58 protein-coding genes and 2 tRNA genes (2 of these 60 running past the window's edge) are annotated in these 56,170 nt (G+C 72.6%); 21 read left to right on the forward strand and 39 right to left on the reverse strand.

Annotated elements, in window-relative coordinates; all coding sequences use genetic code 11:
- Both VMI11_09135 and VMI11_09140 read left to right on the forward strand, forming a co-directional pair.
- Positions 1-478: the end of an acyl-CoA dehydrogenase family protein gene (locus VMI11_09135; protein ID HTY72572.1), read on the forward strand. Its footprint begins 677 nt before the window's first position; the window shows 478 of its 1,155 coding nt (coding positions 678-1,155); the start codon falls outside the window, past its left edge; its stop codon occupies positions 476-478.
- 10 nt (positions 479-488) lie between these two features.
- The gene (locus VMI11_09140) at positions 489-1,310 is read left to right on the forward strand and encodes an acyl-CoA thioesterase domain-containing protein (protein ID HTY72573.1); all 822 of its coding nucleotides are present in this window, start codon (positions 489-491) and stop codon (positions 1,308-1,310) included.
- Positions 1,311-1,458: 148 nt separating this feature from the next.
- On the opposite strand, the gene VMI11_09145 is transcribed toward VMI11_09140, so the two are convergent.
- Positions 1,459-1,548 (reverse strand) — tRNA-Ser (locus VMI11_09145).
- Positions 1,549-1,612: 64 nt separating this feature from the next.
- Here VMI11_09145 and VMI11_09150 point away from each other — a divergent pair.
- Together VMI11_09150 and rpiA are read left to right on the forward strand one after the other, a co-directional pair.
- The gene (locus VMI11_09150; protein HTY72574.1) at positions 1,613-2,275 is read left to right on the forward strand and encodes a GNAT family N-acetyltransferase; all 663 of its coding nucleotides are present in this window, start codon (positions 1,613-1,615) and stop codon (positions 2,273-2,275) included.
- Positions 2,276-2,280: 5 nt separating this feature from the next.
- A complete protein-coding gene (gene rpiA, locus VMI11_09155) occupies positions 2,281-2,994 on the forward strand; it encodes a ribose-5-phosphate isomerase RpiA (GenBank protein HTY72575.1) in 714 nt (237 codons plus the stop codon).
- Positions 2,995-3,075: 81 nt separating this feature from the next.
- Here rpiA and VMI11_09160 read toward each other — a convergent pair whose 3' ends face one another.
- The 4 genes from VMI11_09160 to VMI11_09175 all read right to left on the reverse strand — a co-directional run bounded on the left by VMI11_09160 (position 3,076) and on the right by VMI11_09175 (position 6,970).
- Positions 3,076-4,356 carry a class I SAM-dependent methyltransferase gene (locus tag VMI11_09160; protein HTY72576.1) on the reverse strand — a complete coding sequence of 427 codons (1,281 nt, stop codon included), beginning with the start codon at positions 4,354-4,356 and terminating at the stop codon, positions 3,076-3,078.
- 7 nt (positions 4,357-4,363) lie between these two features.
- Positions 4,364-5,731, reverse strand: coding sequence for an FAD-binding oxidoreductase (locus tag VMI11_09165; protein HTY72577.1), 1,368 nt, complete (start codon positions 5,729-5,731; stop codon positions 4,364-4,366).
- Positions 5,728-5,979 carry a hypothetical protein gene (locus VMI11_09170; protein ID HTY72578.1) on the reverse strand — a complete coding sequence of 84 codons (252 nt, stop codon included), beginning with the start codon at positions 5,977-5,979 and terminating at the stop codon, positions 5,728-5,730. Before VMI11_09170 ends, VMI11_09165 begins: the two co-directional genes overlap by 4 nt.
- 94 nt (positions 5,980-6,073) lie before the next feature.
- Entirely contained in the window at positions 6,074-6,970 is an 897-nt protein-coding gene (locus VMI11_09175) for a phenylalanine 4-monooxygenase (protein HTY72579.1), read from the reverse strand.
- Positions 6,971-7,114: 144 nt separating this feature from the next.
- Here VMI11_09175 and VMI11_09180 point away from each other — a divergent pair, with 144 nt between their 5' ends.
- The 3 genes from VMI11_09180 (at position 7,115) to VMI11_09190 (ending at position 10,333) form a co-directional block, all read left to right on the forward strand.
- Positions 7,115-7,699, forward strand: a complete 585-nt coding sequence (locus VMI11_09180; protein HTY72580.1) for an NTP transferase domain-containing protein — start codon at positions 7,115-7,117, stop codon at positions 7,697-7,699.
- The gene (locus tag VMI11_09185; GenBank protein HTY72581.1) at positions 7,696-9,681 is read left to right on the forward strand and encodes an FUSC family protein; all 1,986 of its coding nucleotides are present in this window, start codon (positions 7,696-7,698) and stop codon (positions 9,679-9,681) included. Before VMI11_09180 ends, VMI11_09185 begins: the two co-directional genes overlap by 4 nt.
- Before the next feature lie 292 nt (positions 9,682-9,973).
- Positions 9,974-10,333, forward strand: coding sequence for a DUF3817 domain-containing protein (locus tag VMI11_09190; GenBank protein HTY72582.1), 360 nt, complete (start codon positions 9,974-9,976; stop codon positions 10,331-10,333).
- On the opposite strand, the gene VMI11_09195 is transcribed toward VMI11_09190, so the two are convergent.
- From VMI11_09195 to VMI11_09230, 8 genes are all read right to left on the reverse strand, one after another.
- Entirely contained in the window at positions 10,257-11,051 is a 795-nt protein-coding gene (locus VMI11_09195) for an SURF1 family protein (GenBank protein ID HTY72583.1), read from the reverse strand. The genes VMI11_09190 and VMI11_09195 overlap by 77 nt on opposite strands.
- A gap of 157 nt (positions 11,052-11,208) precedes the next feature.
- A complete protein-coding gene (locus tag VMI11_09200) occupies positions 11,209-12,012 on the reverse strand; it encodes a DUF2127 domain-containing protein (protein ID HTY72584.1) in 804 nt (267 codons plus the stop codon).
- A gap of 90 nt (positions 12,013-12,102) precedes the next feature.
- Entirely contained in the window at positions 12,103-12,759 is a 657-nt protein-coding gene (locus tag VMI11_09205; protein ID HTY72585.1) for a hypothetical protein, read from the reverse strand.
- Between the two features lie 221 nt (positions 12,760-12,980).
- A complete protein-coding gene (locus VMI11_09210; GenBank protein HTY72586.1) occupies positions 12,981-14,051 on the reverse strand; it encodes an ABC transporter ATP-binding protein in 1,071 nt (356 codons plus the stop codon).
- A complete protein-coding gene (locus tag VMI11_09215) occupies positions 14,048-14,788 on the reverse strand; it encodes an ABC transporter permease (protein ID HTY72587.1) in 741 nt (246 codons plus the stop codon). The genes VMI11_09210 and VMI11_09215 overlap by 4 nt, the downstream gene beginning before the upstream one ends.
- 62 nt (positions 14,789-14,850) lie before the next feature.
- Positions 14,851-15,642, reverse strand: a complete 792-nt coding sequence (modA, locus tag VMI11_09220; protein HTY72588.1) for a molybdate ABC transporter substrate-binding protein — start codon at positions 15,640-15,642, stop codon at positions 14,851-14,853.
- Positions 15,639-16,049 carry a TOBE domain-containing protein gene (locus VMI11_09225; protein HTY72589.1) on the reverse strand — a complete coding sequence of 137 codons (411 nt, stop codon included), beginning with the start codon at positions 16,047-16,049 and terminating at the stop codon, positions 15,639-15,641. Before VMI11_09225 ends, modA begins: the two co-directional genes overlap by 4 nt.
- A gap of 56 nt (positions 16,050-16,105) precedes the next feature.
- Positions 16,106-16,366 carry a metal-sensitive transcriptional regulator gene (locus VMI11_09230; protein ID HTY72590.1) on the reverse strand — a complete coding sequence of 87 codons (261 nt, stop codon included), beginning with the start codon at positions 16,364-16,366 and terminating at the stop codon, positions 16,106-16,108.
- A 126-nt stretch (positions 16,367-16,492) separates the two neighbouring features.
- On the opposite strand from VMI11_09230, the gene VMI11_09235 reads away from it, so the two are divergent.
- The 4 genes from VMI11_09235 (at position 16,493) to VMI11_09250 (ending at position 20,023) form a co-directional block, all read left to right on the forward strand.
- Entirely contained in the window at positions 16,493-16,891 is a 399-nt protein-coding gene (locus VMI11_09235) for an OsmC family protein (protein ID HTY72591.1), read from the forward strand.
- Between the two features lie 67 nt (positions 16,892-16,958).
- Positions 16,959-19,271, forward strand: coding sequence for an FdhF/YdeP family oxidoreductase (locus tag VMI11_09240; protein HTY72592.1), 2,313 nt, complete (start codon positions 16,959-16,961; stop codon positions 19,269-19,271).
- A 99-nt stretch (positions 19,272-19,370) separates the two neighbouring features.
- Positions 19,371-19,799, forward strand: coding sequence for a VOC family protein (locus tag VMI11_09245; GenBank protein ID HTY72593.1), 429 nt, complete (start codon positions 19,371-19,373; stop codon positions 19,797-19,799).
- Positions 19,800-19,931: 132 nt separating this feature from the next.
- Positions 19,932-20,023 (forward strand) — tRNA-Ser (locus VMI11_09250).
- Between the two features lie 152 nt (positions 20,024-20,175).
- Here the strand turns inward: VMI11_09250 and VMI11_09255 are convergent.
- Together VMI11_09255 and VMI11_09260 are read right to left on the reverse strand one after the other, a co-directional pair.
- Entirely contained in the window at positions 20,176-21,000 is an 825-nt protein-coding gene (locus VMI11_09255) for a hypothetical protein (protein HTY72594.1), read from the reverse strand.
- Complete coding sequence (locus tag VMI11_09260) at positions 20,997-21,548, reverse strand: sigma-70 family RNA polymerase sigma factor (protein ID HTY72595.1); 552 nt, start codon at positions 21,546-21,548, stop codon at positions 20,997-20,999. Before VMI11_09260 ends, VMI11_09255 begins: the two co-directional genes overlap by 4 nt.
- 312 nt (positions 21,549-21,860) lie before the next feature.
- Between VMI11_09260 and VMI11_09265 the strand changes: the two genes are divergently transcribed.
- Positions 21,861-22,400, forward strand: coding sequence for a hypothetical protein (locus VMI11_09265; protein ID HTY72596.1), 540 nt, complete (start codon positions 21,861-21,863; stop codon positions 22,398-22,400).
- A 138-nt stretch (positions 22,401-22,538) separates the two neighbouring features.
- Here VMI11_09265 and VMI11_09270 read toward each other — a convergent pair whose 3' ends face one another.
- The 5 genes from VMI11_09270 to VMI11_09290 all read right to left on the reverse strand — a co-directional run bounded on the left by VMI11_09270 (position 22,539) and on the right by VMI11_09290 (position 28,172).
- On the reverse strand, positions 22,539-23,570 hold the full coding sequence (locus VMI11_09270; GenBank protein HTY72597.1) for a C40 family peptidase: 1,032 nt from the start codon (positions 23,568-23,570) through the stop codon (positions 22,539-22,541).
- A 55-nt stretch (positions 23,571-23,625) separates the two neighbouring features.
- Entirely contained in the window at positions 23,626-25,320 is a 1,695-nt protein-coding gene (locus VMI11_09275) for an alkaline phosphatase family protein (protein ID HTY72598.1), read from the reverse strand.
- Positions 25,321-25,488: 168 nt separating this feature from the next.
- Complete coding sequence (locus VMI11_09280; GenBank protein ID HTY72599.1) at positions 25,489-25,695, reverse strand: hypothetical protein; 207 nt, start codon at positions 25,693-25,695, stop codon at positions 25,489-25,491.
- Positions 25,692-26,570: a metalloregulator ArsR/SmtB family transcription factor gene (locus VMI11_09285; protein ID HTY72600.1), complete on the reverse strand. Its 879-nt coding sequence runs from the start codon at positions 26,568-26,570 to the stop codon at positions 25,692-25,694. Before VMI11_09285 ends, VMI11_09280 begins: the two co-directional genes overlap by 4 nt.
- Before the next feature lie 42 nt (positions 26,571-26,612).
- Positions 26,613-28,172, reverse strand: a complete 1,560-nt coding sequence (locus VMI11_09290; protein ID HTY72601.1) for an SIR2 family protein — start codon at positions 28,170-28,172, stop codon at positions 26,613-26,615.
- A gap of 79 nt (positions 28,173-28,251) precedes the next feature.
- On the opposite strand from VMI11_09290, the gene VMI11_09295 reads away from it, so the two are divergent.
- Positions 28,252-29,718, forward strand: coding sequence for a DUF2252 domain-containing protein (locus VMI11_09295; protein HTY72602.1), 1,467 nt, complete (start codon positions 28,252-28,254; stop codon positions 29,716-29,718).
- 39 nt (positions 29,719-29,757) lie between these two features.
- On the opposite strand, the gene VMI11_09300 is transcribed toward VMI11_09295, so the two are convergent.
- Positions 29,758-30,564: a tyrosine-protein phosphatase gene (locus VMI11_09300; GenBank protein HTY72603.1), complete on the reverse strand. Its 807-nt coding sequence runs from the start codon at positions 30,562-30,564 to the stop codon at positions 29,758-29,760.
- A gap of 261 nt (positions 30,565-30,825) precedes the next feature.
- Here VMI11_09300 and VMI11_09305 point away from each other — a divergent pair, with 261 nt between their 5' ends.
- Complete coding sequence (locus tag VMI11_09305; GenBank protein ID HTY72604.1) at positions 30,826-31,800, forward strand: phosphotransferase; 975 nt, start codon at positions 30,826-30,828, stop codon at positions 31,798-31,800.
- A gap of 77 nt (positions 31,801-31,877) precedes the next feature.
- On the opposite strand, the gene VMI11_09310 is transcribed toward VMI11_09305, so the two are convergent.
- The 5 genes from VMI11_09310 to VMI11_09330 form a co-directional block, all read right to left on the reverse strand.
- Positions 31,878-32,165, reverse strand: a complete 288-nt coding sequence (locus tag VMI11_09310) for a hypothetical protein (GenBank protein HTY72605.1) — start codon at positions 32,163-32,165, stop codon at positions 31,878-31,880.
- A gap of 65 nt (positions 32,166-32,230) precedes the next feature.
- Positions 32,231-32,701, reverse strand: a complete 471-nt coding sequence (locus VMI11_09315; protein ID HTY72606.1) for a GNAT family N-acetyltransferase — start codon at positions 32,699-32,701, stop codon at positions 32,231-32,233.
- The gene (locus VMI11_09320) at positions 32,698-33,558 is read right to left on the reverse strand and encodes a transglutaminase family protein (GenBank protein HTY72607.1); all 861 of its coding nucleotides are present in this window, start codon (positions 33,556-33,558) and stop codon (positions 32,698-32,700) included. The genes VMI11_09315 and VMI11_09320 overlap by 4 nt, the downstream gene beginning before the upstream one ends.
- Entirely contained in the window at positions 33,555-34,493 is a 939-nt protein-coding gene (locus VMI11_09325; protein ID HTY72608.1) for an alpha-E domain-containing protein, read from the reverse strand. Before VMI11_09325 ends, VMI11_09320 begins: the two co-directional genes overlap by 4 nt.
- A gap of 7 nt (positions 34,494-34,500) precedes the next feature.
- Positions 34,501-36,063: a circularly permuted type 2 ATP-grasp protein gene (locus tag VMI11_09330; GenBank protein HTY72609.1), complete on the reverse strand. Its 1,563-nt coding sequence runs from the start codon at positions 36,061-36,063 to the stop codon at positions 34,501-34,503.
- Between the two features lie 103 nt (positions 36,064-36,166).
- On the opposite strand from VMI11_09330, the gene VMI11_09335 reads away from it, so the two are divergent.
- A complete protein-coding gene (locus VMI11_09335; protein ID HTY72610.1) occupies positions 36,167-37,150 on the forward strand; it encodes an NAD(P)H-quinone oxidoreductase in 984 nt (327 codons plus the stop codon).
- 90 nt (positions 37,151-37,240) lie between these two features.
- On the opposite strand, the gene VMI11_09340 is transcribed toward VMI11_09335, so the two are convergent.
- Entirely contained in the window at positions 37,241-38,182 is a 942-nt protein-coding gene (locus tag VMI11_09340; GenBank protein ID HTY72611.1) for a GNAT family N-acetyltransferase, read from the reverse strand.
- A 92-nt stretch (positions 38,183-38,274) separates the two neighbouring features.
- Here VMI11_09340 and VMI11_09345 point away from each other — a divergent pair, with 92 nt between their 5' ends.
- The 3 genes from VMI11_09345 (at position 38,275) to VMI11_09355 (ending at position 41,259) form a co-directional block, all read left to right on the forward strand.
- On the forward strand, positions 38,275-38,841 hold the full coding sequence (locus VMI11_09345; GenBank protein ID HTY72612.1) for a bacterial proteasome activator family protein: 567 nt from the start codon (positions 38,275-38,277) through the stop codon (positions 38,839-38,841).
- Positions 38,842-38,952: 111 nt separating this feature from the next.
- On the forward strand, positions 38,953-40,314 hold the full coding sequence (locus VMI11_09350; GenBank protein HTY72613.1) for a TrpB-like pyridoxal phosphate-dependent enzyme: 1,362 nt from the start codon (positions 38,953-38,955) through the stop codon (positions 40,312-40,314).
- 12 nt (positions 40,315-40,326) lie between these two features.
- A complete protein-coding gene (locus VMI11_09355; protein ID HTY72614.1) occupies positions 40,327-41,259 on the forward strand; it encodes a hypothetical protein in 933 nt (310 codons plus the stop codon).
- 165 nt (positions 41,260-41,424) lie between these two features.
- Here the strand turns inward: VMI11_09355 and VMI11_09360 are convergent, their stop codons facing one another.
- From VMI11_09360 to VMI11_09395, 8 genes are all read right to left on the reverse strand, one after another.
- On the reverse strand, positions 41,425-42,261 hold the full coding sequence (locus VMI11_09360; protein HTY72615.1) for an HAD family hydrolase: 837 nt from the start codon (positions 42,259-42,261) through the stop codon (positions 41,425-41,427).
- The gene (gene serS, locus VMI11_09365; protein ID HTY72616.1) at positions 42,258-43,529 is read right to left on the reverse strand and encodes a serine--tRNA ligase; all 1,272 of its coding nucleotides are present in this window, start codon (positions 43,527-43,529) and stop codon (positions 42,258-42,260) included. Before serS ends, VMI11_09360 begins: the two co-directional genes overlap by 4 nt.
- Complete coding sequence (locus tag VMI11_09370) at positions 43,526-45,658, reverse strand: EAL domain-containing protein (GenBank protein ID HTY72617.1); 2,133 nt, start codon at positions 45,656-45,658, stop codon at positions 43,526-43,528. Before VMI11_09370 ends, serS begins: the two co-directional genes overlap by 4 nt.
- Positions 45,659-45,767: 109 nt before the next feature.
- The gene (gene pheA / locus VMI11_09375) at positions 45,768-46,718 is read right to left on the reverse strand and encodes a prephenate dehydratase (GenBank protein HTY72618.1); all 951 of its coding nucleotides are present in this window, start codon (positions 46,716-46,718) and stop codon (positions 45,768-45,770) included.
- Between the two features lie 13 nt (positions 46,719-46,731).
- Positions 46,732-47,235 carry a DUF4446 family protein gene (locus VMI11_09380; GenBank protein HTY72619.1) on the reverse strand — a complete coding sequence of 168 codons (504 nt, stop codon included), beginning with the start codon at positions 47,233-47,235 and terminating at the stop codon, positions 46,732-46,734.
- Between the two features lie 125 nt (positions 47,236-47,360).
- Entirely contained in the window at positions 47,361-48,341 is a 981-nt protein-coding gene (locus VMI11_09385) for a DUF5926 family protein (GenBank protein HTY72620.1), read from the reverse strand.
- A gap of 49 nt (positions 48,342-48,390) precedes the next feature.
- Positions 48,391-49,194: a glycerophosphodiester phosphodiesterase gene (locus VMI11_09390; GenBank protein ID HTY72621.1), complete on the reverse strand. Its 804-nt coding sequence runs from the start codon at positions 49,192-49,194 to the stop codon at positions 48,391-48,393.
- 27 nt (positions 49,195-49,221) lie between these two features.
- Positions 49,222-50,085, reverse strand: a complete 864-nt coding sequence (locus VMI11_09395) for a DNA-formamidopyrimidine glycosylase family protein (GenBank protein HTY72622.1) — start codon at positions 50,083-50,085, stop codon at positions 49,222-49,224.
- An 89-nt stretch (positions 50,086-50,174) separates the two neighbouring features.
- Here VMI11_09395 and VMI11_09400 point away from each other — a divergent pair, with 89 nt between their 5' ends.
- The 3 genes from VMI11_09400 to VMI11_09410 are packed head-to-tail and all read left to right on the forward strand — an operon-like array spanning position 50,175 to position 52,465.
- Positions 50,175-51,185, forward strand: a complete 1,011-nt coding sequence (locus VMI11_09400; protein ID HTY72623.1) for a CAP domain-containing protein — start codon at positions 50,175-50,177, stop codon at positions 51,183-51,185.
- Positions 51,186-51,206: 21 nt separating this feature from the next.
- A complete protein-coding gene (locus VMI11_09405) occupies positions 51,207-52,016 on the forward strand; it encodes a fused MFS/spermidine synthase (GenBank protein HTY72624.1) in 810 nt (269 codons plus the stop codon).
- A gap of 50 nt (positions 52,017-52,066) precedes the next feature.
- Positions 52,067-52,465, forward strand: coding sequence for a hypothetical protein (locus VMI11_09410; protein HTY72625.1), 399 nt, complete (start codon positions 52,067-52,069; stop codon positions 52,463-52,465).
- Between the two features lie 31 nt (positions 52,466-52,496).
- Here the strand turns inward: VMI11_09410 and VMI11_09415 are convergent, their stop codons facing one another.
- The 4 genes from VMI11_09415 to pgm all read right to left on the reverse strand — a co-directional run.
- Complete coding sequence (locus VMI11_09415) at positions 52,497-53,894, reverse strand: hypothetical protein (GenBank protein HTY72626.1); 1,398 nt, start codon at positions 53,892-53,894, stop codon at positions 52,497-52,499.
- 306 nt (positions 53,895-54,200) lie between these two features.
- The gene (locus VMI11_09420) at positions 54,201-54,614 is read right to left on the reverse strand and encodes a RidA family protein (GenBank protein HTY72627.1); all 414 of its coding nucleotides are present in this window, start codon (positions 54,612-54,614) and stop codon (positions 54,201-54,203) included.
- A gap of 11 nt (positions 54,615-54,625) precedes the next feature.
- Positions 54,626-55,357: a DUF4118 domain-containing protein gene (locus VMI11_09425; GenBank protein HTY72628.1), complete on the reverse strand. Its 732-nt coding sequence runs from the start codon at positions 55,355-55,357 to the stop codon at positions 54,626-54,628.
- Between the two features lie 92 nt (positions 55,358-55,449).
- Positions 55,450-56,170, reverse strand: partial view of a phosphoglucomutase (alpha-D-glucose-1,6-bisphosphate-dependent) gene (gene pgm, locus VMI11_09430; GenBank protein ID HTY72629.1) — the final stretch only. 902 nt of this gene lie beyond the right edge of the window; only the last 721 of its 1,623 coding nucleotides appear in the window; the start codon falls outside the window, past its right edge — the gene reads right to left on this strand; its stop codon occupies positions 55,450-55,452.

Genomic DNA, 56,170 nt, shown 5'->3' on the forward strand with positions numbered 1-56,170 from the left:
CCTGCTCGGGACGGAGGGCTCCGGTTTCGTCCATCTCATGGAGCGACTGCCACGGGAACGCATGTCGATCGCCTACGCCGGCCTCGCGGGCGCCCGGGCGGCGCTGGACTGGACGGTGGCCTACACCCGCGAGCGCAGTGCGTTCGGGCGGCCGCTCGCGGCGTACCAGAACACCCAGTTCGAGCTGGCCGAGCTGGTGACCGAGGTGGACGTCCTCGAGGCCTTCATGGACAAGGCGGTGCTGGAGCTCAACGACGGCACCCTGACCGCGGTGGACGCGGCGAAGGCGAAGCTGTGGGCGACCGAGGTCCAGGGGCGGGTGGTCGACCGCTGCCTGCAGCTGTTCGGCGGGTACGGCTACATGCTCGAGTACCCCATCGCGAGGGCCTGGGCCGATGCGCGCGTGCAGCGGATCTACGGCGGGACGTCGGAGATCATGAAGACGATCATCGCCCGCGACCTCACCGGGCTGCGTTAGCCGCGACGCGATGAGCGAGACGCCCGCCGATCACGAGACCGGCTTGCTCGATCTGCTCGACCTCGAGCAGATCGAGGAGGACCTGTTCCGCGCGAACTTCCTCGTCCAGGAGGAGTTCGCGCTCTATGGCGGACAGGTCGCCGCGCAGGCGCTCCTCGCGGCGGGGAGCACCGTCGACCGCGAGCGCCAGCCGCACTCCCTGCACGGCTACTTCCTGCGCGGCGGCGACCCCCTGCGGCCCACCGTGTTCCAGGTGTTCCGGGACCGCGACGGCGGGTCGTACTCGGCCCGGCGGGTCATCGCGATCCAGCAGGGGGCGGTCATCTTCAACATGGCCTGCTCGTTCCACCGGCCCGAGGAGAGCCCGAGCTGGCAGGTCGAGCAGCTGCCGGCCACGGCGCCGCCGGACGGGCTCGAGCCGGGTCGCTTCCACCGACTCTTCTCGGTGGAGCACCGGATGCCCGAGCAGCCGTACGACCGGGGCTGGCCGACCCGCTTCTGGGCGCGTGTCAGCGTGCCGCTGCCCGACGACCCGCTGATCCACGCCTGCGCGCTGACCTACCTGTCGGACGTCTCGACCGGCGTCCTGCCGGCCGAGGACGGCTCGGCGGGACCGGGGTCGAGCATCGACCACGCGGTGTGGTTCCACCGCCCGGTCGACATGACGGACTGGACGCTGACCGAGTACCACCCGCGGATCGCGACTGGCGGTCGCGGCTGGTACACCGGCTCGGTGTTCACCGCCGACGGGACGCTGGTGGCCAGCCTCACCCAGGAGGCGCTCTTCCGCGGCGGGCGGCCCGCCTGGGACCGGAGACCTACGACCGGCTGACCCCGGCGCGTCGCGCTCGGCTCGAAGCGTCACCTGACAACCGGCCCGGCCTCCCTGCGGACAGCCAGCGTCACCCGACAAGCAGCGTCAGCCGACAACCAGCCCACTCCCGAGCCGCGACCCGTCGGGCAACCCGCAGCCACAACAGCGGAGGCGGAGGGATTTGAACCCTCGATGGGCTTTAGACCCAAACCGCATTAGCAGTGCGGCGCCATAGACCGGACTAGGCGACGCCTCCCCGCGGCCTCCCGACCGCCCGGACAGGGTACCGAGGCGTTCCGGGGACGGGCAAAGTACGTCCGGTGGGAAGCGCGACGACCTCCGGCGATGGGGCAGGTCGGCACGGGCGCGACGTACGTCCGCCTGACGTCGCGCCGGTCGACGTCGTCGCGGTCGGCGCCGACGGGTGGGCGCGGCTCGAGGCGTTCTTCGGGCCCTCGGGGGCGTACTCGCACTGCTGGTGCACCTGGTGGCGGCAGCCGTCGGCGGCCTTCGACGCCGGGTGCAGGGACGGCGGGGCGGGCAACCGCGCGCTGCTCGAGTCGCTGGTGCGGGCCGGCCGCGAGCCCGGGCTGGTCGCCCTCGAGTCGGGGGCGCCGGTGGGGTGGGTGAGCGTCGCGCCGCGAACGGAGTACGTCCGGCTGGCTCGCTCGCCGTTGCTGCGCGGTACCGGCGACCTCGCCGACGACGGGGTCTGGGCGCTGCCGTGCTTCTGGGTCCCGCGCGCGCACCGCGGCCGCGGCGTGGCCTCGACGCTGCTGGCGGCGGCGGTGGACCACGCGAAGGCGCGCGGCGCCCGGGTGCTCGAGGCTTACCCGGTTGCGGCCGCGGGTCGGCTGGCCGCAGCGGAGGCGTACACGGGGACCGTCACCCTGTTCTCGCGTTTCGGCTTCCGCGTGGTGCGACGGCCGCCGACCGGACGACGCGTGGTGGTGCGCCGTGACCTCGGCGAGGCCCTACGGTGACGGGCATGGCGGACCTCGACGCCGTGACGTCGGCCAAGAAGGCGGCGGCGGACTACGCCGTCGACACCTTCGTGGCTTCGGGGATGCGGGTCGGGCTCGGTACCGGCTCGACCGCGGTCTGGGCCGTCCGCCGGGTCGGGGAGCGGTTCGCGTCGGGGGCGCTCGCCGACGTGCTCGCCGTACCGACGTCGGAGGCGACCGCGGCGGAGGCGGCGCGGTGCGGCGTACCGCTGACCTCCCTGGACGACCACCCGGTCCTCGACGTGACCATCGACGGCGCCGACGAGGTCGACCCCGAGCTGGACTGCATCAAGGGCGGCGGCGGGGCGCACCTGCGGGAGAAGCTCGTCGCGCAGGCGAGCCGGCGGCTGGTGATCGTGGTCGACGACTCCAAGCGGGTGCCCGTGCTCGGGACGGCGTTCCCGCTGCCGGTCGAGGTGGTGCGCATGGCGCGCGTACCGGAGACGCTGTACGTGCGCTCGCTCGGCTTCGACGTGACGTGGCGCCGACGCGACGGGGCGCCCTTCGTGACCGACGAGGGCAACTGGATCCTCGACGTGGCCACCGGCCCGATCCTCGACAAGGACGGGCTGCTCGACCGGTTGCTGCGACGAGCCGGCGTCGTCGAGGTCGGCCTGTTCCTCGGGATGGCCTCCGACCTGGTCGTCGCCCACCCCGGCCGCGACGTCGAGCACCTGACCCGAGCCCCGAGCACCTGACCCGCCCCTCCCTTCCGAATGAACGCGGCGTTCAGTCGGACCTATTGGAGGAATGCCGCGTTCATTCGAAAACGGCGGGGGTCAGAACCAGGGGCGGAGGGGGACGCCGGCTTGGCCGGGGGGGAACTCGGGGGCGGCCTTGCCGATCTTGCCGCCCGGCTCGCAGCGGACGGCCAGCACCTGGTGGAGCTCGATGCGGCGGGTGTCGAAGCCGAGTCGCGACGCCGCCATGTACAGCCGCCACACCCGGGCCTTGGCGATGCCGACCTCGCGCACCGCCTCCTCCCAGTGCTCCTCGAGGTTGGCGCCCCAGTCGCGCAGCGTCAGCGCATAGTGCTCGCGCAGGTTCTCCTCGTGGCGCACCTCGAAGCCGTTGTCCTGGATGGCCGAGATGATCGTGCCGACGCCCTCGAGCTCACCGTCGGGGAACACGTAGCGGTTGATGAAGCCGCCCGCGGTGTTCTTCTCCTTGGTCGTGGGCCGAGTGATGCAGTGGTTGAGCAGGCGGCCCTCGGGACGCAGCCGGGACGCGAGGAAGGAGACGTACGACGGCAGGTTCGCCAGCCCGATGTGCTCGGTGAGCCCGATCGAGGAGATGGCGTCGAAGCGCTGCTCCGGGACGTCCCGGTAGTCGAGGTAGCGCACCTCCGCGAGGTCCTTCAGCCCGGCCTCGTGGATCGCGTCCTGGGCCCACTCGGCCTGCCGCTCGGACAAGGTGACGCCGAGGGCCCTCACGCCGTACTCCCGGGCAGCGTGGATGACCATGCCGCCCCAGCCGCAGCCGACGTCGAGCAGCGTCATCCCCGGCTCGAGGCCGAGCTTTCGCGCGACGAGGTCGAACTTCTCGTACTGCGCCTCCTCGAGGCTGGCCTCCGCCTTCGGGTAGCACGCGCAGGTGTACGCCATCGAGGGGCCGAGCACCCAGCGATAGAAGCGGTTAGAGACGTCGTAGTGGTGCGAGATGGCCTCGGCGTCACCGCGCCGGGAGTGGCGCCGGACGAGACGGGACCGTACGTGCTCCTCGCGCGGCAACGGCGGCCGCCGGAAGGCGCTCACCCCGCCCGCGGCCTTGACCACCTCCGTGCGCTGCGCCCACGAGAGGTCCCCGATCTGGCCCTCCGTCAGCAGCTTGAGCGCGGTGTACATGTCGCCGTGCACCTCCAGATGCCCAGTGACGTACGCCCGCGCGAGGCCGAGGTCCCCCGGCGAGGTGATGATGTAGCGCAGCGCCAGCGGCGAGCGCACCTCCAAGGTGATGGCCGCGTCCTCGGGTCCGGACCGTGAGCCGTCGTACGCCGTGAACGCCACCGACCCGCCGGCCGCGCCGCCGATGACCCGCTCGAAGACCTCCGCCAACCCCATCGCTGCTCTACCTCCGTCTCACGGTCTTCTCGTAGAGGTCGAGGAGCCGCCCATCCGGGTCGTAGTCCTTCTTGACCAGGTGGTAGCCCTCGCCGTTGTACGTCGCCCAGAACTCCTCTTCCGGATAGAACGCCGTCGAGTACAGCGACTTGTGGCCCCCGAGCTCGGCGACCTTCTCCTCGATGCGGCGGTTGTGGAAGCCCTCGACCTGTCCGGGCGGCAGGTCGACGGCGGACCAGAAGCCGACGTTGGTCCAGGTGACGTCGTGGTCGATGTCGAACAGGGTCCACGACGGTGAGCCAGCCCGCGCGCGCATCGGGCAGACCCAGACCGGGCTGATGCGGATCTCGCGGTGGAAGAACTCCAGGAACTCGGGCAGGCGCTGGACCGGCACCTCGACGTCTTGCACCACCGGCTCCTGCGCGGGCCGTCCGAGCCGGGCGTCCAGCCGCGCCTTCCACTGGTGGCGTCGCTCGAAGCCGATCACCTTCCAGTAGACGTCAGAGCGCAGGAACCGCTTGGGCACCAGCGGACGTACCCACGGCTTCTGCACCTGCAGGGCGCGGGAGCACCAGAACCAGTCGGTGTCCCAGCGCCAGAGGTAGTCGCGGACCCTCAGGTGGTCGACCGCCTTCGCCTGGATGGAGCGGTAGTAGATGCGGTTACCCGTGTAGTCGGACACCGCCGGGACGCGCTGCGCCCACGAGCCGACGCTCAGGTACATCTCGCGCGGCCCGAACACCGTGCCGTCGAGGAAGTCGACGGCCGAACCGGCGTACGTGCGCTGCGCGACCGCCGACGCGACCGCGTCGGCGAACGCGTCCGCGTCCTCGAAGCGGTGGTGGTGCAGCTCGACGTAAGGGTGGACCTGCTCCAGGTCGATGCGCAGCCGCAGGGCGTACCCGAGCGTGCCGTAGGAGTTCGGGAACGCCCGGAACAGCTCCGCGTGCTCGTTGGTCGGCGAAGCCGTCACGACGCGTCCGTCCCCGGTGAGCACGTCCATCTCCAGGACCGACTCGTGGGGGAAGCCGCTGCGAAACGACGTCGACTCGATCCCGACGCCGGCGACCGCACCGCCGAGGGTGATGGTCTTCAGCTCGGGGACGACCAGCGGCATGAAGCCGTACGGCAGCAGCGCGTCGACCAGGTGCTCGTAGGTCGTCATCCCCAGGACGTCCGCGGTACGCCGTTCCGGGTCGACCGAGAGCACTCCGTCGAAGCCGGTGACGTCCAGCCGAGGCACGGTGTCGGAGGTGCGCGTCCGGAACAGGTTCGAGGTCCGCTTCGCGAGGCGTACCGGCTCGCCGGGCGGGATGGCGGCGTACTGCGCCTGCAGGTCCCTGACCCGGCCGGCGTAGTCGACGGTCGCGCTCATCGCGGCGGCCTCGGCGCGCGCAGCGGGCGCTGGCCGCCCGGTTGCTGCGGCGGCTTCATGACGCGCAGGCCGATGGCGACCATGACGCCGGCGATGACGAGGTCGGACACGACGACGAGCCAGGACAGCCCCTTGATCGCCTGCGCGATCGCGAGCCCGACGGTCAGCACGGCCATGACGAAGAACACGGGCGCGAGGTAGCGCTGCCGCGAGGGCTCCTGCGGCGGGGGCTTCGGGGCGGCGCTCACGACTCGAGCCTACCGAGGCGACGCCCTCGCCACCCCGGTGCTCCTCACCTCCGCGGCGATGACCGGCCCGGCGCCGCCGACGGCGCGGGCACGGTCAGGCGCTGGGCACCGCCGCGCGCTGCAGGCGCGCGACCGCGTCGTCGTCCACGCCGGCGAAGAAGCCGCCCACGACGTCCTCGACGTGGGCGAAGGAGTCCGCGCAGAACAGCACCGGCTGGTAGTGGGTGATGTCGTAGGTCTGCACCCCCATCCGCGCGACCTCCAGCGGGCGCAGGTGGGCGGCACGGAACTCCTGGATCTCCCCGTAGCTGGACAGCAGCCCGGCGCCGTACGTCTTCACGCCGTCGGGCTCGCGCAGCACCCCGAACTCCAGGGAGAACCAGAACACCTTGGAGACGAACTCCAGCGCCTCCGCCGACTCGACGCGGCGCGCGGCCTCCCCCGCCACCTGGTAGAGCGCGGCGAAGCGCGGTGACGCCAGGCAGTTCGCGTGCCCCACCACCTCGTGCACGACGTCGGGCTCCGGGGTGTACAGCGGGACCGAGTGGTGGCGGATGTACTGCGTGGAGTGGAACACCCGGTCGGCCAGCGAGCCGTAGAAGACGAGGAGGGGGACCAGGCCGGCCGCGGGGACGTACCGGAATCCGGTGAGCGGCTGCAGCAGATCGCTCACCTCGTCGAGCTGCGGGACGTGGTCCTCCGGCAGCCGCAGCGCCGCTTTGCCCTCGAGGTACTCCCGGCAGGCCAGCGTCTCGTGCAGCTCGTGCAGGTGCGCGCACGCCACCCGCCACACCTCGTGCTCCTCGTCGGTGTACTCGGCGTGCGGGATCGGGTCACCGGGGCGCCACGCCAGGGCGAGGGCCGCGATCGCGTTGCGGCGGGAGCGGTACACCGGGTCGGTCGCGCCCGGGTGGTCGGCGGCGAGGTGCACCTCGACGTCGCCGTCGGCGCTGCGGGTGACCGGCGCGTACAGCTGGGCTTCCTCGAACATGGCCCCTCCCGGGTGACGGCGGGACGAACGACGCCGTTCCGGGTCACGGCGACGGCGCCGTAGGACCAGCGTGGCACATCCGCGCCCCGTCGGCGCTGACCTGCCCGGGGGATAGGCCGCCGATCCGTGCAGCACGATAGGCCGGTGGGGCGGATCGGGATCCTCGTCGTGGCCGGCGGAGCGGGCCGACGGGCGGGGGGCGTCGACAAGGCGCTGCTTGCGCTGGACGGGCGGCCGTTGCTGGCGCACGTCCTCGACTCGGTACGGGCGGCCGAGCAGGCTCGGCCCTCCGACGAGGTGGAGGCCGTGGTCGTCGGCCCGCGGCGGGACGGCTTCGCTGGCGTTCGCTGGGCCCAGGAGTCCCCGCCCGGCGGCGGCCCGCTGGCCGCCGTCGCGGCGGGCGAGGCCGTGCTGACGGCAGACGTGTCCACGGTGCTGGTCCTGGGCGGGGACATGCCGTACGTCTCTCGCGCCGTCCCCGCGCTGCTGGCCGCGCTCGACGAGGGCCCCGCCGCGGCGGTCCTCGTCGCGGGGCAGCCGCAGCCGCTCGCCAGCGCGTGGCGGCGAGCCGCGCTCGCCACGGCTCTTGACGAGCTCGCTCCGCCGGAGGGCGTACCGCTGCGCCGTCTCCTCGACCGGGTCGACGCCGCCGCCGTGCCCGACCTCGACGGCGCGAGCGCCGACGTCGACGCCCTGGCGGACCTCGACGGCCCCGAGGCGGTGCAGTGAGCCAGGTCGAGCACCACGTGCGGCCGCTGCTGCATCTGGAGCGGCGGGTGCTCGACCCTGCGGTGGCCGTCCGGCACGGCCTGGTGGTGGCGCTGGCCCTGGCCCTCGGCTTCGCCTTCGACGAGCCGAAGCTCGGCTTCACCGCCGCGATGGGCGCGCTGCAGCTGGGCTTCTACGACAACCGCGAGCCGTACCTCGCGCGGCTGGAGACGATGGCTGCGGTGACGCTCGCCCTGGCGGTGGCGGCGGTGATCGGTACCCAGGCCCGGCACACGCCCACGGTCACCGTCGTCACGGTGGGAGTCGCCTTCGTCGGCGGGCTGATGACCGCGATCGGGCCGAATGCAGCGCTGGCCGGGCTGCACTCCACGGTGTTGGTCCTCGTGTTCTCCTCGGTGAGCGGCATCGGTGCCCTGGTCGTCGGCGGCGGGGTGCTGCTCGGCGGGGCGGTCCAGGCGCTGGTGTCCCTGGTCGGGTGGCCGGTGCACCCGTACCGCCCCGAGGAGCGAGCCCTCGTCGCCGCCTGGGAGGCCCTCGCCGACTTCGGCCGCCACGGGGACGACGAGCGCGACCGCGCCGCGATGGTGGCCCTGTCGGATGCCGGGACGACCCTGGCGCTGAGCTCGGCGCGAGGCGCGGCGGGGCAGCGGCTGCGCGGCCTGCTGGACCGCGGTGACGGGCTGCGGCTCGAACTGGTGGCCCTCGGCCGGCGCGCGGGGGAGGGGGCGGCCCGGCTGCGGGAGATGACGGGGGCGGCGGTGACCGGGCTCGCCGAGGCCCTGGTGGGACCGTCGGCCGACCGCGCGGCACGGGCCGAGATGGCGCTCGACCGTTTCCGAGCGGCTGTCGCGGGCACGCCGGCCGAGGCCGCGCTGCCGCCGGTACGTCTCACCGCCGTCGAGCGCGAGCTGTACGAGACCGCCGCGCTGATGGATCCGGGGTGGCAGGCGGACGCGCGTACCCCGCCGCTGCGGCGTCGGCACGGTCCGTCGGACGGCTGGCGAGCCCTGCGGGCGGCGGCGACGCCCGGATCGGCGCTGTTCCGGCATGCCGCCCGGCTCGCCCTGGCCGTCCTCATCGCGGACCTGGTCGCGGGTGGCTTCGGCCTGAGCCGGGGGTACTGGGTCGCGATGACCGTCGCCGTCGTCCTGCGCCCGGACTACAGCTCGACCCTCCAGCGCGGGGTGGGTCGCGTGGCGGGCACGCTCGCCGGTGTGCTCCTCGCGTGGGGCTGCGTCAGCCTGGTGGGGTCCGACCGCGGCTGGCTGGTCGTCCTGGTCGGCGCCTTCGCGTGCGCGACCTTCCTGCTCATGAAGGCGAACTTCGTCCTCGGGGCCGCCTCGCTGACCGCGCTGATCTCCTGCCTGCTCGAGGTGGAGGGCCAGCCGCTGAGCCAGACCGCCCCCGCCCGCCTGGTGGACACGGTCATCGGTGGGGCCATCGCCGTGGCGGTCTACCTCCTGTGGCCGACCTGGCAGGGAAGCGACCTGGCCGAGGTCGCCGCGCAGTCGGTGGACGCCAGCCGGGCGTGGGCGTCGAGCATCTTCGGTGCGCTCGCCGAGCGGGGGACGTACACCGCTGCGACGATCCGCGAGCTCGGGTCACGGGCGCGGGAGACGCGCGCCGAGGCCGAGATGGCCGTCGACGGTGCCCAGGGCGAGCCGCACCGGGGGCAGGTGCCGCTGGCGACCGTCGCCGCGGTGGTGGCTGCGAACCGTCGGCTCAACCGGGCGCTGGTGTCGCTGGAGGTGGTGGCCAAGGCGCCGACCCAGGACCGGCCGCGGCTGCTGGTGGCCGGCGCCGAGCTGGACCGGGCGCTGGCCGCGGTCGCAGCCCGGCTGCGGGCCACGACGGGCGTCCTGAGCCCGACCGGCTACGACGCGGTCGTCCGCGTGGACCAGGCCGCCCGGGACGACCCGATCACGGTCGAGGTCGGCCGAGCGCTGGACGCCGCCAGCGGTCTGCTCGACCTCACCCGCTGAGCCTCGGGGTGGCGGGCGATGGGCTCGCCGGCGCCGGCGAGGTGCCGCTGACTGGGGGGCGCGTGCGGTGGGCTCTCGCGGTGCCTGACGAAGTGCGCACTGCCTGGCGAGGTGTCAGACGAAACGGGCGGCCCCGCGCCCCAGACGTCTGACAGGTGTCGCGCCCGCGAGCGCGGCTGGCAGGTGCAGGGCAACGGGTGCGGGAGCCGGTGGCTGAGGCAGGTTGCGATACTGGTCCGACGCCGCCTCGGGCCGACGTACGGCCCGTCCCTCATCCCCCTGGGGTCGCCCCGTGTCCGCCATCGACCCGGTCGAGACGCCGTCCGACGCGCCGAGGCTGCCCCTCGACCTGCGCGTGTACCGCGTGCTGGCCTACATCACCGGTGTGCTGCTGGTGATCCTCATCTTCGTCGGCATCCCGCTGAAGTACCTCGGCTCGATTCCGGAGGTCGACGCGGTCGTCGGCGTCGCGCACGGCGTGCTGTTCTTCCCGGCCTACATCCTGGCGACGCTGGTGGTGGGCTACCGCCGCAACTGGTCGATCATCAAGATCGTGATCGTCGCGGCGTGCGGGGTCATCCCGTTCGGGTCGTTCGTGGCCGAGCACCGGGTGGTGCAGGAGGAGCATCGGCGCGCAGCCGCTCCCGCCTGACCGCGGTCACCCACATCCACACCGCGGCGAGCGCGAAGAACCACCACTCGAAGGTGTACGCCAGGCTCTGCACCGACCACCGGATGCCGGGCCTCGGCGGCGGGGGGGCGGGTACGGCCGCCAGCGTCGAGCTCGGCGTCTGAGCCGCGAGGCCGACGTAGCCGTCGACGAGCCGGTAGGGCATCAGCGACAGCAGGGGGGCGGTGGAGATCGTCGCGACTTGTCCGGCGGGGAGCACCGCCGGCAGGTCCGCCGCACCTACCGGCGCGTCCGGATCCTCGGCGGGGGCCAGCCACCCGTGGACGTCCACCGGCCCGGCCGGCACGCTGGGCGCGCTGCTCGGCCGACCGGGCACCCAGCCGCGCAGGACGACGACGGCGTGGCCGCCGAGCCCGGGTACGCCGAGCAGGGGCGTCAGCACGTACGAGCCGTCCCGGCCGTCGAGGCTGCGACCAGGCACGAGGACCTGGTGGGCGGCGTCGTAGCGACCGGCTGCGGTCACTGCGCGCGCCGGCGTACCCGCGGGGACGGCGAGGGACGGGCCCAGGGCCTGCGCGACCGGGACCGGTGGCGCCTTCGTCAGGTCGACCGCGTGCGGGGTGTCCCGTGTCCGGGCGCGGTGCCACTGCCACGACCCCAGGCCGATGAACGCCGCGATGGCGAGCAGCGTCGCGATGCTGCCCGCGACCCAACGCGGGGTGCCCAGGAACCGGTACACCTCGACAACGCTAAGCCCACCTCAGTGACGCCTCACCCCCCTGCCTGCTCTAGGCCCCCCTGCCTGCTCTAGGCCCCCCTGCCTGCTTTGGAATGAACGCGGCGTTCAGTCGCACCTAATGGAAGAACGCCGCGTTCATCCGGAAAAGAGGGAGGGGTCAGAGGGGGGTGGCGGGCTGGCGGGTCGGCTGCTCGACGGCGGGTGAGGCCTGCGCCGCGGCCGCCGCCTCCACCGTGAGCAGGGACGCTTCGTGGCGCTGGGCGGCGTACGCCGTCCCGCCACCGCGCACCCCGAACAACCGCTTGGTCAGGACGAGGTAGGCCACGAGCGCGATGTTGAGGAGGAACGCGGCGAGCCGCAGCGGGGTGACCTTGTCGATCAGCTCGTAGATCTCGAACGGCAGGAACACCGAGGTCGCGACGGCGGCCAGGTACTCCCCCCAGCGCTTCAGCGACCACAGGCCCACCCCCTCGGCCACCTGCAGGCACGCGTAGGCGAACAGCCCCGCCCCGATCCACGCCAGGGTGCGCGGATCGGTCTCCAGGAGCCGGTGGATGCGGGCGATGATCGGGCTGTGGTCGATGTCGAGGTCGAAGGCCTGGGCTAGCGGCCGCGCGGCCGGAAGGATCCGGTCGAAGGTCTGCTCGAGGGAGCTCTCGGACGTACGGAACTGCAGGACGGCGTAGCCGAGCAGCGCCAAGACGGTGGCTCGCACCCAGCGCTCGACCGCGAACAGGCGCAGGATCGTCGCCTCGCGCAGCTGGCGCCCCCGAAGGACGAGGGGTGCGTCCGCGGCCGGCCCGCCGCCCTGCGGCTCACCGAGCACGAACGTCCCGCAGCGCAGGCACCGCCACGCCTCGCCCGCTGGCGTCGGCGCGTGCAGCCGCGCCGCCAGGTCCGGCTCGTCGGGACGGAAGGTGACGTGGCCGTGGCGGGCGCACCCGCGCAGGCTCCAGTCCACGGCGACCAAGCCTAGGGGCGACAGATGGGGCGGCGGTGAGAGGCGAGGGGTCGCGAGAAGTCGTACGTCGCCGGCGAGCGGCCGCGCGGGTCAGGACCAGGGGGCGTCAGGCAGGTGCTCGTCGAGCAAGCCACCGGGGCGACACTCGCCGGAGACGTACCCGTCGGGCATGTCCGGGTAGACGACCCGCCAGTACGTCCGTGCCAGGTACAGGCCCGCGCCGGGAGTCGCGCCGAGCAGCTGGGCCATGCGGGCGTCGCGCTGCACCGCCGCGCACTCGGCGAGCGCCTCGTCGGTGATGCCGGACATGTGCATGGACTCGTGGGTCAGCACGTGGACCGCGATGACCTGGTCGAGGGTCGGGTGGACCTTCGAGGAGTGCAGGTAGCCCCGCAGGTCCGCGCACTGGTCGTGCTTGATCAGGGTCCTGTGCTCCGGTACGCCGCCCGCGCCCCACTTGACGTACCCCAGCTCGGTTCCGCCGTCGACGAAGGCCTGGCCGAAGGTCTGGCAGTGGACCGACACCCGGATGCCAATGAGCTCCGACGCGGCGGCGGCCAGCTGCTTCTGCTCCGCGCGCCGGTGCACCCCCGGGGTCGCGAACACCAGCGCGGGCAGCACCAGCGCGACGACGGCGATCGCCGGGAAGCGTCCGGGACGGCCGAGGGCGTCGACGCGGTGCAGACCCCAGCGCAGGGCGAGGAACAGCGCCGCGCACACCAGCACCTGAGCCAGCGCGTCGAGCATGTCGCCTCCCTGCGGACGTACCCCGGCTTCTGCCAGCCCATCACCGGCCCTCCCGAGCCCGGCGGGACCCGGTACCGACCCGGTACCCGACCCTGCCGCCCTGCCGAGTCAGCCTCACCCTCGGATCGGCAGGAATGAACGCGGCATTCATCCAATAGGTCCGACTGAATGCCCCGTTCATTCGAAACAACCGGGGGCGGGTCGGGCTGCGGGGATCGGGTTCAGGCGGCGGGGGCGGGGTAGACCTCCGCCTCGGTGGCCTTGAGGCTGACCCACACGGGATGGCCGGGCGCCAGGTCGAGCGCCGCGACGGCGGCCGGCGTCACGTCGACCAGGGCGTTCGGGGGACCGGCGACCGCGACCCGTACCCGGTCCCCGAGTGGCTCGAGGCCGCTGACGCGGCCGGCCCACGCGTTGCGAGGTGAGCCGCCGGGCGCCGCGAGGTGCAGGCCGAGCGCGGCTGGGCGTACGGCCACCAGGACCGGCCCGTCCATCGACGTGTCGGCCACGACGACGTGCCCCCCGCCGGCCAGCACGACGTCGCCGTGAGCGGCCCGCCCCGGCCACAGGTTGAGGCCGAGCAGGCTGGCCACGTACGCCGTCGCCGGGCGCCGCCCCACCTCCGCCGGCGTCCCCCGCTGGGCGACCCTGCCCCCCTCGAGGACCAGCAGCGAGTCGGCCAGCACCATCGCCTCCACCGCGTCGTGGGTCACGACGAGAGACGGCCCGGAGAACGCGTGCAGGTGCCGACGCAGGTCGGCACGGACCTCTCCGCGCGTCCCGGCGTCGAGGGCCGACAGCGGCTCGTCGAGGAGCAGCAGCTGCGGCCCCGACGCGAGCGCCCGGGCCAGGGCGACCCGCTGGGCCTGCCCGCCGGAGAGCTCACCCGGCCGGCTCCCCGCGTACGCCGCCAGCCCCATCCGGTCCAGCCACGGCCGGGCCGTACGTCGGGACGCGGCGCGCCGTTGCCCGCGGCAGCGAGGCCCGAAGGCGACGTTGTCCAGCACGGACAGGTGCGGGAACAGGAGGTAGTCCTGGAACACCACGCCCACCGGACGTTGCTGGGTGGGAACCCGCACGCCCTGCGAAGGGTCCTCGAGGACCGAGTCCCCCAGCCGCACGTAGCCGTCGGTGAGGGGGTGGAGCCCGGCGAGGCAGCGCAGCAGGCTCGTCTTCCCCGCGCCGTTCGGGCCCACGATCGCGACGACCTCCCCCGGTCGGGCGCTCACCCCGGCATCCAGGTCGAACGCGCCGCGGCGGGCCTGCACCGAGGCGTCGAGCCCCTCGCTCATCGCGCCAGCCCGGGCAGCCACCGTCCACGCAGCACGACCAGCACGAGCACGGAGACGGCGAGCAGCACCAGGCTCAGCGCGAACGCTGCCTCCGGGTCCTGCTCGAGCTCCAGGTAGACGGCGAGCGGGAGGGTCTGGGTACGGCCCGGGAAGTTCCCGGCAAAGGTGATCGTCGCCCCGAACTCCCCGAGCGCTCGGGCCCAGCTGAGCACGGCTCCGGCCGCGACGCTCGGCCCGATCATGGGCAGCGTCACCCGGCGCAGCACCGTCAGCCGGTCCGCTCCGAGCGTGGCGGCCGCCTCCTCATAGCGGACGTCAGCGGCTCGCAGCGCCCCCTCGACGGTCACCACGAGGAACGGCATGGCGACGAAGGTCTCCGCCAGCACGACCGCCGCCGTCGTGAACGGCAGCGAGTAGCCCGTGTGCTCATAGATTGGCTGCCCGACGATCCCGCGGCGCCCGAACGCCAGCAGCAGCGCGACGCCGCCGACGACGGGGGGCAGGACGAGCGGAACGGTCACCAGGGCACGCAGGAGATTGCGTCCCGGCAGCCGCAGGCGGGCGAGGGCCCAGGCCAGCGGTACGCCGAGCACGAGGCAGAGCCCGGTCGAGACGGTGGCTGTCAGGAGCGAGAGCCGCAGCGCCTCCAGCGAGGTCTCCCGCCCCAGCAGCTCGACCAGCCGGTGCCAGGGCGCGCGGACCAGCAGGCCGAGCATGGGCAGCACGAGAAACGCCATGCCGAGCGCGGCGAGCCCGAGGAGCAGCGCGAGCCCGGCCCCGGCCCGCAGTCGTCTCCGCGTCAGGGTGCGCCGAACCCGGCGGCTGACATGACCGACTGGCCGGCGGGCGAGAGGACGTACGCCACGAACGCAGCAGCCGTGCTCGCGTTCTTGCTGCTCTTGAGGGGAGCGATCGGGTACGTCGTCGTCACGTTGTCCGACGCCGCGATCTCGATGCCGTTCACCTTGCTGCCCGCCGACTTCACGTCCGTGACGTACACGATCCCGGCGTCGACCTCACCGAGTTCGACCTTGGTGAGCACCGACTTGACGTCCGGCTCCTCGGTGGCGGGCGTGACGGTGAGGTTGTTCTTCTGGAACAGCTGCTGCGCTGCCGCGCCGCAGGGCACCGCCACGGCGCAGACGGCGACCTTGACATCAGGCTTGGCCAGGTCCGGCAGCCCTTCGATGCCCGCCGGGTCGGACGGAGGCGTCGCGATCTCCATCGTGTTCGTGGCGAAGTTCTGCGGCGTCGCCGAGGTGGCGTTCGCCGTCGTCACCGTGCCCATCGTCTTCGTACTGGCGGCGGCGAAGACGTCCGCGGGAGAGCCGTTGACGATCTGCTGGGCCAGGTCGGAGCTCCCGCCGAAGCTGAAGGTCACCGTGGTGCCGGGGTGCGCCGCCTGGAAGTTGGTGCCAATCGTCGTGAAGACCTCCTGCAACGACGCGGCGGCCAGGACGGTGATCTTCCCGGTGACCGACCCGGAGGACGCCGCCGTCGAGGACGACGACCCCGAGCTGCTGCTCGAGCTGCACCCGGCGGCGAGAACGGCGCCGGCGACTACGACGATGCCCAGCGACCAGCGCTTCACAACCCCTCCGGGATCTCGACGACGACATTGGTGGACTTCATCGAGGCCACGGCGAGGACACCCGGTTCCAGGCCGAGGTCGTCGGCGGCCTCGCGACTCATGAGGGACACCACCCGGTAAGGCCCGCACTGCAGCTCGACCTGCGCCATGACCGCGTCCCGCAGGACGCGGGTGACCAGGCCGGGGAACCGGTTGCGCGCGGAGGCGCGCAGGACCGGCGAGTCCGTCCCCGCGGGGTGCTCGGTGGTGCTCTCGCGCATGAAGCGAGCGAGCTCAGCCCCCTCGATGCTGCGCCGGCCCTGCGCGTCCGCGACCGTCGTGAGCCGCCCCGCGTCGGCCCACCGGCGGACCGTGTCGTCACTCACTCCGAGCAGGGCCGCCGCATCGGATATCCGCAGCTGCGTCACAGTGGCGAGCCTACTGCCGCAGTTGCCAGCCCGGGCCCGGACCGCCGAACCGATTCTCAGGCGAGGCTGAGGAAGAGCTTCTCCATCTCCTCGGGCGACATCGGCTGCTTCTCGGTACCGCTGAGGCACTGGCGCATCCCGCTGGCCAGCAGCTTGAAGCCGGCCCTATCCAGCGCTTTGCTCGCCGCGGCCATCTGGGTGACGATGTCGGCGCAGTCCCGCCGCTCCTCGAGCATGCGGATGATGCCGCCCAGCTGCCCCTCGATGCGGCGCAGCCGCTTGATGACCTCGTCGCTCGCCTGGGCCTCCAGTTCCATGGGGCCAGTCTAGCCATACCCCTAGGGGTAGGTCTACGCATGACCTTGGTCCCTGGACGCCGGCCTTCCTCGCGGACATACCATGGGGGGTATAGGAGAGGAGTCGCCATGACGACCGGGACGACCGTGACCACCGAGCGGGTGAGTGTGGCGCACGAGGGCGGGGACCGCTTCGGGATCGACGTACGCGGTCACCACATCACCGTCGACCAGCCGGTCAGCGCGGGTGGCATGGACTCCGCCCCGACGCCGACGGAGCTGTTCGTCGCGAGCCTGGCCGCGTGCATCGGCTTCTACGCCCGCCGCTACCTCGCCCGCCACGACCTGCCCTTCGAAGGCCTGACGGTCACCGCCGACTTCGCGATGGCGTCGCGGCCCTCCCGCGTCGGCTCCTTCGAGATCCGCCTGGTCCTGCCGGAGGGCGTACCAGCCGATCGTCACGAGGCCCTGCTCGCGGTCGCCTCGCACTGCACGGTGCACAACACGCTGGCGCTCCCCCCCGAGGTGTCCATCACGCTCGCCTGACCCCAGCCCCCGTTGCCATGAGCCCCGTTCTGGTTCGCCGGTGGGGCTGGCGGGACAAGATGGGGGCATGCCAGAACGCCGGCCACCCGAGCGAGACGTCGACGACTCGCGCCTCGAGGTGGGCCCCCCCAAGCAGGTCGTCGCCGGTCTGCCGGGGATCTGGCACGCGATGCAGCACGGGCTCGAGGAGGCCGGGGTTGCTCGCTCGGTACGGGCGCTGCGCCGGATGAACCAGAAGGGCGGATTCGACTGCCCGTCCTGCGCCTGGCCCGACCCCGACGACCGCAAGATGGCGGAGTTCTGCGAGAACGGCGCCAAGGCCGTCGCGTGGGAGACCGACCGCAAGCGGGTCGACACCGGCTTCTGGACGACGTACCCCGCCAGCGACCTGGCCGAGCGCAGCGAGTACTGGCTCGGCCAGCAGGGCCGCCTCGTCGAGCCGGTCCACAAGCCCGAGGGCAGCGACCACTACGAGCCCATCTCGTGGGAGGCGGCCTTCGACCTCATCGCCCGAGAGCTGGGCGCGCTCGACTCCCCCGACGAGGCCGTCTTCTACACGTCGGGGCGCACGAGCAACGAGGCGGCGTACGTCTACCAGCTGTTCGTCCGGGCCTTCGGCACCAACAATCTCCCCGACTGCTCGAACATGTGCCACGAGTCGACCAGCGTCGCGCTCGCGGAGACGATCGGCGTCGGCAAGGCGAGCGTCACCTACGACGACTTCCTCGAGGCCGAGCTCATCATCGTCATGGGCCAGAACCCGGGAACCAACCATCCGCGCATGCTGATCGCGCTCGAGGAGGCCAAGAGGAACGGCACGAGCATCATCGCGATCAACCCGATGCCCGAGCCCGGGCTCATGCGCTTCAAGAACCCGCAGCGCCCGTCGGGCATCGCGGGCAAGGGCACCGCGCTGGCGGACCTGCACCTGCCGGTACGTCTCGGCGGCGACATGGCCCTCCTCCAAGCGGTGCAGAAGCGCGTGCTCGCCATGGGGCCCGAGGTGCTGGACACGCAGTTCCTGGCCGACCGCACGGCCGGTCTGGAGGCGCTGCGGGAGCACCTGGCGGCGCTGTCCGAGGACGACGTACGCGAGGCGACCGGCCTCACCTCGGGGCAGATCGACGACCTGGCTCGCCGCTACGTCGCGTCGGAGCGCACCATCGTCTGCTGGGCGATGGGCCTGACGCAGCACAAGGCGGCCGTGGCCACCATCCGCGAGATCGTCAACCTGCAGGCGTTGCGCGGCAACATCGGCAAGCCCGGGGCCGGGCTCGCCCCGATCCGCGGCCACAGCAACGTCCAGGGCGACCGCACGATGGGCATCTGGGAGAAGCCGCGCCCGGAGTTCCTCGACGCGCTGGAACGCGAGTTCGGCATCCCGATGCCGCGCGAGGACGGCTACGACGTCGTCGACTCCATCCGGGCCATGCGCGACGGGCGGGCGAAGGTGTTCTTCGCCCTCGGCGGCAACTTCGTCTCCGCCGTGTCCGACACCGACGTGGCGATCGCCGCACTGCGACGTACCCGGCTGACGGTCCAGGTGTCCACGAAGCTGAACCGCTCGCACGGGGTGACGGGCGCGCAGGCGCTGATCCTGCCGACTCTCGGACGTACCGAGCGCGACGTCCAGCGCAGTGGCCCCCAGTTCGTGAGCGTCGAGGACACGGTCTGCGCCGTGCACGCCTCACGGGGCCGGCTCGAGCCCGCGTCCCCGCACCTTCGCAGCGAGGTCGCGATCGTGTGCGGCGTCGCGTCACGCACTCTCGGTCCGCGCGGGGCCGGGATCGACTGGCAGGGCTTCACCGACGACTATGACCGCATCCGCGAGCACATCGGGCGCACGGTGCCGGGCTGTCACGACTACAACCACCGGGTACGTCAGCGAGGTGGCTTCGTCCTCCCGCACGGCCCGCGCGACTCGCGGACCTTCCCGACGGCGAGCGGCCGCTTGGAGCTCACCGTCAACACCCTGGAGTGGCCGCGGGTCCCGGCCGGTCGGCTGCTCCTGCAGACCGTCCGCTCGCACGACCAGTTCAACACCACCATCTACGGCCTCGACGACCGCTATCGCGGCGTGCACCGGGGTCGCCGCGTGGTGTTCGTCAACCCCGACGACCTCGCCGAGCTCGGGATCGCCGACGGGTCGATGGTCGACCTGCACTCGGAGTGGTCGGACGAGGTCGACCGGCACGTGCACGACTTCCGCGTCATCGCCTACCCGACGGCCCGCGGCTGCGCGGCGGCGTACTTCCCGGAGACCAACCCGCTCGTCCCGCTCGACCACCAGGCCGACCGCAGCGGTACGCCGGTGTCCAAGGCGATCGTGGTCCGGCTCGAGCCGGCCCGGACGCCACCGGGGCCAGCGGCACCGCGCTGACCGCCCGCCAACCGCCGCGCTCGACCGACCGCGCCGATGAGCGCGCCGCCGGGTCGCGGCCCGGCTGACGCGAAGCGGTACGGGGCTAGTCTCGCCGGCATGCCCGTCCCGACGCCGCGCCTGGTGCAGGTCGTCCTCGACACCACCGACGCCCGCGCCAGCGCGGAGTTCTGGCGCCAGCTGCTCGGCCTGGCCTACCGGCCGGGACAGGAGACCCCGCCCCCCGGCGTGGACGACCCCGAGGGCCGGGACTGGCTCAACCTGCTCGACCCCGACGGCACCCCGCGGCTGGCCTTCCAGCAGGTCGACGAGTTCGCCCGCACCACCTGGCCCAGCCCCGAGGTGCCGCAGCAGCTCCACCTCGACCTCAGCGTGGCGACCACGACCGAGCTCGACGCGGTCCACGAGCGCATCCTGGAGCTGGGCGGTGAGCTGCGCTACGACCGCTCCGAGGATGCCGAGGAGCCCCTGCGGGCGTACGCCGATCCTGCCGGCCACACCTTCTGCGTCTTCGTCGCCCCCCACTGAGCCCCCGCGCCGACCCGCTCCCTCCCCCCACCTGTGGCGGGATCCACGTCCCTCGGCGCTCCGGGAGAGACGGGCAAGCCGCCACATGATGGGGGGTGCGGGGGAGCGGGACCTGAGACGATGGCACCGCCAGGAGGGCTCGCCTAGTGGCCGATGGCGGCGGTCTTGAAAACCGCTATGGCTGGTGACAGTCATCGTGGGTTCGAATCCCACGCCCTCCGCCACGCGTTCCGGTCCGACGTACGTCGCCCCGAGCAGCCTGGCCACCGCGCTGACCGTGACCTTGTTGTCCCAAGCAAGAGCCTCGGGGCGACAACAACGTCACGGTCGGCGAGCGAGGGCCAGCGTGCGAGGGTTCGGGCTGCTCGGCCCGGCGTCAGTGGAAGACGAGGCCGGCCACGAGGGCGCGGTTGGCCGCCAGCTCGGATGCCGGGTGGTCCAGCGTCCACGACCAGATGACGACGAGCCCGCCCCCCGGCGCGTCGAGCAGCGTGTACTCGGCGTGCAGTCCCGCCCAATACGCCGCCGTCCCGCCTCCGCTCGCGAACGTGGGCGCGGCCGGAAGCATGTTCTTGTGCGCCGTGAGCGCAGCGCCCCGTCGAAGGCCCCCGGTCACCCGCCACGCCGGGCGGCCACCGACCGTCGTCGGGCTCAGCGCGGTGCCCGCGAGGAAGGGCCGCCCAGCCAGCCACTGGGCCACGGACCGGGCATCCGTCCCGGCGGCAGGGTCGCGGGTCCACGTGTAGTCGTCGCGCGCCGGCACCGGGTTCTCCATGACGGTGACGCCCGTGTCCGAGACACTCGTCCGGTAGAACTCGACGGTGTCCCTCCTCATGTCGCCGAAGGAGGCTGAGAAGTCGGCCGGCAGCGTGAGCGTCAGCGGGATCGCGAGCCCCACCGAAAAGGTCCGCGTGCCCGGGACGTGGCAGACCTGGCCCGGTGGGCACAGCACCGCTGATGGGGATGGGCTGGGCGCGCCGGCGGGGACCGGCGTCCGCTGAGCTGCCTGGCCCAGCCAGGGCCCACGGGCCACGAGGCCCGCCACCACGGCAACGACCACCGCCGCGGCCGCGACGACGAGTGCTGTCCGCCGCCGGTGGGTCCGGTGGAGGTCGACGAGCGCGGCGGAGGGGTCGACGTCGATGCTCGCTTGGCGCCGTACGTCCGCCGCCGCGGCCCGGCCGAGCTCGTCGATGCTCACGACTCCCCCTCGTTGCGATGGCCCAGGGCGGCGGCAAGAGCGGCCCGGCCACGGAACAGATGGGCCTTTACGGTGCCCTCAGCACAGCCGAGCGTCGCGGCGATGTCCGCGACCCCCAGGTCGAAGACGTAGTGCAAGGCGATGGCCTGAGCCTGCCGCCGGGGAAGCTTGCGGACCTCCGCCCAGAAGGCCTCGTGCTCGTCGTGGGCGGCGGCCCGGGGCGGTGGCTGGCTGCGAAGCCGCAGTAGCCCGCGCGCCTCCACGCTGCGCCGGCGCCAGCTGGACACGGCCCGGTTGGCGCAGACGCGACGTACCCATGCCGCCGGGACGTCCATCCCGCCGACCGAGTCCCAGTGCCGGTAGGCCGCCAGCATCGCGTCCTGGGCGAAGTCGTCGGCGTACGCCGACCCGGACAGCGAGCGCGCGAACGCCACCAGCGAGGGCAGCTCGCGCCGGTAGAAGCTGTCGAACCCCTCGTACGCGCGCAGCTCCACGACGTCGTCCAGACCGTCACGCACCTCGTCGGAGCCCTCGACCGTGTTGGTCATGCACCCTCACACGCGGCAGGTAGCCGCCAGGTTTACCACCCGCCTCCACCAACGTCACCTGTCCCCAGCCCGCCCGTCCCCCCGCCCGCATGGCAACCGCAGCGTCCGACCCCGCACTCACCTCCGTCGCAATGAACGCGGCGTCGGTGCACACCTAGCGCAGGCACGCCGCGTTCATCGCAACGATTTGGGGCGCGGTCATGCGGTGGTGGCGTACGGGACCTTCTCCTCTGGGCCGGGCGCACCTTCGGCAGCAGCATGGAAGGGCGTGGGTCGGGGCCGCGTCGGCGTCCGGTCCGCCCGGAGGTCGACATGCGTACCCGAATCCTCACCCCTCTGGTCGCCGGGGCGCTGCTCGCCCTCATCCCGGTCAGCACGGTCGGTGCGGCCACGTCGGCGGCCTCCGTGTCGCCGCGGACCTGGAGCACGGCCTCGCGCACCGTCACGCGAAACCCGTTCCCGGCCCCGGAGGTGACCCAGATCAGGGTCGGCCATCACGCGACCTATGACCGGATCGTCATCCAGCTCAACGGCCCGCGAGCGCCGGGGTACGTCGTCAAGTACGTCAAGACGCTTCGCACCGACCCCGCCGACAAGGTGGTGAACCTCCTCGGCCCGGTCAACCTGCAGATCGTCGTCAAGCCCGCCAACGGCCACGACATCGACACCGGCAGGTCGACGCTCACCACGCCCTCACGGGTCAAGTGGCGCCTCGCCGAGGTCAAGGAGACCGCGGTCATCGGTGACTTCGAAGCCGTCTTCACCGTCGGGGTCGGGCTGGCCGCACGTACGCCGTTCCGCGTGCTGACCCTGCACCACCCCACCCGCATCGTGGTCGACGTCCGCCACTGACCGCGCACGCTCGAGCCCGGGCGCTCGTCCGCCGGTTCCCTCGCCCGGACGGGCGCCCGTTCGATCCCGCCGTGCCCCGCGATGACGCACGGAGAAGGCCCGATCCGCGCCGAAGGTCCTGGGCAACAGGCAGGAAGCTCAGGTCGGCAGGATCCGGCGGGCGCCGACGTACTCCCGCGACCACGGCGCCGCCGACAGGGGCGAGATCTGCACGTGGGTCCCCGTGTGGGGGGCGTGGATCATCAGGCCGTTGCCGACGTACATGCCGACGTGGTCGACCGTCGTGCCCGAGGAGGCGAAGAAGACGAGGTCGCCGGGCCGAAGCGACGCGCGCCGAACCGCGACCCCCGCCGTCGCCTGCGCGGAGCTGTCGCGCGGGATGCGGATGCCGTGGACGCGGTAGACGAGCTCGGTGAGCCCGCTGCAGTCCGGGCCGAAGCCCGAGGTCCCCGACCACAGGTACGCCAGCCCCAGGAACTTCTTCGCGGTCCGCACGAGTGAGCTCCCGCTCGCCGTCAGCGGCTGGCGGACGACGGCGGACACCGCGACTTTCAGGGTGGTCCCATCCGGCAGCCGGACCTTCCAGTACGCCCCCGAGCGCGCCACGGCCGGCAGCCGGGTGCCCATGCTCACCTCCAGGCGACGAGCTCCGGAGAGGGTGCGCAACCAGGTGGTGGGCTTGACCACCATGACGTGCGTCCCAGTGGTGGACTCCGAGCCGTTGACGAGCTGACGCTTGGGGATCCAGCCGGGGTAGCCGCGCGGGTCGAGCGGGGTCGGCTGCCCAGGCACGACGACTCGTGCCCAGTTGCCCGACAGAGCGATCACCCTGACCTGGTCGCCCAGCAGCACCTGGGTGTCCGCGCGGCCGTCGAGACCACGACGCTGCGCGTTGGTCATCGCCGACAGCCAGGTACGGATGCGCACCGGGTTCGCCAGCGCCGGGTGGTCGACGACGCGCGGCGAGGTCGCGTGCCGCCACACCGTCGCCACGGACACGTCGATCAGAGCTGGACCGAGGTGCAACGCCGCTGCGCTCGGCGTCGCGCCGGTCGTAGCCGCCGAGGCGGGTGTGGCGGTACGTGCCTGCGCCGGCACCACGGCCAGTCCCAGCACCGCGGCGGCCAGCACCGCGACTACGGTGCTGGCCGCCCGGGTGTGCAGCCTCATCGGACCAGCCTAGGGGCGGCCCTGGACCGCTGCAGTGGCCGTCCGGTTCGGGAGGTCAGCTCGACGCCTGCTCACCGGTGGCTGGATCCAGGACCAGCGTCGGGACGTTGCCGCCGCCGTGGCGGAAGTCGAACATCCCGCTGATCGGCCCTGCGACGTTGGCGAACGACCCTGGGATGCGTCCCAGACCCCAGTTCTGCTGGACGAACTGGATGATCGACGACTGGTCCGTCAGGGTGTGGTCGACGTAGTTCTGCTTCGCCCACGGTGAGACCACGAGCAGTGGGAGCCGCGGGCCGTACCCGCACCGACCCTGCTGTCCGGCCAGGGAACGGCCCGAGCCGCAGGAACCGGCCCCACTGAGGGTGTCTGCGGAGGACGTCGACGCGTTGTGGACCCCGCTGTATGCGTGGTCGTACCAGCCGTCGGAGTCGTCATAGGCGATCACCACGGCGGTGCTCGACCAGGTCGGCAGCTGCTCGAGCGCGTTGATCTCCTTGACCACGAACTCCTGCTCGTCGATGGGGTCCGAGTAGGCGGCGTGACCATCCTCGTAGCCCGGGGCCTTGAGGAAGCTCACCGCTGGCAGGTGGCTCGCGGGGAGCGACCCGTCACGGATCGCCGACACCAGCGCATCGAAGTCGCTCATGTCGTACTGGTGGTTCGCAGTGTCGAAGCGTCCCCGAGTCGCGGTGTCGGTGCCGATGGCGGCGAGCGACGCAGGCGCCAGATGGTGCGGGTTGGCGGTGGAGGCGTAGTACTGGAACGGCTCGTGATGGGGGATGTAGTCGCCCTTGCTGCCGTACTGTCCGCTCCCGCCCAGCGCCGCACCGACGGCGTGCTTCGCGGTGCACGTCACCTTGCCCTGGCTGGAGGACTCGGGGTCGTAGGACAGCGTCGTGTCTGTCGGGCCGGCGTAGGCCGCGTCCGGTCGGAAGCCGCCCTGGAACCATCCCCAGCTCACCTTGTCCGCGTTCAGCGTGTCCCCGATGTTGGGACCGCCGAGTGCCACGGCATCACGGGTCGAGCAGTCGTCGTAGAAGGGCTGGGCGTCGCTGATCAGGCTGAAGCCACCAAGACCGTCGTCGACGACGTCACCGTCGGTCGCCGCGCCGCGGATGGCGCGGATCACCCCACCGGTGTCCCCGGCCACCAGGTTGATCGCACCAGGCGAGGAGGGACCGAACGTCGTGCCATAGGAGTTGTCGCTCATGGCGAAATGCTGGGCGTAGTTCCAGAGCCCGGTGACGGTGTTCCCGTCGTAGTAGTTCATGACATCGCCGGCGTTGCACGGCTGGCCGGTCGGACCCTTCCCCGACCCGTTCCCCGTGTCGGCCACGAACTCGTCCATGGCGCCGCCGTCGAAGGCCGACTGTTCGTCCGTGTAGTCGTGGTCCTGGTCACAGGTGAGGACGTCGCCCAGGTTGGCGGGGTCGAGCCGGCGAGGGTTGACACCGTTGGGGTTCGCCGTGAGCAGGCTCGCGGTCAGTCCGTTCACCGCAGGCGTGCCCCTTGCCGCTGTGAACGGCTGGCCGGACGTGTTCGCGGCGACGGGATACGTGCCGAAGTAGTGATCGAAGGAGACGTTCTCCTGGAAGATCACCACAAGGTGCTTGATCGGAGTCGCGGTACGAGCGGCGCCAGGGTCCGCGGACGCGCTGGCGGTGCCGAGCACGATCGGTATGGCACTCAGCGTGGCCAGACCCAGGCCGGCGCGCAGCATGGTGCGGCGGGGTGGAGTGGTTGGCATGTCGGTCCTTCCCGGTCACGGCACCGCCCCCGGCATGGCGCGGTGCCCGTTCGGACGTACGACCGATTCCTCCCAGTCGCAGGCAACGCCCGCTCGTGACTTCGGTGAGGAACCTGCCAACGCAGGCTGAACACTTGACGGGCTCGAGCTGCTGCCCGTCGCGCGAACCTAGGGACCGGCGTGCGCGGCCTCCAACCCGACCACGTCGATCCTCGACATCGCGAGCATCGCCTCCCGTACGCGCCCGGCGCCTTCGGGGTCCGGATCCGACATCAACCGGCCCAACGCGGTCGGGATCACCTGCCTGGACGTGGAGAGCGCGATCGCCTCCTCCACCCTGCCGTCGAACCGCACGCAGGGCGTCGGCGCGCTCATCGGCGGCCGAGGTAGAGCAGCGAGCCCGGCGTCGTCAGCAGCTCGCCGGACTCGAGCCAGGTCTTCAGGCCCGAGAGGATCATCGGCCAGCCGCCGAAGAGCTGCTCGTTCGCGCCCTCGCGCAGCTCGTCGTGGGTGACGACGAGGCGGCAGGAATCCTCGACCTGCTCGACCTCCCAGGTCACGCGCGACTCCCCCTCGGCCTTGACGTCCTCGCCCCACAGCGCCGTCATCGTGTGGACGAGCCGCCACGGCGGGTGGACCTCGAGCACGCGCCCCTCGGCCAGTGGGGCCGGCGCCCCGGGCGCGGTCATCAGGTACGTCGTCCCCGGCCGCCAGTCGGTCTCGGGAGCCGCGCCGAAGTTGTACTTGCGCCGGATCTCCGGGTCGGTGATCGCGTCCCACAACCGCTCCGGAGTCGTCCGGATGTAGATCTCGTAGACCTTCTCCATCGTGCGCTCAGCCTCCGTCGTCTGGTCCTGCTCCGTCGTCTGGTCCTGCTCCGTCGTCTCGCCGTGCTCTGTCATCTCGCCCGGCTCCGTCGTCGTGCCTCCATCGGCCGAGCCGACCGACTCCAGGTCGCGCTTGAGGTCGCTCAGGCCGGCCGCCCACGGCGCGGCGTACTTGCTGATCCACCGGTCGTGCACCAACCGGATCGGGACCGGGTTGAGGAAGTGCAGCTTCTCCCTGCCGCGCCGCCGGGCGACGACCAGGCCCGCCTCCTCGAGCTGGCGCAGGTGCTTCATCACACCGAAGCGCGACATGGGGAAGCGGGCCTCGAGCGCGCTCAGTGTCTGGCCGTCCTCGGCGAAGAGCTCGTCGAGGATGGCGCGGCGCGTCGGGTCGGCCAGCGCCCGGAACACCGCGTCGTCCACGAGGCCCGACCATAGGTGACCATTTAGTCACATGTCAACGGATCAGTCCTCGGACCACCCGAAGCGGGCCAGCATCGTGGTGACCGCCGGCCACGCGCCCCCCGGCTCGAGGACCGGCCGGGCGGCCACGAGCTGCTCCAGGTAGCGCTTCAGCTCGACCTCGGCGCCCTCCAGGATCGAGGCGAAGCTGTCGTCGAGCACGTGCTGCCAGCCCTGGTCGGACTCGTTCGCCAGCCAGTCGAGGAAGATCTCCAGCCGCCGCGGCGGGTCGTCCCCGCTCATCGGCAGCAGGTAGAGGTCGTCGGACCAGACCATCTCCGCCGCCCGCTGCGGGCGCAGCACGAGCGCGGTGCCGAACGGCTCCTTGCCGGCGTCGGCCTGCGGGAGCAGCGCCCGCCGGACGTCGTGGATGACGGCGTGGAAGTGCTCGTCGGTCAGGCCGAAGCCGACGAAGAGCATGTGGCGGGTCACGAGCATCGCCTGCAGCAGCCCGGTGAGGGCCGCCCGGTGCTGTCCCACCGTGAGGTAGTCCGCCCTGGTCAGCACGATGTCCTCGCGCCGGTCCGGCCGCACACAGCCGTGCATCTTGAGCAGCCAGCCGTCGTAGCCCGGCCCGGGCCGCTCGTAGGGCAGCACCGCGAGACGACGCCCGGCGTCATGGGCAGCGGTCTCGAACAGCTCGTCGTAGTTGAGCGTCGCCGCCTCGCCGATGGGCAGGTTGGCCAGCAGGGCGTGGCCGAGCGCATAGGAGTCGACGCCGACGGCCCGCGCGATCGCGTCCACGAGCGCCTGGCGCCCGATCCGGCGCTCGATGATCGCCGCCTTGTCGAGGGCGGACAGCTCCCGCAGCTCCGGCTCGGAGAACAGCTCGCCTCCGGCCAGCTCGCGAAGCAGCCCGTCCCAGGTGGGCAAGCCGGCCGGGACGCCCGTACCGGCGCCGGTGAAGAGCACGACCTCCCCGCTGCGCGCGCGCAGCGCCAGCCGGTCCGCCTCCGCCAGGAGGGCACCGCCCAGCTCACGCTCGAAGGGCAGCCGGTGCTCGGGCCGGCGCCGGTGCGAGCGCGCGGCGGCGGCCATCGCGTCGGTCGTCAGCACGAGGGCGACGTCCACGCCGTCGGCCTCGTCGGCGAGCAGGTGGAGCAGGCGCTCGACGGCCTCGCCCTTCACCGCCGCGCCCCCGCCGGCACCGGTGCCCACGGCGGGAACCGCGAGGAGCGGCACCCTGCGCCGGGCCGCCGGCCCGCTGCGGTCGAGGCGCTTGGCCTGCTTGACGAACGCCGCCAGGGCACGCCGTACGTGGTCCCAGTCGACGGTGTCGACCGCCGTGGCCGTCTGGGTCAGCACCGGTACGGCTCCCGAGGGCCCCCGGCTGCCCACCACGCGGACCAGCTCGCCGCGCCGGAACGGCTCGGCGCTCACCCGCGCGACCGCGTCGCGGAAGCCACCCAGCCAGCTCGCGTGCGCGCCGTACGTCATCGACGGCGGGTCAGGTTGGGCGAACCAGCCCGGCGTGACATACGGACGGGCGTCGGTGGGCAGCAGCCACGCGTCGCACACGAGCCGCCTGACGTCGCCCCGCACGACGAAGACGTGACCTCGCACCGGCCGAGCCTGTCCCTCCGAACGCGCACCGCGCAAGGTGCTGCCTAGACTCCGCCCGGAGCACCTCGGAGGGAGCCGCATGACCGTTACGGAGTCCAGCGCAGACGTGGCCTCGACGACCCCGCCGCCGCGGTGGAAGCTGTGGAAGCTGACGCCGTCGCAGCGCAGGGCCCGCGGCCGCTCGGCACGCGACTGGGCGCCGCGAGCGCAGCAAGGCGAGTGGCGCGCCGGCCCCGACCGACCCGACCCGATCGCGCTGCTCGAGAGCCAGGCGGAGACCCGGGTCCCGGAGCTGCTGCCCATCCGCTATGGCCGCATGTCGGTGTCGCCGGGCACCTTCTACAGGGGTGCCGCGCTCATCATGGCAGCGGACCTCGCAGGGACACCGACGTCAGGGGTGACCGTCCAGCTCTGCGGTGACGCCCACCTCATGAACTTCGGCGTGTTCGCCTCACCGGAGCGCCAGCTGGTCTTCGACATCAACGACTTCGACGAGACGCTGCCCGGGCCTTGGGAGTGGGACGTCAAGCGACTCGTGGCCAGCCTCGAGATCGCGGGCCGGGACCGGGGATTTCGCCGCGACCAGCGCGAGGAGGTCGTCCTCGCCTGCGCCCAGGAATACCGCGAGCGCATCCGGGAGTCCTCCTCGATGCGGACCCTGGACGCCTGGTACGCCCACCTCGACGTCGAGGAGGTCGACCGCTGGATGGAGCAGGAGGTCCGGGAGAAGCGGCTGGGCAAGCGTGAGCACAAGGAGGTCGGTCGGGACATCGCGAAGGCACGTACCCGCGACCACGTACGCGTCTTCGCCAGGCGGGTCGGTGAGGTCGGTGGTCACCTGCGCATCGTCGGGGACCCGCCCCTGATCACCCCGATCGAGGACCTCGTGGGCACACCCGAGGAGCATGCCGCCGTTGAGCAGAGCATCCGCAAGCTGCTCAAGTCCTATCGCAAGACCCTGTCGCAGGACCACCACCCGATCGAGGAGTTCCGCTTCGTCCACCTGGCGCGCAAGGTCGTCGGCGTGGGCAGCGTCGGGACCCGCTGCTGGATCCTGCTGCTCACCGGTCGCGACAAGAACGACCCGCTGTTCCTGCAGGCGAAGGAGGCCCAGGCGTCGGTCCTGGAGCGGTACGTCGGCGCGAGCGCGTACCGCCATCACGGTCGGCGCGTGGTCGCCGGCCAGCACCTCATGCAGGCGGCGACCGACATCTTCCTCGGCTGGCAACGCGCAGTCGGCCTCGACGGCACGGCGCGTGACTACTACATCCGGCAGTTCCAGGACTGGAAGGGCTCGGTCGAGATCGACACCCTCAGCCCGTCCGGGGCGCTGCTCTACGGGCGCGTGTGCGCGACCGCCCTCGCGCGGGCGCACGCTCGGTGGGGGGACCGGATCGCGGTGGCGTCCTATCTCGGCAAGGGAGATGTGTTCGACCGGGCGATGGTCGAGTTCGCGCGCCGCTACGCCGACCAGAACGAGCGCGACTACGAGGCGCTGCTGGGCGCGATCCGTTCGGGGCGCCTCCCCGTCGAGTACGGCGTCTGAGCGCCAGAGGCCCCTGATTACGAGTGGGAGGACGGCCTGTCAGTCGTGGCGCACGAAGACGTCACGCAGGCGCTGCCGGACGTCGCTGTCGAGGCCGAGCCCCTCGGCGAGGTAGCCCTCGACGGTCTCGTACCGCTGCCTCATCTCGGCGAGGGCGTAGTCCAGGTACTCGGGCCGCACGCCGAGCACCGCGGTCGGTATCGCCGGGTCGCCGCCCGCCGCCGCGAAGGCGTCGATGACCGGCTGATAGGAGGGGAGCACGTACTCGCTGCTGAGCAGGAAGTCGGCCATCACGTCGTCCTCGTCGACGCCGAGGAACAGCAGGAGGACGGCGGCCGCCCAGCCGGTGCGGTCCTTGCCGGTCGTGCAGTGGAACAGCGCCGGGTGCTGATCCGGTGTGGCCAGGTCGGTGAACAGACGGGCGTACGCGCGCTGCGCGCTGGGCAGCGACACGAAGTCGCGGTAGGCGTGCCGGAAATGGGCCTCGAGCCGGCCGCCGCCGAGCATCCGCTCCGCCTCGGGAACGTCCTCGAGGACGCTGATGAGCTTGGTCGGCGCCTCCCCCGGGACATCGGCGAACACGTCGAGGGGGACCAGCCGCGTGCCCTCGGGGAGCAGGTCGGGGGCACTGCGTCGTTCCGCCGCGCTGCGCAGGTCGTACACCGTGCGGATCCCCAACCGGGCGAACGCCTCCGAGGCATCCCCGCGGAGCTGGTCCAGCTTCGTGGAGCGATAGACCATCCCGGTCCGGACCACCCCTCCGTCGTCGGTCCGGTAACCGCCGACGTCGCGCAGGTTCGGCACGATGCCGAGGGCCCGGCCCGGACGGAGGTCCTGCTCGACCATCGACGACTCCCGCGGCAGACATGTCCGACTCCGACAGTGACGACAGTACGGGGCTGCGCCCGGCCGGCCGGCCGGACCCTCACGCCCCCGCCAGGGGCCGCTGGGCGACGCGCGGTTGCTGTTAGGCGTTCGGGAAGCTATTGGTCGCCGAACGCCTAACAGTTCGGGTCCGCGACTCGCGGCGAGGGGAGATCACGCAATCCTGCGCGAACGGCCACGCCCGCCCGGGACGTGGCAGGGTGGCCGGAACGAGGAGGCGCCATGCCGCTGCCCACCCTGGAGGAGCTGCTCGCCACTGCCGTCGACCGCGAGCCGATGGTCGACACCGCAGGGAAGTCCGGGGCGCTTCTCGAGCGGGTCAGGATCGACGGGACGGCGTACGTCCTCAAGCACCTCGATCGCACGCGCGACTGGACGTTGCGCAGCGCCGGCGTCCTCGACGGCGTCACGCCCACGCTGTGGGACCGCGGTCTGCTCGGCGCGCTGCCGGACTGCTTCGAGCAGCCGATCGTCGCGGTGGCCCGCACCCCGGTAGGGGCGAGCGTGCTGATGCGCGACGTCGGGCAGTGGCTGTTCCCGGTCTCCGACGAGCCGATCTCCCTCGAGCAGCACCTCCGAGTGCTCGACCACATGGCCCGGATGCATGCGGCCTTCTGGGACGCCGGGCCGGAGATCGACGTGGTTCCGGTGATGCACCGCTACCTCGACCTCTCGCCATGGACAGCGGAGGCCGAGGAGTGGCTCGGCGACCCGCCCCTGGTCCCCAGGCTGGTCGGGATCGGCTGGCCTCGGCTGGGGGAGGTCGCCCCGGCCGCCTACCGCGTCGTGGGGCCGCTCGCCCGCGACCCGGGTCTGCTGGTCGAGGCGTTGGCGGACACCCCGCAGACCTTCGTGCACGGCAACGTCAAGCTGGACAACCTCGGAGTCACGCCGGAGGGACGTACCGTCCTGCTCGACTGGGAGCTGTCGGGGCGCGGGGCTCCGGCCAGCGACCTGGCCTGGTACCTGGCGATCAACTGCCGGCGGCTGCCACAGTCGAAAGAGGCCGCCATCGGCGCCTACCGGGAGGCGCTCGAACGGCACGGAGTGGACACCGACGAGTGGTGGGAGCGCCAGGTGGCACTCTGCCTGCTGGGGGCGCTGGTCCAGTTCGGCTGGGAGAAGGCGCTCGGCGGCTACGACGCCGAGCTGGCCTGGTGGGAGGCGCGCGCCCTGGCCGCCGCGCACCTGTTGTGAGCCAGCCGTCTGCGCGACGCGCGGTACTTGTTAGGCGTTCGACGGGCTAGCGCGCGCCGAACGCCTAACATCTCGGGTCAGGCGAGGGCAGCGCGGCGGCGCCGGTCGTAGGCGCCGGAGCCGTACGTCATCGCGTCGAGGACCACCCCGCCCGCCACCACGAGCCAGCCCAGGCCGGAGACCCCGCCGAGGGGGGCGTAGGCGAAGACGTAGGCGAGGGAGGTCCAGGGCAGGAAGATGACCCCGAGCAGCGGGGCGAACCAGCCGCCGTGGAAGGCCACCGTCACCCGGTTGGTCCCCACCCAGGTGAGCAGGAACGCGAGGCGGGGTCCGAAGAGGCCGAGCACGACGAGGAAGCAGCACATGGCCGCTCACCCTAGCGAGGGACCGACGGGCGGGCGCCCAGGCCCGCCAACCTGCCGGCGAGCGCTCAGGCCAGGTCCTTGCCGAAGCAGCGGTTCCTGGGGCTGTCCCGGTAGTAGCCGTAGCCCGGGATGGGTGTCCACCCCGCGGAGGTGTAGAGGGCCAGCGCCTCGGGCTGGGCGGCCCCGGACTCCAGCACGGCTCGGCGGTACCCCGCCGCGGCCGCCCGTGCCTCCAGCTCGGCGAGCAGGACGCGGGCGATGCCGCGACGGCGCCAGGCCCGGCGGACGTACATGCGCTTGACCTCGGCGGTGCGCTCGTCGAAGCGGCGGTACGCGCCGCAGGCCACGGCGTCCCCGTCGACCAGTCCGAGCAGGAAGGCTCCGTCGGGCTCGGCGAACTCCACCGGGTCGACGGGGGTACGGTCCGGGCCGCCGTAGCGCTCGACGTACTCCTCCTGGACTTCCTCGACGAGCACGCGCAGGAGCGGGTCGTCGTACGGCACGACCCGCCACGTCACGGCGGGGGTGGGAGTCACGCCAGGCGCGTGATGTGCACGCCGACGCCGACCGATGTCGAGGATGCCCCGCGGTAGACCCCCTTCAGAGGCGGGACGTCGTCGTAGTCGCGGCCGCGGGCCACGACCACGTGGCGCTCCCCCGGCTGGGTGCCGTGGGTCGGATCCCACCCCACCCACGACCCGACCCAGGCCTCGACCCAGGCGTGGCTCTGCCCTTCGGCGGTCGTCCCGACCTCGGCGTGCGGGGCCGGGTGGACGTAGCCGGAGACGTAGCGGGCCGGCAGGCCGGCCTCGCGCAGCATCCCCAGGCTCAGGTGCGCCAGGTCCTGGCAGACCCCGGCCCGCTGGTCGTAGGCCTCCTGCGCGCTCGTGCGCACCCCCGTCGCGCCGCGCACGTAGGCGACCGTCTCGCGCACCCAGCCGGTGATCGCCTGCGCGGCACCCAGCGGGTCCTGCCCGGAGGCGAGCTCACGCGCACGGACCGCCAGGTCGCCGTCCACCGCGGTGAGCGGGGTCGGCACCGCGAGCTCGTACCAGCGCTCGGCGGCGGCCGCCAGCTGGGGCCAGTCCAGCGGTTGCGGCAGCGGCGGGGCCGGGGAGGTCTCGACGACGCTGCTCCCTGTCACCTCGAGCACGTCGTGCGGCTCGTGCAGGTCGAAGACGGTGACGTGCGAGCCCCAGTAGTCCCAGTAGCGCCAGAGGTTCGCCGGCGGGCTGATCTCGACCCGCGACTCCAGCGTCGTCTGGCTGGGCAGGGTGAGCGGGGTGAGCCGTGCCTCGTTGTACGACGCCCGCGCGCTGCCGGCGTACCTGAACCCGGTGCGGTGCTGGATGCGCAGCCGCCAGCCGGGGGTGGTCAGCGGGCCCGCCGTCACGACGCCCCCTCCTGGGCCCACGCGACCGGGGCGGCGTACTGGAAGTACCTCGTCGCCACCGCGCGCGACGCCTCGAGGCACGCCGACTGCACGATCGCGAGCTGCTGCGGCAGGGTCGAGAGCAGCGCGGCGCGGTCGACGTACTCCAGCCCGGTCCGGGTCCGGCCGATCACCCGCCGCGCGGGGTCGCCGACGCCCGCGCGCTCCACGCCCGGCTCGAGCTCCAGCAGACACTGCTCGGCGGACTCCAGCGCGGCCACGACCGAGCGCGGGAAGAGCCGGTCGAGCAGGAGGAACTCCGCGACGTCCTCCGGGCGGCGCGCGCCTCGATAGGTGCGCACGAAGGTCTCGTCGGCGCCGCAGGCCCGCAACAGGGTCGACCACGAGGGCGCGTGCTCGGCGTCCACGACCCTGGTCGCGAGCAGGCGCGCGGTCATGTCGGCCCGCTCGAGGCTGCGACCGAGCACGAGGAACTGCCAGCCGTCGTCATGGCTCATCGACGACTCCGCGAACCCGTTGACCACCGCCGCACGCTCGCGCATGTAGGCCAGGAAGCCGTGCGGCCCCATCCGCTGGGCCGACCGTCGCTGGCCCGGGATCGCGTGCCACGTGGCGTTCAGCGCCTGCCACAGCTCGGAGGAGATGGTCTCGCGTGCCCCTCGCGCGTTCTCCCGTGCGGCGTTCCATGCGCCCGCGATGGCCGACGGGTTCTCGGGGTCGAACGCGAGCAGGTCGATGACCGTGCTCGTGCCCGCGACGTCGTCCGGTACGTCGACACCGAGGATCTGCAGCAGTGAGCGGCTCGCCGCCACCTCGTCGATCCACGGGTTCTCGAGCAGGCGGTGCACGTAGGCGTCGAGGAAGCGCGAGGTGTCGTCGGCCCGCTCGATGTAGCGGCCGATCCAGAACAGCGACTCGGCGATGCGGCTCAGCATGGTGGTCTCACTGCTGCTGCCCGCCCTGGTCGAGCACTGGTCCGAGGTCGCGCTCCACCTCGCCGAGACGGGGCAGCGACACCGGGACCACGCCCAGCGGCTCCGAGCCGACCTCGGGTGTCGTGTCCACCGGCTCGTGCTCCGGGGCGAGCACCCAGGTGTCCTTCGAACCGCCGCCCTGGCTCGAGTTCACGACCAACGCCCCCTCCGGCAGCGCCACTCGCGTCAGCCCGCCGGGGAGCACCCACACCTCCCGCCCGTCGTTGACCGCGAACGGCCGCAGGTCGACGTGCCGGGGCGCGATGCGTTCCCCGATCAGCGTCGGTGAGGTCGACAGCGCGACCGGGCGCTGGGCGATCCAGCCCCGCGGGTCGGCGGCGACCGTGGCGTGCAGCGTGCGCAGCTCCTGCTCCTCGGCGAAGGGCCCGATGACGATCCCCTTGCCGCCCGCGCCGTCGACCGGCTTCAGCACGAGCTGGTCGAGCTCGGAGAGCACCCACCGAAGCGTCTCCTGGTCCTCGAGCCGATAGGTCTCCACGTTGGCGAGGACCGGCTCCTCGGAGAGGTAGTAGCGGATGAGGTCGGGCACGTAGCTGTAGACGAGCTTGTCGTCGGCGGCTCCATTGCCGACCGCGTTGGCGATGGTGACGTTGCCGGCACGGGCCGCGTTGAGCAGCCCGGGCGGGCCGAGCACCGAGTCGGGGCGGAAGTGCAGCGGGTCGAGGAACTCGTCGTCGATGCGGCGGTAGATGACGTGGACCGGCCGCTCGCCGTGCGTCGTACGCATCCGAACCCGGTTGCCGGAGCACACGAGGTCGCGCCCCTCCACGAGCTCGACGCCCATGAGGCGGGCGAGCAGCGCGTGCTCGAAGTAGGCCGCGTTGTAGACCCCGGGGGTGAGCACGACGACCTCGGGATCGGTGACGCCGGCCGGGGCGGCGGCGCGCAGGGCGGCGAGCAGCCGCGCCGGGTACTCATCGACGGGGTACACCCGGTGCGTCGCGAACAGTCCGGGGAACAGCTGCGTCATGGCCCGGCGGTTCTCGATGACGTAGCTGACCCCGGACGGGACGCGCAGGTTGTCCTCGAGGACGCGGAAGGCGCCCTGCTCGTCGCGGATCAGGTCGACGCCGGCCACATGGATGCGCACCCCGTTCGGCGGCTCGATGCCATACACCTCTCGGCGCAGCTGCGACCCGGACATCACGACCCGCCGGGGCATCACCCCGTCGGCGAAGACCTCGCCCTTGCCGTAGAGGTCCGCGAGGAACGCCTCGAGCGCCGCGACGCGCTGGCGGACCCCGCGCACCACGTGCGCCCACTCGGCCCCGTCGATGATCCGCGGCAGCAGGTCGAGGGGGAACGGCCGCTCCTCGCCCGCGTGGGCGAAGGTGACCCCGCGGTCGGTGAACAGCCGGCTCAGCTGCTCGGCGCGGTAGCGCAGGTCCGCGGCTCCCAGCGGCTCCAGCGCCGCGAACAGCGCCTCGTACGTCGCGCGCGGCCTCGCATCGGTGGCGAACATCTCGTCCCAGGCGTCGCCGAGCGCGTAGTCGCTGAAGAGCTCGGGCACGCGGACAGGCTAGAGACAACGACGTTTCCGCGCAGTAGACGCCCGCGATGCGGAGCGGCACACCCTCTCCGGGCCTGGCCCGCGCCGATGGGATTCTGGAGGCGTGAAGGCCATCGTGATCGAGACTCCCGGCGGACCTGACGTGCTGTCCTGGCAGGACGTACCGGATCCTCGACCGGGGCCGGGCGAGGTGCTCGTCGAGGTCGCCGCGAGCGCCGTGAACCGAGCCGACCTGCTGCAGCGGCGCGGCCACTACGACCCGCCGCCCGGTGCCTCGCCCTACCCGGGCCTGGAGTGCTCGGGACGCGTCGTCGAACTCGGCGAAGGCGTCTCCGGCCTGGATCTGGGGGAGCCGGTCTGCGCCCTGCTCAGCGGCGGGGGCTACGCGGAGCGCGTCGCCGTACCGGCCGGCCAGGTGCTGCCTCTCCCCTCCGGGGTCGACCTGCTCGCGGCCGCGGCGCTTCCCGAGGTCGCCTGCACGGTGTGGTCGAACGTGTTCATGCTGGCCGCGCTGCGTCCCGGCGAAGTGCTGCTCGTCCACGGCGGCGGGTCGGGCATCGGGACGATGGCGGTCCAGCTCGGCCGAGCGGTCGGCGCGCGGGTCGCGGTCACGGCCGGCAGCGCGGAGAAGCTCGCACGCTGCCGGGAGCTCGGCGCCGAGATCCTCGTCGACTACCACCGGCAGGACTTCGTGGCGGCCGTTCGCGCCGCGACCGGCGACCACGGCGCCGACGTGGTGCTCGACATCATCGGCGCGAAGTACCTGGCGCGAAACGTCGAGGTGCTCGCTCCGAACGGGCGCCTCGTCGTCGTGGGCCTGCAGGGCGGGACGAAGGCCGAGCTGGACCTGGCCGCGCTGATGACCCGCCGCGCGGCGATCCTCGTCACGACCCTGCGCGGCCGCCCGGCGGAGGAGAAGGCAGCCGTGTGCTCCTCCGTCGTCGAGCACGTCTGGCCACTGGTCGAGTCCGGTCAGGTGCGCCCCGTCGTCGACCGGGTCGTCCCGATGCCCGCGGCCGCGGAGGCGCACCGGGTCGTCGAGGCGAGCGAGCACGTCGGCAAGGTGCTCCTCCAGGTCCCCCGCTGACGCCTCGTCCCGGTTCGGCTCGCATCGGTTGCGTGCTGTGCCCTGTCATGCGTTTCGACAGTCCCGTTCTGCGAAGCGCATGACGGCGGGTCAGGGCAGCGGGAGCTCGTAGGCCTCGACGGTCTGCGCGGCGGACATGCCGACCGAGGCGTACAGCGCGGGGGCGCCGGTGCCGTTCTCGGTGTCCACGCCGAGCCGTAGGGCGATCCGGCCCCGCCGCCGCGCCTCCTCGAAGGCGGTCAGGAGCAGCGCCCGGGCAAGGCCCCGGCCCCGGTACGGAGCCAGCACGCCGAGCATGCTGACGTAGGCGGTGTCGGACTCGGCCAGGGTGTCGTCGCCGAGGAGGGCACCCGCCGGTACGCCGTCGACGCGGGCCAACCACCACTGGGTCGGGTCGTAGCCCCGGTTGCTCACCCACGCGATCCACTCGGGCCACGGGTGCCGGACGTGGCGCCAGTGCCCCTCGAACGCCTCCTCCAGCACCTCGTGCAGCTCGCGCTGCGCGGCCTCGTCGGGGCCGACGACCGTGATCGTCGTGCCCTCGGGCAGCACCGGGGCCTGCGGGCGCGCGGTCCGCAGGTCCAGGTGCATCCGGTGGAAGCGCCGGACGGGGGCCAGCCCAGCGGCACCGAGCGCGGCGACGTACGCCGCGTCGTCGACGTAGGCGCCGCCCAGGCAGACCCATCCGGGCTCTGCCGAGCGAGCGACCGCGACCCCGCGGGCGTACCGCACGCCGTGCTCCAGCAGCAGCGCCAGGAGGTCGGTCGGCGAACCGGGGCGGGCGTAGGCGTCGACCCGAACCTCGCGTCCCGGCGGGTCGACCTCGGTGGCCACGAAACCGACGACCTCACCACGGTCGTCCACGGCGACCCGTACGCCCTCCCGCATGTCCACGCCGGGGCCCTCCAGCAGCGTGCGGACCTCCTCGTGGGTGGTCACGAGGTCGGGGTGCACGGCCTGCTCGGCCTCGAACGCGATCCGCCACAAGGGCTCGAGGTCCTCGGGGAGGCGGAGGGGGCGCAGCTCGGTCACAGCAGCCGAGCATCGCGCGCGGACCGGCGTCGCGCACGGCATTTCCCGGGACCCCGCGCCCCCGGGTCGGGCGGAAGGGGTTGGATGTCCCCATGAGCGAGCCGCCCGAGGACCAGGAGGTCATCATCGTCGGCCCCGGTGGGCAACCGGTCTCCCGGCTCGTCCCCGGCCCTTCGGGCATCCTGGTCCCGCAACCCGAGGGGGGCGAGCCCCCGCCCGAGCCGGAGGGCAACCCGATCACCGACGTGATCGAGCAGCCGGCGAAGGTCATGCGCATCGGCAGCATGATCAAACAGCTGCTCGACGAGGTGCGCGCGGCCCCGCTGGACGAGGCCGCGAGGACCCGGCTCCGTGACATCCACCGGCGCTCGGTGATCGAGCTGGAGGACGGCCTGTCCCCGGAGCTGCGTGAGGAGCTCGACCGCCTCGCGCTGCCGTTCTCCCAGGACGCCGTGCCGTCGGACAGCGAGCTGCGCGTCGCCCAGGCCCAGCTCGTCGGGTGGCTCGAGGGGCTCTTCCACGGCATCCAGACTGCGCTCTTCGCCCAACAGATGGCCGCCCGGGCGCAGCTGGAGGAGATGCGCCGGCGGGCGCTGCCGCCCGGGTCGGTGCCACCCCAGGACGAGGACGGCACCGGGCGCCCCGGCCAGTACCTCTGACCGCCCGGGGGCGGTCGGTGGACCCACCGGCCGGCGGCCGTACGGCGCTTCGCCCAGGTCGGCGTGCGGAACGTCTGACACGTGTCGAACGGCGCGGGTACGTTGCCAGGCATGGCCGACCAGCACAAGATCACCCTCGACGAGTCGGAGATGCCGACGCGTTGGTACAACGTCATCCCCGACCTGCCGGCACCGCCACCGCCGCCGCTGCACCCGGGGACCCTGCAGCCGGTCGGACCAGACGACCTCGCGCCGCTGTTCCCGATGGACCTCATCCTCCAGGAGGTGACCGGCGAGTCCTACGTCGACATCCCCGACGAGGTCCTCGACGTCTATCGGCAGTGGCGGCCCTCCCCGCTCTACCGCGCCCACCGCCTCGAGCGAGCGCTCGGCACCCCGGCGCGGATCTACTACAAGTACGAGGGGGTCTCGCCGGCCGGCTCGCACAAGCCGAACACCGCGGTCCCTCAGGCCTTCTACAACGCCAAGGCGGGCGTCCGGAAGATCACGACCGAAACCGGCGCGGGCCAGTGGGGAACCGCCCTGGCCTTCGCGTGCGCACTCTTCGGGATCGAGTGCGAGGTCTGGCAGGTCGGCGCGAGCTATGACCAGAAGCCGTACCGGCGCCTCATGATGGAGGTCTTCGGCGCTACCGTGCACCGCTCACCGTCGGACCTCACCGCCGCGGGCCGGGCCATCCTCGCCGAGAGCCCGCGGCATCCGGGATCGCTCGGGATCGCGATCTCGGAAGCGGTCGAGGTGGCGGCGTCCGAGCCAGAGACGCGCTACGCCCTCGGCAGCGTGCTCAACCACGTCCTCCTCCACCAGACGATCATCGGCGAGGAGGCGCTTCGCCAGTTCGCCAAGGTCGGGGAGTCGCCGGACCTGCTGGTCGGCTGCACCGGCGGCGGGTCCAACTTCGCCGGTCTGTCCTTCCCGTTCCTGCGCGAGAAGCTCGCCGGCCGGATGAACCCCACCATCCGCGCCGTCGAGCCGGCGTCGTGCCCGTCGCTGACCCGTGGCGCCTACGCCTACGACTTCGGTGACACGGCGGGCATGACGCCGCTGCTCAAGATGCACACCCTCGGCCACGACTTCGTACCGGACCCGATCCACGCCGGAGGCCTGCGCTACCACGGCATGTCACCGCTCATCTCGCACATCTACGAGCTGGGACTCATGGAGGCGATCGCCGTGCCGCAGAGCGAGTGCTTCGCGGCGGGCGTGCAGTTCGCGCGGACGGAGGGGATCCTCCCCGCGCCCGAGCCGACGCACGCCATCGCCGCCTGCATCCGGGAGGCGTTGGCGTGCAAGGAGTCCGGGGAGGAGAAGGTCATCCTCACCGCGCTGTGCGGGCACGGCCACTTTGACCTGTCGGCGTACGAGGCGTACCTGTCGGGCGCGATGACCGACGAGGACGTACCCGACGCCCGCTTCGCCGCCGCGCTCGCGAGCGTCCCCGCCGTCGGCTGAGCGCGGCCGGCGGTGGATCTCACGGAGGTCGCCGACGGCCTGTACGCGCTACCGCCCGACGCGTTCCTGACCGCGCGCGACGCGCTGGCCCGGGCCGCTCCCGACCGTTCGACCGCGGCCTCGATCAGGGCGCTGCGCAAGCCCACGGTCGCCGCGTGGGCGCTCAACCACCTGGTCCGGGCAGACCGCGAGTCGGTCGAGCAGCTGGTCGGCCTCGGCGCGCAGCTGCGCAGGGCGCACGAGGCCTTGGCCGGAGCGGACCTTCGCGCGCTGGGCCGCCAGCGTCACCAGCTCGTCCGCGCTGTCGCCGCCCATGCCGCCGAGCTGGCAGCGGAGGCCGGGCAGACGTTGAGCCGTCCGCAGCTGGACCAGGTCACCACCGCGCTCGACGCCGCTCTCACCGATGCCGGCACCGCGGCCGCGCTGCTCGCCGGTCGGCTGAGTGTCGCCCCCGGGTATGCCGGGGCGTCCCCGACCGGCGCTGACCCCGTCGGCGCTGGCCCCGTCGGCGCTGGCGAGTCTGGCCCGGCACCTGCCCGACCAGAGAAGTCCCCGACCGGCGCTGGCACGTCTGGCCCGGCACTCGCCGGCTCCGGGCCGAGCGCCTCCGGGGCGAACGTGGTCAGCCTCGTCCCACCTCCCGCCGGCTCCTCGGCGTCGAGCGCGGAGGACCGGGCCCGCGCCAGCCGGGCCGTGTCCGACGCCGAGCGCGAGCTGGAGCAGGCGGTGGCGCAGCGCGTACAGGCCCGCGAGGTCCTGGCCTCCGCCCACCTGCGCGCCGGGCTGGCCGAGGAGCGCCTGCAGGCCGCCCAGGACGAGGCCGAGCTGGCCCGCGCCGAGGAGGACGCCGCCATCCGTCACGAGCGCGAGGCCACCCGCTCCGAGGAGATCGCCACCCTGCACCTCGACCAAGCCCGTGCCCACGCCGCCACCCTCGGTCTCTGACCTCCCCCGGACCTTTCGAATGAACGCGGCGTTCATCCAATAGGTCCGCAGCAATGCCGCGTTCAGTCGGAGAGGACGGCGCGGAGAAGACGGGGCGGAGGGGGCGGAGAAGACGGGGGCGGAGGGGGCGGAGGGGGCAGAGGGGACGGAACGGGGGAGCGCGGGTCAGGCTGGCGGGAACCAGCGGGTGAGCACGTGGGCGACGCCGTCGTCGTGGGCGCTCAGGGTGACCTCGTCGGCGGCGTCCTGGACCTCGAGGACGGCCTCACCCATGGCCACGCCGTGGGCGGCCCAGGCGATCATCTCCAGGTCGTTGCGCCCGTCCCCGAAGGCAGCCGTACGCCCGCCCGGCACGCCGAGCTCCTCGCGCAGGACCTCCAGGGCCGACGCCTTGGAGACCCCCGGGGGCATGACGTCGAGCCAGGCGGAGTAGCCGATCGCGTAGTTGACCCCGTGCAGCCCGGCCGCCTCCACCCGCGCGACGAACTCCTCCAGCTCGGCCCCCGGCCAGCGCACCACCATCCGGGACACCGGCCTGGCGACGATCTCCTCCACCGGGAGCACGAGCTGCTCCCCGCTGACCTCGTCCGGCGGGAACGGCCGGGTGACCGCGTAGCCCAGCCCCGGGCGCTCCACCGCGACGATCGCCTCGGGCAGGGACTGCTGGATGATCCGTACGGCGGGGCCGCAGTCGAAGGTCACCGCGTGCAGCACCTCCAGGCGTTCGGGTACCGCCGTCACGGCGCCGTTGCTGCACACGGCCGGCTGGTCGCCGAGCCCCAGCTGGACCGCGACGTCGCGGACCCCGAGCACGCCTCGCCCGGTCGCGAGGACCACGTGGGCGCCCTCAGCGCGGGCCCGCGCCACTGCCTCGACGACGGCCGGTGACACCTCGTCGGTCTCAGCCCGTACCGCCGTGCCGTCGATGTCGAGCGCGACCAGCGCGGGGCGCCACCCGGGCAGCAGCCCCACCGGCAGGTCGGCACCCGCCGCGGGGCTCACGACGGCGTGAGGACCTCGCGGCCCCCGACGTACGGCCGCAACGCCTCCGGGACCCGCACCGAGCCGTCCGCCAGCTGGTGGTTCTCCAGGATGGCGACCAGCCAACGGGTCGTGGCCAGGGTGCCGTTCAGCGTGGCGACCGGGGCCGTGCGGCCGTCCGCCCCACGCGTCCGTACGTCCAGGCGGCGCGCCTGGAACGTCGTGCAGTTCGACGTCGACGTCAGCTCGCGGTAGCGCCCCTGGCTTGGCACCCAGCCCTCGCAGTCGAACTTGCGCGCCGCGCTGGAGCCCAGGTCACCGGTCGCCACGTCGATCACCCGGTAGGGCACCTCGACCTTGGCGAGCATCTCCTGCTCCCAGGCGAGCAGCCTCTGGTGCTCCTCGGCAGCGTCCTCGACCCGGGTGAACGCGAACATCTCCACCTTGTCGAACTGGTGCACGCGGATGATCCCGCGGGTGTCCTTGCCGTAGGAGCCCGCCTCGCGACGAAAGCACGACGACCACCCCGCGTAGCGCAGCGGCAGCGAGTCGGCGTCCAGGATCTCGCCCATGTGGTACGCCGCCAGCGGCACCTCCGAGGTCCCGACGAGGTAGAGGTCCTCCTCCGGCAGCCGGTAGACGTTCTCTGCGGCCTGGGCCAGGAACCCGGTGCCCTCCATCGCCTCCGGCTTGACCAGGACCGGGGTGATGACCGGGACGAAGCCGGCCGACACGGCCTGGGTCATGGCCAGCTGGAGCATCCCCAGCTGAAGCAGCGCACCGACCCCGGTGAGGTAGTAGAAGCGCGCCCCCGACACCTTCGCCCCCCGGTCGGTGTCGATGGCACCGAGCAGCTCGCCGAGCTCCAGGTGGTCGCGCGGCTCGAAGCCCTCCGCGGCGAAGTCGCGCGGCGTCCCCACGTGGGTCAGGACGGTGTAGTCCTCCTCGCCGCCGACCGGCGCCGCCGGGTCGACCACGTTGGACAGCGCACGGAGCAGCTGGTCGGCGCGCGCGTCGGCGGCCTCGCGCTCCGCCTCGGCCGACCGGACGTCAGCGGCCAGCCGCTGGGCCTGCTCGAGCAGCGCCTGCTTCTCCTCGCCCGAGGCCTGGGCGACCTGGCGACCGAGGGTCCGCTGCTCGGCGCGCAGCGCGTCGTACGCCGTACCCGCCCGACGCCGGGCCTCGTCCGCCGCGACCAGCTCGTCGACGAGCTCCACCGGCTCGCCGCGGGCGCGCTGCGACGCTCGTAGCGTGTCCGGGCTCTCGCGCAGGAGGCGGAGGTCGATCACGCCCCCGAGCGTACCGACGAGCCCTTCGCCCGCTGCCGACGCTGGGGGGCCGCCCGCTGGTCGATCAGCTCGAGCACCGCCGGCAGCTCGCTCGCCGAGACGGCGCGCGACCACAGGAAGCCCTGGCCCACGTCGCAGCCCAGGCTGCGCAGCCGCTCGGTCACGGCCGGCTCCTCCACCCCCTCGGCGACGGCGACCAGGTTGAACTCGTGGGCGAGGTCGATGATGGCCTTGACCAGGACCGCGCCGCCCTCGTCACGCGCGAGGTCGGCGACGAAGGACCGGTCGATCTTGAGCGTCGACAGCGGCATCGAGCGCAGCTGGCTCATCGACGTGTTGCCGATCCCGAAGTCGTCGACGGCGACGTCGATCCCGAGCGCGGTGAGCCGCAGGAGCATGTCCCGGGCCCGCTCGGGGTCCTCCACGATCGCCGACTCGGTGATCTCGAACTCCAGCATCCTGGCATCGAGCCGGTACTCGACGAGCAGGTCGCGGACGAACACGGCGAGGTCGGTCTCGGCCAGGTTGCGCGCGGAGAGGTTGACCGCGACCGGCAGCGTCTGGCCCTCGGCGGCCCACGCGGCGACCTGCTCCGCGACCAGGCGCAGCACCCGCTGCGTGAGCGAGGCGACCAGACCCGTCTGCTCGGCGAGCGGGATGAACTCCCCCGGCGGCACGAGGCCGCGCAGCGGGTGCCGCCACCGCAGGAGCGCCTCGAGCCCGCACACGCGGCCGGTCGCCAGGTCCACCTTGGGCTGGTAGTACATGCACAGCTGGTCGTTGTCGTCGAGGGCTCGACGCAGGTCACCCAGCAGCACCAGCCGGTTGGGGCTGTTGAGGTCGCCGGCCGGCGTGTACACCTCCGGCCCGGCTCGCATGGACTTGGCGGTGTACATCGCGACGTCGGCCCGCTGCAGCAGCGAGGTGATGTCGGCGGCGTGCTCGGGCAGGGCGGCGTACCCGACGGAGGTGTCGACGTGGAGCACGAGCCCGTCGAGGTCGAACGGCTGGGAGAAGACGTCCTGGACGCGCCCGGCGATCGCCGCGGTCTCAGCGACGCCGTGGGTGGCCGGCAGCAGGATCGCGAACTCGTCGCCGCCGAGCCGGGCGACCGTGTCGGTGTCGCGGACCACCTCCTTGAGGCGCCGGGCGACCTCGACGAGCAGCGCGTCACCCCGAGGGTGCCCGAGGGTGTCGTTGACCTCCTTGAACCGGTCGATGTCGAGGAGGATCAGCCCCACCGAGTCGCCGCTGCGCGCGCTCGCGGCCGCGGCCCGCTCGAGCCGCTCGTTGAGCAGCCGCCGGTTCGGCAGCCCGGTCAACGGGTCCAGCAGGGCCAGCCGCGCCGTCTCCGCCGCCTGCCGTCGCAGGGTACGGCTGGCGTTCCAGACGGTCCGGAACAGCAGCAGCCACAGCAGGGCCAGACCGGCCACGACGACGAGGGCGACGATGCGGACGGAGTGGACGAGGGCGGCCTCGGTGGCCCGGTAGTCCAGCTCCACCTCGGCCACCCCGACCCGCTGGCCGGTCGCGTCGGTGACGGGGACGTAGACGTCGAGGACCGCCCGGTTGTGGATCTCCTGGGTCGTGACCGGCGCGTCGGTAATGCCCGGTGAGGCCCCGGCGGCTCCACCGCTGCCGAGCGGGGCGGCGGGCCTGCTCGCCGCGCCAACCGTGAGCTCGTGGGTCACCGCCGCCGCCGACCGGTCGTCGTTCAGGACCTGGTCGAGCCGGGCGGTGTCGGCGAAGCCCGCGGCCGCCGTCCGGGTGTCCCAGAGCAGCTCGCCGCTGTCGTTCCACAGCCGAAGGCCCAGCAGCGGCTGACCCGGACCGGCCTGCAGTCCCTGCTTCGGGTTCGCGTCTGGCTGCAGCCCCATCTGCTCGGCCAGGGCGACCAGCCCCGGGTCGTCGTAGGCGAGCTGGTGGTCGCCCCGGAAGGCGTTGAGGACGCTTCGGTCCGCGTCGAGCTTGAGCCGCACGTACGTCTCCGCCGTCCGCGCGCCGTCGTTCAGCGCCTGCTCGCGCAGCAGCGACGTACAGGCGACGACCAGGCCGACCCCGAGCACGACCATGGCCAGCAGGCTCACCGCCGAGAAGGTGACGATGAGGCTCGACCGACGCCGGCGCACAAGGCCCCCTTCGCGGCGTGCTTGACGTGACCTTTGGGCATCGACGCCGTCCACCGTGTCCTTGAGCCGGGTGTGACCGACACCGCGGCGCTCCGGGCCGGCCCGAAGGTCAGGGGCGGCCCTCGCGTACCCGGGCGAGCCAGGCCTGGGCGTCGCGGTACTCCTCGTCGGACACACCACGGCGCAGGATCGGGCGTACCCCGTCCACGCGGGGGAAGGAGCCGAGGAAACGCACCTCGGCGCAGACCCGGCGCAGGCCCATCAAGGCCTCGCCGACCCGCGCGTCGTCGACGTGGCCCTCACAGTCGATGCTGAAGAAGTAGTCGCCGATCCCCCCGCCGGTGGGGCGTGACTCGATACGGGTGAGGTTGATGCCGCGCACCGCGAACTCGGTGAGGATCTCCATCAGCGCACCGGGGTGGTCCTGGCCGATGTAGAGCACGAGCGAGGTCTTGTCCGCGCCGGTGGCCGCGGGCGGCGCGGCCGGCCCCGACACGAGCACGAAGCGGGTCTCCGCCGACGGGTTGTCGCCGACCCCCTCGGCGAGCACCGCGAGGCCGTACACGCTCGCCGCGAACGGCGCGCTCACCGCGCCGTCCCACTGCGCCGTGCCGTCGGCGAGCGCCGCTGCGGCGGCTGCCGTCGACGTCGTCGGCACCACCGCGACCCCCGGCAGGTGCTCGGCGAACCAGCGGCGGGTCTGCGCCTCGGCGTGCGGGTGGGTCCCCACCCGCCGTACATCCCCGAGGGTGGTTCCCGGCCGGGCGAGCAGCGCGAAGGTGACGGGCAGGACCGCCTCGCCGACGACGGTCAGCGGCTGCCCGGTGGCCAGCTCGTCGAGGGTCTGCGCCACGGCCCCTTCGACGGAGTTCTCGACGGGCACCATGGAGGCGGCGACCTCGCCGGAGCGGACGGCGGCGATGGCTGCGGCGACGCCGGCGTACGGCCGCAGCTCGACGCCTTCCGGCGGGCCGGCCGCCTCCTCGGTCACGCCCAGGGAGGCCAGCAGCGCGGCCTCGGCGAAGGTCCCCTCCGGACCCAGGTAGCCGTACGTCGTCACGCCCGGCCCCCGCTCATGTCCGGTTCCGCCGGGCGTCGCGCATCGCCCAGCCGACAACCTGCTCCTCCTCCGGGGACAGCGAGGCCTCGCTCGTGCCGGCCTTGACGCCCTTCGCGTAAGTCCGGGTCTCCGAGCGACCGTTGATCGAGGTCAGGACCAGGCCGTCGCCCTGGTCGTCGAGCAGCGCCACGGAGAAGGAGAGGCGCCCGCCCATGTCGCTGAACGCGTCGTAGCGCACCACGGCGATGTGACTGATCGCGTCGGCAAGGCCCGCGTCGACCTGGTCCAGCCGGGCCTGCACCGAGGCGACGTCGGCCCGCAGGGCGTCCACCTCCTGGGTCTTGCGGGCCACCGCGTCGACGAAGGAGGTCTTGCCGTCCTCCCCCTGCAGGACGGTGTAGGCGCGGCGCATCCGCCGAAGACGTACCCCCAGGGCCACCGCGAGGATCAGCGCGAGCCCGCCCGCCACCGCCCCGGCCAGCGCGAGGTACTGCACCACGTTGGGGTCGAGGGACACGCGAGCACACCTTCGATCGGGGAGGGCCGCCCACACGCTACCGGCCCCCGTTCTTCTGACTGAACGCGGCGTTCAGTCGGTCCTATTGGAGGAATGCCGCGTTCAGTCGAAAAGGGGGCGGGGGGTCAGCGGAGGGTGAGCTGGCGGCTGACCAGGCCGCCACGTGCGCGGCGCTGCTCGTCGGTGAGCGGGCCTGCGGCGGCCAGCGCGTCGTCGAGGCGGGCCCGCCAGTCGAGCGCGGGCTGCTCCACCGCCTCGGCGTAGGTCTGCGCGGGCAGGTCCCACACCGGCACCACGAGCCCGTGGGCGCGGAACGCGCCGACGTAGCGGCCGTCCGGACCGAGGTCCAGCCCGCCGGCCACCTTGAGCCTGGCCAGGGCGTCCAGGAGGGCCTCCTCCGGATCGGGCAGGACCCAGCGCAGGTGGCTGCGCTCGGCCATCCGGGCCAGGTACGCCGCCTCGACCGACGTGAGCCGCTCGGTCGGCACGACGGCCGCGTTGGCCCGGTCCATCGACGCGCGGGTCTCGGCATCGACCGACCGCCCGCCCTCAGCGTCCTCCGTGGGCATTCCCTCGAGCCAGAAGTCGAAGCCGCCGCGGACCTCGACGAGCAGCGCCGCCCCGAGGTCGAGGACGTCCTGCAGACGCGGTCCCGGCCCGGGCAGCCCCTGCGGCGCGATCGGTGTCCCGGGCTCGGCGTCCAGCGCGCGCAGCAGCGCGGCCGCGACGTCTCGGCTCACGTCCCCCGACCCGCTGTGCACCTGCAGGCCCACGAACACCTGACCGTCGGTGCGCACCATGGCGGGCCACGCCAGCGGCAGCACGGTCGACAGGGTGGCGGTTCGTCCGGCGAGGTCCCCGGCCAGGTGAAGCGGTGCGGTCGCCGCCGGAACGATCTCGCGCAGCGCCACCCAGTCGGTCTCTCCGGGCAGCCCCTCGAACGGGCGCTCGACGAGGTGCTGGTCGGCGTGCGCGAGGTCGCGTCCGTGGCAGGCCTTGTACCGGCGCCCGGAGCCGCAGGGGCAGGGCTCGCGCGCCCCCACGGCCGGGACGCCCACGGTCTCGCCCACGGTCGGCCGAGGAGCGGGGGCTCGACGCTTGCTCATGACGAGGCAGGCTAGCGCGCATCCTCGGAGACCCTCGGCGCCGCCGTTCTCACCTCGCTGCGAGCTCGCGCAGCACGTCGGCCGGCCGGTTCGTGATGATCGCGTCGACGCCGAGGTCGAGGCAGCGCCGGACGTCGTCGGGGTCGTCGACGGTCCACACGTGGACCTCGTTGCCATGCGAGCGTGCCCGTTCGACATAGTGCGGGTGGGCGCGGACGACGTCGATCGACGGGCCGGCGATCCGCACCCCGGCGGGCAGCGTCCCGTCGCGAAGGCGCAACGGCACCCGTTCCATGAGATAGACGACCGCGACGCTCGGGGCCAGCGAACGCATCCGACGCAGCGACAGCCACGAGAAGGACATGACCCGGACCGGGCTCGGGTTGCCGAGCCGCGGATGAGCCCACCCGAAGCGGTCGAGGACCTCGACCACGCGGCGCTCGACGAGACCGGCATAGCGGGTCGGGTGCTTGGTCTCGATCGCGACCTCCACGGGGCGCCCTGCGTCGGCCACCAGCTCGAGCAGACGTTCCAGCGTGAGCACCCGCCGCCGGTCCGCGTACGCCGGATCGGCGGGCGGCTCGAAGCCGTCCCGCCAGGCGCCGAAATCGAGCTCGTCGAGCTGGGCGAGCTCGAGGGTCGAGACCACGCCGCGGCCGTCGCTCGTCCGGTCCACCGTACGGTCGTGCACGCAGACGAGATGGCCGTCGGCGGTCAGCCGTACGTCGCACTCGAGGCCGTCGGCACCCGCCTCGAGCGCGCGCCGGTACGCCGCCAGGGTGTGCTCGGGGGCCTCGGCCGACGCTCCCCGATGAGCGACGACCCGGACCCGGTGGGGCGCGTCGGAGGCCACGAGCGCCCATCATGCCGTCGGGCCGGGTCAGCGCAGCAGCCGGGACAGCCGCCGGTCCGCGAGTGGCTTGCCCCCGGTCTGGCAGGTGGGGCAGTACTGCAGCGAGGAGTCCGCGAAGCTCACCTCGCGGACGGTGTCCCCGCAGACCGGGCAGGGCAGCCCGGTACGCCCGTGGACGCGCATCCCGACCTTCTTCTCGCCCTTGAGGTCGGCCGCGGCGAGGCCTCGGGAGCGCACTACGGCGTCCTCCAGCGTCGATACGACGGCGACCCGAAGGGCCTCCCGCTCGTCGGGATCCAGCGTCCCCGCGAGCTTGAACGGCGACATGCGCGCGACGTGCAGGATCTCGTCGCTGTAGGCGTTCCCGACGCCGGCGATGACGGACTGGTCACGCAGCAGGCCCTTGAGCTGGGTACGCGCGTGCTCGGTGACGATCTCGTCGAACACCTCCGACGTGAAGCCGGGCGAGAGCGGGTCGGGGCCTAGCCGGGCGATGCCCTCCACCTGCCCGACGTCGTGCACGACGTAGACCGCGAGCTTCTTCTGGGTCCCCTGCTCCGTGACGTCGAAACCGGAGCCGTCGTCGAGGTGCACCCGCAGGGCCAGCGGTCCGCGCCCGGGGCCGACCGGAGTGCGCGGCAGCTCCTCACGCCAGCGAAGCCACCCGGCGCGGGCGAGGTGGATGACCAGGTGCAGGCCGTCGACGTCGAGGTCGAGGAACTTGCCGTGCCGGCCCACATCGGTGACCTCGAGCCCGGCGAGGGCGCTCGGCGGCGGGTCGTAGGTCTTGAGGACGCTGATCGCCGCCACGTCGACACGGGCGACGACCCGCCCCGCGGTCCGCTCGCGCAGGAAGGCGGCGAGGGCCTCGACCTCGGGCAGCTCCGGCACCCACCCAGCGTAGGCAGCCGGGTGACGTGACGGCGGAGTTCACCCGATCGGTGTAGCCGGTCGCGGCCGTGGGCACCGACAACCCTGACATGGCCGTGCCCGACACCACGCTCGACGTGCCTGTCCGGACGCGGTCTGACGGGGGTCGACGACGGCGGCCGAAGCGCTGGGCAGGAGCGCTGGCCGCCGTCGTCGGCGCCGCCGTGGTGATCGGGGCACTCGCACCGGCAGCCGGCGTACGAGCCGGCGCCAGCCCCGGACAGTTCGTCTCCCTGACCAACGGGGCTCGCTCCGCGAACGGGGTGCACGCCCTCGCGAGCGCCGGCGACCTGGCATCGATCGCGCAGCGGCAGGCCCAGCGGATGGCCGACAAGGGACAGCTCTTCCACAACCCGAACCTGGCCAGCGAGGTGAAGAACTGGCAGAAGGTGGGCGAGAACGTCGGCTACGGTCCCGACGTCCAGAGCATCCACAACGCCTTCATGCACTCACCCCCGCACCGCGCCAACATCCTCGACTCCGACTTCACCCAGATCGGCGTCGGCGTGGTCGTGAAGAACGGCGTCGTCTGGGTGTCCGAGGTCTTCCGCGAGCCAGCGGGCAGTGCCTCGACACCGAAGCATCACCACGCCCCGACGCCGAAGCCATCACCGTCGCCGAAGGCGAAGGCGAAGGCGAAGGCGAAGCCCACCCGCCACGCGTCCTCGAAGGCGACGAAGCGGACCACCGCAACCCATCACGCCACCGCGTCGGCGACCGCGGCGTCGACGACCGCCGCGCGCGCCCACCGAACGGCCCGCAAGGCCCACCGTCACGCCGTCACCACGGCACCGGCCCTCCTATGGCCGAAGCGGTACGGCCCGCCGCCCTTCCCCGCCCTCGCGCTCATCGCGCACCTGGCGTCCTCCGGCGCCGAGACGTCCCCATCGCCCGCGTCGTCCGTCGCCGCCGCCTCGGCGAGCCCCGTCCCAGGCGCGTCCGGCTCCCCGCCGGCTCCAACGCCACCCGCGTCCGCGGGGAGCGGGTCCCAGCCGCCAGTCGGTGGGATCGCCGCCGCCGTCACGGCCGCGGTGTCCCTGCTGCTCGGCTCCACCGGCTGATCCCGGCCCCACACTGGGGCCGTGGAACGCGTCGAGCTGCTGCGCGACGTCGACCGCCCGAGCGGCTGGTTGCTGCTCGTCGACGGCGTCCCGCAGTCCTACGTCGACCCGACCGACCCGGCGTACCTCGACTTCGACTACGTCCGCGCCATCGCCGGCCTCGTCGACCTCGCCCTCCCACGACCGCGGCCCCTGTCCGCGGTGCACGTCGGCGGAGGGGGCCTGACGCTGCCCCGGTGGCTGGCCGCGACCCGACCGGGCTCGATCCAGCTCGTGCTGGAGCCCGACACGGAGGTCACCGCCGAGGTGCGCCGCGTGCTGCCGCTGCCGAGACGAAGCGGCATCCGGGTACGGGGCCAGGGCGGGCGCGAGGCCCTGGCCTCCCGGCCTGACGCGAGTGCGGACCTCGTGGTCCTCGACGCCTTCGAGGAGGGTCGGGTGCCCTTCGAGCTCACCACCACCGAGTACGTCCGCGAGGTGGCCCGCGTCCTGCGTCCCGGCGGGACCTACGTCGTCAACCTCGCGGACGCGCCTCCGCTGACCTTCGCCCGGCGCGCGGTACGGACCGTCCGGGAGGTCTTCGCGGGCGAGGTCACGGTGCTCGCGCACGCCTCGGTCGTCCGGCGCCGAAGGCACGGGAACGTCGTCATCGCCGCGGGAGCACCGGTCGACTCCGCCGTCCTGGGGAGGAGCCTGCGATCCGACCCGTTCGCCCTCACGCCGGTGGCGGACGTGGACCGCTTCGTGGGTGGCCTTCCCCCGCTGCGCGACGGAGATCCGCCGCCCGCTCAGGGCGGGCCGGTCGACGGGTGGCGCATCCCGCGGATGTGAGAGGCGCCCCTGCGTCCGGCGCCAGTCGGCCCATCAGGGAGACTCCTGGGATGCTCGCGTCCTTCGCCGACACCGTCCGCCTGTCGTTGCACGTGCTCGGGGCGACCATCTGGGTGGGCGGTCAGATCACTCTGGCCGCGCTGGTGCCCGTCCTGCGCCGCACTCCGGAGGCTGCCCAGGCGGCCGCGCGGGCGTTCAACCGCATCGCGTGGCCGGCCTTCGCCGTGCTCGTGCTGACCGGCTTCTGGAACGTGGCCGTCCAGCCGTCGGACACGACCAGCAGCTATCGAGCGGTGCTCGGCCTCAAGATGGCTGTCGTCGTGCTGTCCGGTGTCTCCGCCTACGTGCACACCAAGGTGAGCGGCCGCACCCAGATCGCCGTGTGGGGCGCGATCAGTGGCCTGACCGCGATCACGGCCGTCGTCCTGGGCGTGCTGCTCGCGGGCTAGCAGGCTAGCCAGGGGTCGCCCCGACGTCTCCTCAGGTGATCTTCACCGAGCAGACGCCCTTGTAGTACAGGGACTTGGATGCGGTCGCGGTCACGGTGCCCTTGGCGTGCCCCTTGGCCACGGTGATCTTCGCAACGCCGTGGCTGTTCGTGTGGGCCTTGTGCCCGAGGAAGGTCACCGTCGCACCGGAGACCGCCTGACCGGCGTCGGTGACGGTGAAGGTGACCGCCGTGGACTTGGCGTGGCTCACCTTGGTCGGGGACGCCTTGATCGTCAGCCCCTCGAGCACCTGCGTGTGGTAGAGGTTGACCGGCGCTCCGTTGGAGCCCTGCTGCACAGCCGCAACCAGGTCGATGCGGCCCGACGACGACTCCGAGAACAACCCGTCGAAGTTGGCGAAGTCGGACTGCTTGATCGGGTTCTTGACGGTGCGCACGACCCCGAAGCCCGTCGCGCTCGTGTTGGTCCGCACGACGTCGATGACGTCCTTGGTGTTGTCGAACCACGCCACCACGAGCCGGCCCTTCGGCCCGGCGCTGAGGCTGACGTGCCGCACGTCGTGCCCGGAGGACCCGGGGACCACCTTGGCGGTCGAGCTGCCGACCTTCCACAGGTCGATGTGGGCGCAGGCCAGCGCCTTGGTCGGAACGCAGTAGGCCAGGTAGACACCCCCACCGGTCCGGGCGGCCAGCCCGATCGGACCGTGCGGCTCGTTGTCGGGCAGGTTGGTGTCCTTGGAGTGCGGGGCGAGCATCGGCGTACCCAGCTTCGGGGTGCCTTGCGGGGTCAGGATCTGCCGGATCCAGTAGCCCGGCTGGGTGTTGGACCCCTCGTACCACGCCTCGTAGATCGTGCCGTCCGAGTTGCGCACGAGGGCGTTGTTCTCGAGGTCGTAGGCCGACCCGTGGGTGAAGGTCGAGTCGAGCGTCTTCGCAGGGATCGAGGGATCGACGCCCACGTGGAAGTACAGCGTGTTGTTCAGCCCCTGCGAGGCGACTGGCGTGCCGTCCTTCTCGGTCGTCGCGGCGTCGTACTGGTTGAAGGCGGTGTGGCTGGAGAGGGAGCCGTTGACCAGGGTCCAGGAGTTCCCGTTGGTGCTGGTCGCGGTGTAGACGGTCCCGATCGAGAAGGGGTTCTTGTTGTTGCCGTCCTGTCCACCGTCGAAGACCACCCGGAGGCCGGTACCGTCGGGCACGAGGGAGAGGGCATCACCCAGGCCGAACCAGTGGCTGATCGCGGCACCGTTGTGGAGGATGCCGCCCGACAGCGCGAAAGTCGTGGACCGGATGTCTTCGTCGTCGAACTTGTTCGTGGTGACCCAGACCGCGTGCAGGTGCCCGTCGGCGGTACGGAGCAGCCCGACGTTGACGAACGAGCTCACCGTGCCGCTGGAGAACTTCTGCCACACACCCGGGGCGACGCTCGCCACCCGGGTCCGCGTCGCCGAGGTGGACGAACCCGCACCCGACGGCCTGGCCGGCGCCCCGGTCGACACCGAACGCGCCTGCGCGGCTTGCGGGACCAGCAAGCCGCCTGCCGCGAGGATGCTCGCTCCACCCACTACGAGGATGCGCCGACGTCCCATGGCCGCCCCCAGCCGAGAAGACCTGATGTCTCGGCGAACGTAAGCCCGCTGCCGCCGGGGGTCAACGGCGGATCGATGAACGTTGCCCGAAGGGCCACTCGATCGAGTGACCAGGGAGCCCACGGCTCCAACCGGACGCTGACGAACCGCTCAGAAGAAGGAGTCGAGCAGCGCTGTGAGCTCGACTTCGACGAGCTGTCCGGCGTAGCCGAGCTGACTGACCCCGAGCAGCGTGCTCGCGGTGCTGAAGGCCGGGGCGAGCGCGGAGCGAGTGAGCCGGTCCCAGGCCTGCGCGAGGTCGCCGCGGTCCCACGACTGGACGTAGATGACGCTGCGCACGACCTGGTCGGCTCGGGCGCCGACGGACGCGAGCGCCGCCAGGCAGTTCGCCACGACCTGGTCGACCTGGGCGTCCAGGTCGTCGCGGCCAACGAGGTTGCCGTCGGCATCGAGGGGGCACTGGCCCGCAAGGTAGGCGCGACGGTTCCCCTCGGCGATCGTCACGTGCGCGTAGCCGGGGGTCCGGTGCAGCCCGGGCGGGTTGATGCGCCTGATCTTCGCCACGGCCCGTCAGCCTAGGAGAGGATCGCCGCCACCTGGTTCGCGAGGGCGACCGCGACCTCTCGCTGCTCGCGTGACGGGTGGCTCCCGCTGCGCGCTCGCATGAGGTAGCGGCCGCGCAGGGCACCTCCGCGCTCCACCACCAGCTCGACCTCGTCGACCGGGAGCGGGGCAGCGTCGTCGGGGAGCAGCCGGCCGTGCCACTCCAGCTCCGCGTCGGGTCGCAGTCTGACCGGGGATCCGACACCGGCAACCCCACGCTCGAAGCGACACTCGGACAGGCCGAGCACCCTGGTCAGCTCAGACCCGACCTGGGTGAGCACGGCCGAGGCCGAGGTTCCCGACGTCGCGGCTTCGGCGGCCGCCCTGATGCCGGCCAGGTACGCCGCGTCGCGCTCCGCGCGTGCATAGGACTTGCGTCCCCACCAGGCGATCTCGGTGACGGCGACTCCCACCGCGAGCAGCAGCACCGTGGTCCACACGTCGGCGCGATTGGTGATCGTGAGGTGGCCATAGGGCTTGGTGAGAAGCACGTCGAACCACACACCCGAGGAGATCGCCGCGACCACCCCGGCGACCCGGTTGCCGTTGGCCGCCACCGCGACCACGACGAGAACCAGGACGAGAGCGGCATTGGTGTTCGCCACGTGCCCACGGAACGGAACGAGGGCGGCGGTGACCAGCAACGGCCCGAGGAGGGCGCCGAGCAGGGCGATCCGGTCGCGAAGGGGCCAGCGGGTCTGCACCCTTCCGATGGTCTACGGCAGCCGCCGGAGGTCAACGCCCCGAGGCCGTTCTCTACGCGACCTTGACGCCCGCAGCGTCGTACCTGACACCGTCAATCGGCCAGCGCTGCGGCCACGATCGCCTTTGCCTCCTCCTGAACCCGGGCCAGGTGCTGCGGACCGAGGAAGGACTCGGCGTAGAGCTTGTAGACGTCCTCGGTGCCCGACGGCCGAGCCGCGAACCAGGCGTTGCGCGTGCAGACCTTCAGCCCGCCCAGTGCCGCGCCGTTGCCCGGCGCGGTGGTGAGCCGCGCCGTGATCGGCTCCCCGGCCAGCTCGGTGACGCTCACCTGCTCCGGCGACAGCTGGGAGAGGAGCACCTTCTGCTCGCGGGTCGCCGGGGAGTCGATGCGCGCGTACGCCGGATCGCCGTACTTACGCGTCAGCTCGCGGTAGCGCGCCGACGGTGACTCACCGGTGACCGCGGTCATCTCCGAGGCGAGCAGGCACAAGATGATGCCGTCCTTGTCGGTGGTCCACACCGACCCGGAACGTTGGAGGAAGCTCGCCCCCGCCGACTCCTCGCCGCCGAAGGCGACCGACCCGTCGAGCAGGCCCGGCACGAACCACTTGAAGCCGACCGGGACCTCGAGCAGGGTCCGGCCGAGGCCCTCGGTGACTCGGTCGATCATCGAGGAGCTCACGAGGGTCTTGCCGACCGCCGCCTCCGCGGGCCAGCCGTCGCGGCGCGCGTACAGGTAGTCGATGGCGACCGCGAGGTAGTGGTTGGGGTTCATCAGCCCGCCATCCGGCGTGACAATGCCGTGGCGGTCG

It is taken from the genome of Actinomycetes bacterium, assembly GCA_035506535.1.
Lineage (GTDB): Bacteria > Actinomycetota > Actinomycetes > DATJPE01 > DATJPE01 > DATJPE01.

Coding starts and splice junctions, on each gene's coding strand:
- VMI11_09140 (HTY72573.1), top strand. CDS start 489: ATGAGCGAGACGCCCGCCGATCACGAGACCGGCTTGCTCGATCTGCTC.
- rpiA (HTY72575.1), top strand. CDS start 2,281: ATGGCGGACCTCGACGCCGTGACGTCGGCCAAGAAGGCGGCGGCGGAC.
- VMI11_09160 (HTY72576.1), bottom strand. CDS start 4,356: ATGGGGTTGGCGGAGGTCTTCGAGCGGGTCATCGGCGGCGCGGCCGGC.
- VMI11_09165 (HTY72577.1), bottom strand. CDS start 5,731: ATGAGCGCGACCGTCGACTACGCCGGCCGGGTCAGGGACCTGCAGGCG.
- VMI11_09175 (HTY72579.1), bottom strand. CDS start 6,970: ATGTTCGAGGAAGCCCAGCTGTACGCGCCGGTCACCCGCAGCGCCGAC.
- VMI11_09205 (HTY72585.1), bottom strand. CDS start 12,759: ATGCTCGACGCGCTGGCTCAGGTGCTGGTGTGCGCGGCGCTGTTCCTC.
- VMI11_09210 (HTY72586.1), bottom strand. CDS start 14,051: ATGAGCGAGGGGCTCGACGCCTCGGTGCAGGCCCGCCGCGGCGCGTTC.
- VMI11_09215 (HTY72587.1), bottom strand. CDS start 14,788: ATGGCGTTTCTCGTGCTGCCCATGCTCGGCCTGCTGGTCCGCGCGCCC.
- VMI11_09230 (HTY72590.1), bottom strand. CDS start 16,366: ATGGAACTGGAGGCCCAGGCGAGCGACGAGGTCATCAAGCGGCTGCGC.
- VMI11_09240 (HTY72592.1), top strand. CDS start 16,959: ATGCCAGAACGCCGGCCACCCGAGCGAGACGTCGACGACTCGCGCCTC.
- VMI11_09245 (HTY72593.1), top strand. CDS start 19,371: ATGCCCGTCCCGACGCCGCGCCTGGTGCAGGTCGTCCTCGACACCACC.
- VMI11_09260 (HTY72595.1), bottom strand. CDS start 21,548: ATGACCAACACGGTCGAGGGCTCCGACGAGGTGCGTGACGGTCTGGAC.
- VMI11_09265 (HTY72596.1), top strand. CDS start 21,861: ATGCGTACCCGAATCCTCACCCCTCTGGTCGCCGGGGCGCTGCTCGCC.
- VMI11_09270 (HTY72597.1), bottom strand. CDS start 23,570: ATGAGGCTGCACACCCGGGCGGCCAGCACCGTAGTCGCGGTGCTGGCC.
- VMI11_09275 (HTY72598.1), bottom strand. CDS start 25,320: ATGCCAACCACTCCACCCCGCCGCACCATGCTGCGCGCCGGCCTGGGT.
- VMI11_09280 (HTY72599.1), bottom strand. CDS start 25,695: ATGAGCGCGCCGACGCCCTGCGTGCGGTTCGACGGCAGGGTGGAGGAG.
- VMI11_09295 (HTY72602.1), top strand. CDS start 28,252: ATGACCGTTACGGAGTCCAGCGCAGACGTGGCCTCGACGACCCCGCCG.
- VMI11_09300 (HTY72603.1), bottom strand. CDS start 30,564: ATGGTCGAGCAGGACCTCCGTCCGGGCCGGGCCCTCGGCATCGTGCCG.
- VMI11_09305 (HTY72604.1), top strand. CDS start 30,826: ATGCCGCTGCCCACCCTGGAGGAGCTGCTCGCCACTGCCGTCGACCGC.
- VMI11_09310 (HTY72605.1), bottom strand. CDS start 32,165: ATGTGCTGCTTCCTCGTCGTGCTCGGCCTCTTCGGACCCCGCCTCGCG.
- VMI11_09325 (HTY72608.1), bottom strand. CDS start 34,493: ATGCTGAGCCGCATCGCCGAGTCGCTGTTCTGGATCGGCCGCTACATC.
- VMI11_09345 (HTY72612.1), top strand. CDS start 38,275: ATGAGCGAGCCGCCCGAGGACCAGGAGGTCATCATCGTCGGCCCCGGT.
- VMI11_09350 (HTY72613.1), top strand. CDS start 38,953: ATGGCCGACCAGCACAAGATCACCCTCGACGAGTCGGAGATGCCGACG.
- VMI11_09385 (HTY72620.1), bottom strand. CDS start 48,341: ATGAGCAAGCGTCGAGCCCCCGCTCCTCGGCCGACCGTGGGCGAGACC.
- VMI11_09400 (HTY72623.1), top strand. CDS start 50,175: ATGGCCGTGCCCGACACCACGCTCGACGTGCCTGTCCGGACGCGGTCT.
- VMI11_09410 (HTY72625.1), top strand. CDS start 52,067: ATGCTCGCGTCCTTCGCCGACACCGTCCGCCTGTCGTTGCACGTGCTC.